This window comes from Spirochaeta isovalerica (assembly GCF_014207565.1).
In the GTDB taxonomy this organism is placed as follows: domain Bacteria; phylum Spirochaetota; class Spirochaetia; order DSM-2461; family DSM-2461; genus Spirochaeta_F; species Spirochaeta_F isovalerica.
In genome coordinates this window covers 115344-173014 of the sequence record NZ_JACHGJ010000005.1, presented here as the reverse complement: position 1 = coordinate 173014, position 57671 = coordinate 115344, and the positions used below count along the sequence as shown (strand labels likewise).

The window sequence follows — 57671 nt, the reverse complement described above, 5'->3', positions numbered from 1 at the left end:
AATGAGCTTAATTCCCTCTTCAGAAATATCCTGACTCATTTTAATTGATTGATTCACGTCATGAATCATTTCTTCTATTCTTCCGGCTGATTCTTCTCTCAGTGCTGTAATGCTTCTGCCCTCCCGGCCTGAAGCGTCAAGGCTGGAATTGACAAAAGATGCTCTGCGCTCCTCAAGTGAGTCCAGAAGAGATTTTACCAGAGCCGATTGCTCTTCGAATACGGTTTGACTGCCCTTAAGTTCTTTCTTGACGTCTTCAAGTACGGAAAAGCACAAATCAGGCAGAATCTTTCTGAATGCCAGCTCGTCGAGCTTTTCCTCTTCTGACCAGCTGCTTTCAATTGCTTTGAACTGATCAAGAGAAATATATATGTGGTCGATTGACTGCCTGATAATATCCTGAAGCTGAACTTCTTCCATAATGCGCATAAGAGGGGGCTGTATATCTTTCGAACTGCGGGAAAGTGATTGCATTATTTCGCTGGAATCCTTCAGGGCCATGCTTGATGTTGTAAACGCCTGCTCTAGGTGGCTGTCCAGCCTGGAATTGAGACTCTTCTGTTTTTCTCCGGCTTCGGAGATTTTTTTTCGATAGAGTTCAAAACTGTTGAGTTGCGTGGTTCCGTTATCAGTAAGCTGATCGGTAAGACGAATTGTCTGTGCCGATAGTTTTTTCAATTCATCAGTAATAAACGAGAAAGCTTTACCGGCTGTTCCCGATTTCAGGGCCACAGTCATGGCATTAAGCGAAATAAGCTCCATTTCAATGGATATTTCTTTTATATTGGCTATAACTCCGGAAAGAACACCCATTTCGGATATTCCTCTTTCGATAATTTCAAAGAGCTCTCCGTCTCTTTTGTATATGGCGAATAAGGAGTCTTTGAACTGGATTGTTATCTGGGAGGCTTCATCAATGATCGCATCGATTGATCCGGCTGAGCTAAACCGGCCAGCGCTGTTAACAGACTCGGAAGATTCGCTTATGCTCCGGTTCAGTTCCTGGAGCAGCTGAGGATAATCTCTTCCGAGGTTGAGGTATATTTCTTCGGTTTTTTCAACAAGTTCATTTAACCGTTTTATCAGTTTTTCTTTAATTTGCTGTATGTCGTCTTTCATTCTGAGCTCAGTTGAATTCTAACGTAATATCGGGGGGAAATCAATGTTCTTTGAATTTCCTCCAGGAGAGAAAGGGTAAAAAAAAAGCCGGTATGGAAACCGGCTTTTCTTTATTCCATCGAACTTATGCAAAAAGAATAGATGTTTCTGTTTCAAGATCGAAGAAATGGATTTTATCGAGATTGGGTGTGAAGTTTACTTCGTCGCCAACTTTAAAGATGTTATCGGGAGATGTTCTGGCGATAACTGAGTGATCTTTAGTGTTAACGAAGAGGTGTGTTTCAGCACCAAGAGGCTCGATGACTTCTACTGTTGCGTTCAGGTTCATTCCCGCCGCAGGTTTTGTAGTAAACTCGAGATCCTCGGGTCTGATTCCCATAAGAACTTCTTTTCCAGCGTAAGATTTCATTTTTTCGGCTACGTCACCGGTGATCGTCACTTCAAACCCGGCTTCTTTAGCCATAAGCTTTCCGCCTTCTTCAACGATTTTTGCAACGGTAATGTTCATGGGAGGAGATCCGATGAAACCGGCAACAAATCTGTTGACAGGCTCGTTATAGAGTTTGAGGGGAGAACCTATCTGCTGGATAACTCCGCCTTTCATAACAACGATTTTGTCACCCATGGTCATAGCTTCAACCTGGTCGTGGGTTACATAGATCATTGTCGCGCTGAGTCTTGTATGAAGAGAGGAAATTTCCGCTCTCATCTGAACTCTCAGTTTGGCATCGAGGTTGGAAAGGGGCTCATCGAAAAGGAATACTTTAGGTTTACGCACAATGGCACGACCTACGGCAACCCTCTGTCTCTGTCCACCGGAAAGGGCTTTCGGCTTTCTTTCCAGAAGCTCTTCGATGTCGAGGATGTGAGCTGCTTCCTGTACACGGCTCTCAATCTGGTCTTTGGGATACTTTCTGATCTTGAGACCGAAGGCCATGTTGTCGTATACAGACATGTGAGGATAGAGTGCATAGTTCTGAAAAACCATTGCTATATCTCTGTCCTTGGGAGCCTCTTCGTTCATTCTCTTGCCGTCAATTCTGAGTTCACCATCAGTGATGTCCTCAAGACCGGCAACCATTCTCAATGTTGTTGATTTTCCACATCCGGAAGGCCCGACCAGTACTACGAATTCCTGATCGTTGATATGGATGTTAACTTTGTCGACAGCTTTTACATTACCGTCGTATACCTTGGATACATTTTCCAGAATCACTTCTGCCACGGTATACCTCCATATTATTTATCTTATAGTTCAAGATCATATAATGAAATGCCGCCGTTGTCAAATATTTAAACAGATTGGTATATCGGTCAGCTAGAAGGGTATTCTCAGTTTTCTCCATTTATCAAAAGCGACATCAAGGGTTTCCGCACTGCCTTTCCGTTCGTCTCTGAGCCAGCGGGTAATCAGCTCATTCTGTACCTTTTTGTATTCGACCGGCTTTTCGGGTTCTGAGTGAAGATAGGAGGAAAAGGGAATTTTCCCTTCCAGAACGGGGTAGTATGCAGTTATTATTCCGCGGTTGACATCATCAAAAGAGGAAAGACCTCCCAGAAACCCGAAACTTCCCGTACCGTTCCTTATGGCCGAAGAAATAATCAATTCCTGATTTCCCTTTTCCAGAAGCCAGTTCATAAAAAGCGCTGACTGCTCAAGAGAGCGGTTTTTTTTATTAATGCCTCCGTATACAACAACACCGGGATGCATCTTTTCCCCGTATGATACATAAGAAAAATCGAGGATGCGGATCATGGAATCTGAAAGAGCCATATAGTCTCCCAGATTATAGGCGGAGAAGAGAATCCTCCCCTCCTTCAGAAGTTTGATCCTGTTATCATACAAATACTTGCTGTTGAAGGCGTCCATCGATTCCAGGCCTCCGTTCCGGATCTGCCAGTCGCCGAGAAAATCCGTAGAACTTTCCAGTGCTTCTCTGTTCCACTCCAGCAGATTTTCCTTTCCCTCCCGGAAAGATGTTCCATTCAAATCCAGGAATGCCAGAAGGAAATTCTCGTCCCAGTATGGCGAATATCCCCGCTTCTTTTCTTCATTGAACTGGATCCCAAGGTCGAGGATCTCATTTATATTCAGAAATATGGAATTCCCCTCAATCCGCTTGCTGTTTTTTCTGTAAACTATGGTCAGGGGAGAGTAGGACAGAGGGACTAGCGGGTACTCTTCGCCCCTCTCTGTACCGGAAATTAACGGCGTCGTGAGCAAATCGGCAAAACCCGTACCGGATTTAAGTGCTTCATTCAGATCTATCAGCTCGTTTTTAACAGTGCTGTTTGAGAGATCTTCCCCGATTATAATGTCCGGCTTTGTCTCTTCTTTAAAAAAGGAGGAAACGAGATCTTCTTTATACTGGAATATAACTCTGTATTCCGATCCGTTCATATTATACAGTTCAACAGCGTCAGCTAATTCCGGCTTATCGCTCCAGAGAATGATGGAGCTGCTGTTGCCGCAGGAAAAAAAGAGTAGAGATATCAGTATCGCGAAGAGCATCGGCCTTTTCATAGAGATACTGTATGCAGGAGATAATGATCTGTCAATCCCGCTTGCACAGGTTCACTTATAGGGGAGATAATGAAACAGTGAAACCGGAAGAACCTTTTTTGAATTACAGCCGCTATCTGCGGGAGAAATACGGACAGACTGCCTACAGGGTCTCGATAGACGGAGGATTCTCCTGCCCCAACAGGGGAAAGAACCGGACTCTGCCGGGATGCTCCTACTGCAGCAGTTTCGGATCCCGTTCCGCCTATATCGGCGAGACTGAGCAGGGGGTCGGCGAACAGATAGAGCGGAACCTCAAGGTACTGAAATCCCGTTACGATGCAAAGGTTTTTATGCTCTATTTTCAGGCCTATTCCAGTACCTGGGCTCCTGTCGAAGAATTGAGAAAGCTCTATGATGAAAGCCTGGCTCTCGGAGATTTCAGAGAACTGATAGTTTCTACCCGTCCCGATTGTCTCAGCGATGCCGTATGCCGTCTTCTGGCTTCATATAAAAGGGCGGATTTTGATGTCTGGGTTGAACTGGGATTGCAGTCGGCCCATGACGCAACACTGAAGCGGATCAACAGAGGCCACGACCGCGATCAGTTTGAGAAGGCTTTTTACCGCCTGAGGAGCCATGGATTGAAAATCGCTGTTCATCTGATTTTCGGACTTCCCGGCGAGGACAGAAGTATGATGATGGATTCGGTCCGCTATGTCGCGTCGCTAAAGCCGGAAGGGGTTAAATTCCATAATCTCCATATACCGTCAGACACGCCTATGTTCCAGGAGCTCGAGGCCGGAGAAATGGCTATCCCCTCAAGCGCCGGTCATGTCCGGTACCTGGCCGATGCCGTGGAGAGGATACCTCCGGAGACTGTGGTCATGCGGCTGACGACCGATACTCCTCATCAGCGTCATGTTGTTCCCGGTGCTATGCTCGACAAGACCATTATATACAACAGGCTTCGTGAAGAATTACTCAGGAGAGGAACAAAACAGGGTGTTTTTTTTTAGAACTATAAGATATACTGATCTTCAAAAAATCACTGGAGTCGGAAATTGCCCGTAAAAGATATGCAGACAATCTCTGTAATAGAGAGATTGGCTGAGCATTTTAAAAGCAGTATTAACAACAGTTACGTTCGTACCGCTCTCATTTCTATGGATTTGCCTCCCAACACAAGAATGGCTATGCAGCCTCTTACGGAGAAGGTGGACACTTTTAAACTGCACGGGTATCGGTTCGATGAACTGTATTCGGGAATCCTGGCTCTGGCTACTTACATTTATAAAGTCCGCAAGGAAGTCTATCCCTATTTGCGCGGCTCCCTCAGCGGAAAGGCTCCCGGAGATGAGAAGATTCTGCAGATGCTGGCAGTCGATAATCTTAAAACCAATATGAGCGTGCTGGCCGATGACGTCAGCGATCTGTATATGAGAGTCGTCCAGCTGGACAAGGAATCCCATAAGGTAAAGGCTCCTGTTTATGAGAGGATGCCTGAGCTTCAGTCTCTGGGACAGCTGCTGACATCGGACTGATGAAAAGGTTCATCTATTCCACTATTACCGCTGTTGTTATTTTTCTGATTGTTTTCCTGTCGGTCACATCTCTCCCTGCTGGTCCTTCTTTTTCCCATCTGGATAAGCTGGAGCATGCATTCGCCTATTTCGTTCTGGCCTTATCAATGCATTTGACTTTAAAGCAGTGGGGCGTCGGCTCAAAGAGCTTTGCAGCTGTGCTTCTTTTCTCTATTGCGCTCGGCGGCGGGCTTGAAATCCTTCAGTCTCAAATCGGCCGGATGATGGATTTGGCCGACTTCACCGCTGATTTTATCGGAGCTGTTTCCGGTTTGCTCATTGGCCGGCTTTTTTCTTCAGCCTCTTTAAAGACCAGATGGCAGCGTAAGCGATAACCGGATGCCCTGTATAGGATTCAACTATGGGAATGCGTCCGGCTGCTTCCTGAGAATCCCTGCAGAAGGATGCTGAAATAAGAGCGTTTCTCTTCAGGTTTTCCGCAGTAATCCATGACATTCCCAGCGCTGTTCCTTTCAGATTCTCCTTGAGCGTGCTGTCATCGACGGCCAGAACTGATTCAAAGGATAAGGGTCCGTTTACATCGCCGGTTATGCCGTCAGGTTCGGGCGATTCCACAGATTTGTTGAAAGGGCAGCAGTCCTGGCATATAGTGCATCCGTAGAGGCGGTTCCCCCACTTCTCCATAATCCATTCGGGAATGACCCGGCTGTCAGTCGTCAGCGACTGGAGGCATTTATCCCTATTGATTTCACCGCTTCTTTCTATCGCTCCTGTCGGGCATGCCTTCATGCAGCGGCGGCAGCTGCCGCACAGAGCTCCGGCAATCGATCCGTTTTCCAGAGGGGTATCCTCTTCCAGATGAAAAGGTAGGATCATGCCGGCCAGGATTATCCGCGAACCCCATTCCTTCGTTATTATCAGACTGTTTCTTCCGATAAAACCCAACCCGGCGAGTGAGGCAAAGCGCTTCTCCTCAAGTGTTGAGTTGCAGAACAAGCGAATATCCTTTTTGGTCAGTCCGGTTTGCTCTCTCAATAACAGTGATATCTTTTTCAATCTGTTTACGGCTTCCCTGTAGTGATTCGCTGCGGCAAAAGGGGCAATTCTGAGTCCAGATCCGGATTTCTCCCGTGGAATTCTAACGGGAAAGGCCGCTATTATCACGGTTCCTTCCCCGTCAGTATTTTTCAGAAAACGGGGGGCGGTAAATCCTTCAATCCTGAAATATTCGATTATGTTCTTTTTGTAATTCATTTTCAGCCCGTTTATAGTTTTAATTGACTGCTTATCAAGTTTTATACTACATTTATTCTATGAGTAATGACAATCTTTCTCTACAGAATGATGACAGCGACGCGGCGGGTTTTTTTCAAAAGATCATTAACATTCTTTTCGGCAACAACGACCCTGACCGGGAAAAGAAAAGATTGCTCAAAGATATCCGCAAGGAACTGAAAAAACACAGTAAATATTTTAAGCTCAGGGGCGATTCTGTTCAGCCCTCTCTGGCGAAAATGTTCCATGAAATCTATCAGGTCGTCGGACCGGCTCAGGTGTTTCTGGAAAATATAAATAAATCGGGAGTCCTGAAAAAGGCTTTCATCGTCAATTTCATGAACGAGAAACAGCTGGAACTTCTGGATAACCTCAGCGAAGAATCCTTGCGTATAAGAGGGGAGTCTATCGAAATTAAAGAACTCGTCCCCATGGTGAAAGAGGAACTTGTTCAGCTTTTCTCCCTTTTTGATATGAATCTAGTCAAAAACATCAATATACTCTATACGAATCTCCTGTTCTTTCAGGATTTCATAAATTACGATTATTTCTTTCTTCTGAAGAAATTCGACTCCGGTATGCCGGAAAGGGAATTCCAGTACATTCCCAAGTTTGATGAAATAAGCGGAGAGTATATTCTCGAGGACCTGAAGGATTTCAATGTCCTTCTTCCTCTGATTGACGATTCTGTTGATTGGGAAACCATATTCAAAATCCTCAAAACCTACCGGAATATAGATATTATCAGCCTGCCGGGCTGGAAAAAAGTACTTCAGAGGAAAAAAGATTTCCAGAAATCCGGTTTTCTCGATCTGCTGATAAAGCACCTCGATGAAGATCCTTATTATTCGGTTAAAATATCGAAATCCCAGCAGGAGATTGTCGAACCCTATCTCAATGAGATCCGCAAGAAAGCTGAAGAGACGATGAAGGGGATCATGAATGAAAAGAAAGCCCGCAAAATCGATTCCTTACTCATGGCCGTTTTCAACCGGACCGATATATTCCGGACCAAATACTATACGGAGAAAGCCAATCTGACTTTTCAGAAAAAAGTTATGGGCGGTTTTATATACGTAGAGCCGATTAACTGTCTGAAAGCTTATTTTCTCGATTATTTTAAAACCCATACAAGAAAAGTTGTCGATCTTCTGCTGATCCAGGGGAAATGGACGACAAATCTTCTCTCCCAGCAGTTTTCCGAAACTTTCCATGAGCTGATGGCTCTATCCGACGAACTGCTCGCCTTTGATGAATCTATCAGCGATGATGGACCTTACGGCAGCAGAATTAAAAAATCCATACGGACCGCGGATCGCGATTCTCTTGCCATGAACGCCCTTGTCACGACCCTCGAAGATGTGAACAATCAGGCCCGGGATATTCTGAACCGTTCCGCCAACGGCCTGATCAATATTGGAAAGAATCTGAAGAACGCCCTTAGCGATTACAAAAGGAACACGGGCGAAGTGGTCGTTAACTGGAAGGAGCTTGAAGCCCACGCCGATTTCAGTATCGAGCAGGAAATTTCAAAACACTACAAGCAGATTTACTATCTCGTTCAGCTACTCCAGGGATATGTCAAGAATGTCGATGGCCAGTAGGGCTCCCAATTGTTTGCAGTGTGAACATTATTACGTTACCTGGGACCTGTCTTTTCCCCGTGGATGCAAGATGTTCGGTATAAAGTCTGTTCAGTTTCCATCGGTGGAAGTTAAAAAAAATACCGGAAGGGACTGCCCCTCTTTTGTAAAATCGAAAAGAATTCGGGACTGATCCGGTACCTCTCTGTTTTCTCCGGCGGCTGTTTTGTGTTAGTATCGCCTGAAACTGAATTGAAAGATTGAAAAAGGAATATATATGGGTTTGAATTGCGGTATAGTCGGGCTTCCCAATGTTGGTAAGTCGACTATCTTTTCGGCATTAACTTCCGCTCCCGCCGAAGCGGCAAATTATCCTTTCTGTACAATAGATCCCAATGTGGGAATTGTTAATGTACCGGATAAGAGGCTGGATAAAATCGTGGAGCTCGTGCCAACGAAGAAAATCGTTCCCGCTATTGTTGAGTTTGTCGATATAGCCGGTCTCGTTAAAGGCGCTTCGAAAGGCGAGGGGCTGGGGAACAAATTTCTGGCCAATATCCGCGAAGTGGGCATGATTGTCCATGTGGTCCGCTGTTTTGAGAATGACGACATCATTCATGTTAATAATAAAATCGATCCGGCCGGAGATATTGAAACAATCAATATCGAGCTGGCATTTGCCGATCTGGCCACAGTGGAAAACAGAATCCAGAAAAACGAGCGGTTTACCAGAAGCGGCGATAAGGATGTCAGGAAGAAAGCCCTTGCCATGGCTCCGCTTCTTGAAAGATTGAAAGAGCATCTGGAAAACGGCGAATCCGTTCGCTCCATGGGACTGACTGACGATGAACTTAGCCTCATATACGATCTTCATCTCATTACACAGAAGAAGCAGATTTTTGTCTGTAACGTCGATGAAGAGGGTCTTGACGGCGAATCGGATTATGTCAGAGCCGTAAAAGAGATCGCTGAAAAGGAACAGACCCAGGCCATCGTCCTCTGCGGCCGCCTGGAAGCCGATATCGCATCGCTCGATGATGATGAAGAGAGAGCCGTTTTTCTCCAAGAGGCCGGTCTGGAAGAGTCAGGTCTTTCGAAATTGATAAGCACGGCTTATACTGAACTGGGGCTCCGTACTTTTTTCACGGTCGGTGAGACGGAAGACCGCGCCTGGACCTTCCATGAAGGTTTCAAGGCTCCTCAGGCCGCCGGAGTGATCCACTCAGACTTTGAAAGAGGCTTTATCAAAGCTGAAGTTTTTCACTGTGACGATCTCTTTCAGGAAGGAACGGAGCAGAAGATCAAGGCTGCCGGTAAACTCCGAATCGAAGGAAAGGAATATGTTGTGCAGGACGGCGATGTTATGCACTTCAAATTCAACGTTTAGGAACGGTTATGCAGTTCAGACCTTACGGCGCGACAGGCAGGATGGTTTCGGTTCTCGGAATATCCACAACGGCTTTTTACGATGAAAAAGAACTGTCCAAATACAGCGCCTCCATTTACCATGCTTTTGACAAAGGGGTGAATTACTTTGATTCATCTCCCTTTGCCTTCGGCGGAACAGGAGAGCGTGCATTGGCGCAGGCTATTGTGGAAATGAGAAAAACGGGACATCCCTTTAATCTCGCCTCCCGGACAATGGCCGTTAACGGCGATGATCTGCTTCGCGATCTTGACGGGTCTCTCCGCAGACTCGATGTGGATACGATTGACTTTTATCAGCTCTGGAGAATCTTTTCCGAAGAGCAGCTGACTGCCGGAGGCGACGCTTCTCTCCTATCGGGAATCAGAAAGGCGATCGATCAGGGATTGATACGCCATGCTGTGATCTCAACCAATATGGGGAAGCAGGAAATAGCCGGTCTGGGAGAGAACCTCCCTTTCGAGGGCATCACTCTGGGGCATTCGGGAATCAGGCTTCTTTTTAACAAGGACATGGTGCAGTCTTTTACGGGCTATAACATGGGGCTGGCCGTTCTCAATCCCTTCGGAACGGATTTTTTTGAATCCCGGCAGGAGCTTTTTGATTTTATCCTCACGTCGGAAAACCAGACTTTTCTGGAAGCTTCCATTCATTTTTTCATGTCCAATGACTATATCAGCACAATAGTCACGAAGCTTTCCACGCCCTATCAGATAGATCAGGCCATATCAGCTGTGGATCATTTTGAACACTATAGCCGTGAGGAGATCAATTCCAACTGGAAGAGAATGAGAGAAGAGCTTCTCACGTTCCGGGAAAAAGGGAAGAGCCTGTCTCCGACAAATATCCGGGAGTCTTCGATTCTCACAGATGCTGTCGATTTTCTTCTCGGACCGAAAAAAGCAGATCAATAAAAAAACCGGAGGTTTGACTCCGGTTTTTTTTCATTAGAACGGCGCATTCGGTGTCGGAGGCCCCATTAGCATATTGGATCCCGATGTTACGTCGAGCAGGCCTTCCGTGTTGTAATCGGAATTGGTTATTCTCTTGCCCATCTCAAGGTAAATTCTGAAATAGAAAAGCGATTTCGTCAGTCTTCTACGCGTTTCCCTGTAGTTGTCGAAATAATGATTCAAAAGGGTTTTTCTCTGTCTGCTTATATTCTGACCGTATCCCTCATTATAGGCTTTCCCCAATTCTTCCAGTACATAAAATGTATGCTGAAAAATAGGAAGAACAGAGCGCAGTTCCATAATTTCTCTTGAAACAGACTGTTTGCTGAGAACCGCTTCCGACATGGAGGGGCGGTTCCCATTCATGATATATCCGGCCCATTTCTGAAAAATATCATCTTTGCTTTCGAGGTTGCGCCAGCTTCTGTCGAAGCGATTGTAATAGTTGTTGTAAAGTTCGGTGTAGTGATTGAGGGAGACAGAGAGATTGGACCGGAGAATATCGATTCTCTCTTTCTGCCAGTTGACCCTGTAGGATTCAACCTGGTCCACCGCTACGGCCACTTCCCTGTACTGCCCGTTATCAGTTGTCTGGCAAACTGTTCCGGGAGTGGAAAACCATTCTTCTCCTGCATCATTTTTACAGGAAACCCGTCCCTCTGTGGTCGTTACCAGAGTGGAGCCGTCAACCGTTGAAGTGACCATGAATTCTGTACCGCGGACACCCATAACGCTGTTGTTGACCTGAATGTCCAGTTCGCTGTCGTTATAGAGTTTCTGCACTTTCATCCCCATGCTTCCGGCCAGGAGCTGGAAACTGGTCTTAGTCGAACCGCTTACTTTCTTCGTATCGTAGTAAAACGTCGTATCCGGCTGGATCTTAAGGGTAACCCCGGGAGAAACCGGTGTGGAAACTTCTATTTCCACATAACCGTCGCTTCCTGTTTCAATCAGGTCGTAGTTTTCAATTTCCGTACCCATATCGACGTCAGCCCAATCGAGATAGTCTCCGTTCCGGCTTATGTCAACCGATCCCTCCAGATAGAGTATGACAGCTCTCTGGTTCATATCCTGAGAGAAAATACCGGCAGCCAGAAGGAGGAGTAATAGCAAGGTTATAAATATTCTTTTCATAATAATACCATTATATCCCTGAAAAATGATTATACAAGAACTCAATCCGGTTTTGGAGCTACAGCCAGCGAATAAAAGAAACTGTTGTCCGCTTCGCGCCAGCGGCTGATAACAATCATCCCCTCAATATAGACATCGGACAAGTTTACCGTCTGGGAAGATGTCGTAGACTCATTATAGCTTTCACCGGTGCGCTCAATATTGGCGATCCCCGAATAGATTGATGTCTCTATAAAAGCCGCGATTTCCGCCATGGCAAGATTATCCGCCTGATAGAAAGATTCGAAGACTGATCTCCGCCTGCCGCTGACTCCCACACCAAAAATATACTGGCCGCTTTCAGGGGGAGAGTTTATCCATGAAGGTCTGACACCGGGTATCAGCTCTGTTTGAGGCAAGTTTTCCGGAGTGTCTCCCTTCAGGGAAACAAGAGCCGCATAGGCATCGGGGTCGCGGGTTTCACCAATAACGGTCATATCCTCTATGTATGACAGAGCCATGTCCCGGTCGTAAAGTACATCGACTTTCTGATCCTGCACGGTTCCGATGACATTCTGATCCATAATCTTGGCGAATCTGACGCGGGCTCCATTGTATATGGACATCTGCCGACCCGCGTTGGCGAGGGCATATCTCGTCTCGTCTTCCGGTAACTGGAATCTCGGCGCCAATGCGGCTATGCGGAATTCCCCCTCCAGAGGGGATGTGTCATAGGATAAATCTTTAAGAGACGGTGTCGAATCTTCATGATGACCCATATCTTCATCAGAAATCTCTACCGCAGTAACGGGCGGCCGGGTTAAACATCCTGACTGACTCAGAATGAGAAAAATGATCAGCAAAGGCAGGAAATCCTTTTTCATGTTTATGCTCCGAAAAAAAACAGGTATGGAGTAGCCATACCTGTTGTATTACAAAATGAAAAAACCCGATTACATTTCTTCGTTAACTGTAGAGACGAGGGGTTTGTCTTCCAGTGATGCTTCCAGTCTCCTGGCAGCTTCATCGGCTTTGAACTCGGCGAAAGCCGCTGTTTCGTTTCTTTCGAAGAGGTTGCCCACTTCTGTTACAAGCTGGCGTATGGGATAGGTAACCATGGCGTACCAGGTTCCATCCATTGCGGCATAGACTTCAACTGTCTTGGCGTTCTGAAGATCGATATTGGCAATCTGTTTGGAAATGGATTCAACAAACTGGATAGCCTGTGTCTCATCACCCGATCCCGCTTCCTGGAAGTAGTCTGTCATCATGGCTTCCACCCGCGTATCCATCTGGAAAGCGATATCAGTTCTGGCTCTCATAACGGCTGTCTGCCGGGAAACATTGTCACTGGACATTTTCGCCATTCCCAGACCGACGATCTGATCTTCATACATGGGAGGATTGAGGAAGAATTGAGGAAGATCTCTTCTTTCCGGTGGCTCCTCGACCTGTGCGACAGGTGCTGAAGAAGCGCATGAAGCAATCACCATTAAAATTGTAAGAATTGAAAGTGCAATTCCTGTTCTTTTCATTTTCAGTCTCCTTAATGAGTTTTTAACTCTGCTACCTTGTATATTTTAATGCTGCCGGTAACAGGATTCAAACTTTATAACAAGTTTTTAATAACTAACTGTCAAAATATATGGCAAAAAAATATCAAAAACAATATTTTTTCTTTTTTCCTGCGCTGCAGGGGAAGAAGGGACATTTATTTGGCGATGGATAATCTGGTCCGGCCCTGTTTTATCGCCAGGAGAATGGCTTCAGCCGTTTTATCGGGGCTTTCCAGATAGAAAAACCTTTTGCCCATATCCTCGGGGTAGTGGGCATCTGAGTCGCAGATAAGCGGCAGGTTTCCCACCCCTTCGGGCGGAGGCCAGTTTGTGATTTCGAGGGCATCATAGGGGTCGGGGGGAATAAATCCCAACTGGCTGGTCAGGCTGAAAGCAGCGCGGTCAATATGGGCGGGAATGAACAGGCCGCCTTCTCTGTGTACCAGTTCCAGAAGACGGTCGCTGGAAAAGCTTACAGCTCCTCCTGTCAGATATTTCTCCAGTTCTCCAAGAATATTATCATTTTCATCGACATAAACCTGATCTCCGAATTTTTCCGGATTATTAGGCAGAGAAACCAGGTTTTCATAGAGCATCTGCCCGAAACTGACAGCCCTTTCCGCTGTGGGGAAAAGGCAAAGCGAATGAAATTCTTCGGAACTGGTCGCTTCAATGGCGAAGAGAGGCGTCAGAGCCGTTCCCCGGCATAACTTTTCAATGGCCGGACTGTTGAGCGCCGTGTTGTGGTCAGCCACGGCGATAACATCAAGACCCTTTTCCAGGGCGGTCTTCACTATTTCCGAAGGGGACATTTCCAGAGATCCGCAGGGACTGAGACAGGAATGGATATGGAGGTCGCATTTCAGGATCATTCCCCGTCGAGCAGTCCTTTTATTTTCCAGGACGCTTCATATTGATTGTCATCAGTTCTGTAAATGGAGATGTTTTCACCGGCGGCGGCTTCGATCATATCGTCCGGCGCCGTCCGGCCGTTGCAGAGAATAATGGCCCTTATTTCCGCAAGGGTGGCTACAGCAATGGTATTCTTGTGGGCCTGTATAGTTATCAGTACAGAATCAGCCGGTGCATTGCCCATGACATCGCTTAAAAGATCAGAAGTATACGCATTGGAAAAAAAATCATTTTTGCTATTTTCAACAATCGTCTCATAACCTAAAATTTGATTAATGCTCTTCAGCTTCACTTCATTTCTCCTCATCCCGGGCATCAAATAATACCACCGGGAGGAAAAAATGTAAACAATTGATAAACTTTTATATAATTGCAGGATTTATTCTTGAAAAATTTATCGAATCAACTTACTATTTGCTCACTATTACAAAAAGGACTTTAGGGAGGTTCCATGCAGACTACTGAAGAGTATAAGATTACTGATGCTCTGGCAGCCTTTGTGGAAGAATGGAGAGATAAGCCGGGAAATCTTATCATGATTCTTCACAAAACACAGGAAGAGTACGGTTTTATACCGAGGACTATTGCCATTGAACTGGGGCGCATGCTTGATGTTCCCCTCGCGAAAATCTACGGAGTTATCACTTTCTACCATTTTTTCAAACTCGAAAAACCCGGGAAGAACCAGATTGCCGTGTGTATGGGTACGGCCTGTTACCTGAAAGGGGGAGAAGACCTCATTCAGGAACTGGAAAACCTGCTCAGCATCGGAGTCAACAGCACGACGGAAGACGGACAGTTTTCACTGGAAGCGGTTCGCTGTATCGGATGCTGCGGACTGGCGCCCGTTCTCACGGTTAACGGTGATGTTTACGGAAAGCTCAGTACCGATGAGCTGCCGGCGGTTGTTGCCAAGTACACCGAATAGAGATGCACTACACCCTGTGTGACTGTGTAATGGATCTGATCCAGAATTCCATTGAAGCCGGTTCATCTCATATTCAACTGAATATGAACCAGTCGGCAGACAGCCTTGAGGTTTCAATCAGAGACGACGGCTGCGGTATGACTGATGATGAGCTTAAAAGGGCTACCGATCCCTTTTATACCGATGGAATCAAGCACAAGCACCGGAAAGTGGGGCTGGGCCTGCCGTTTCTGATTCAGACCGTGACCATGACAGACGGACAGTTTGACATCAGGTCTGAAAAGAACAAAGGGACGGAGATCGATATACGGTTTAATCTGGCCAATATCGATACACCGCCTACGGGCCATATAGTTTCGCTTCTTTACCAGGTGTTGTGTTTTCAGGGGGATTACGATCTGACGGCTGTCCGGTCATTGTCGAAAGACGGTGGAGAGCTGTCCTATCAGGTGAACAGGAATGAGATGCTGGATGTCCTGGGTGATCTCGAGAGCGCCGCTTCGCTGGGGCTTCTCAGGGATTTTATCAACAGCCAGGAAGAAGACTTGCTATCTTAGGAGATTGAAAAATGTCGAAAATGACTTTGGAAGAATTGAGAAAATTGAGAGAGGCTAAAAAACAGGAAGCCGCTCAGAGAGATACAGAGGGTAAAGATACCCTTGTCATTGTGGGAATGGGTACCTGCGGAATCGCTGCGGGAGCCAAGGATGTCGTTGACGCACTGCTCGACGAACTGAAGAAAGTCGGTAATGAGAATGTCATTATCCGCCAGGCCGGATGCATGGGGCTTTGTCACGTAGAGCCTACAGTCGAAGTCCGGTCTCCCGGAATTCCCAATACCATTTATGGAAATGTTGATGCGGAAGTTGCCCGAAAGATTGTACGGCAGCATATCGTGGACGGGCGTCTTGTCAATAAACACGTTTACGACAAGCCGGCAGCGGATATTATAGAGCAGTAAGAGAGGATAGAATGGCCGTAAAAAATTATGTATTAGTTTGTGGCGGATCTGCCTGTGAATCTGCAAAGGGAAACGATATCTATAAATCCCTTCTCCACCAGGCTGAGGTTCAGGGTGTCAGCAATGATCTGCAGATTGTCAAAACAGGTTGTTTCGGATTTTGTGAAAAAGGGCCCATCGTTAAGGTCCTTCCCGATGAAGCGTTTTACGTTGAAGTCAAGCCCGACGATGCGGAAGAGATTATCTCTGAAAATATCGTAAAAGGCAGAATGGTTGACCGCCTCCTTTATAAAGAGGAAGGAAAGAAAGACTTCAAACCTGAAAATATCAAGTTCTACCAGAAACAGGAAAGAATCGTACTGAGAAACTGTGGTCTTATTGATCCGGAAAGCATTGATGAGTACATTGCGAGAGATGGTTACATGGGGCTCGAAAAAGCTCTTTTCGAACTGACTCCCGAGCAGATTCTCGATGAACTGAACAAGTCCGGTCTGAGAGGACGGGGTGGGGCCGGTTTCCCCACAGGGCTCAAATGGAGCTTCACTCAGAGAATCGAATCCGATCAGAAATATGTCGTGTGTAACGCCGATGAGGGAGACCCCGGTGCCTACATGGACAGAGCCACCCTCGAGGGGGACCCGCATTCGGTTATCGAAGCCATGACAATTGCCGGAAAATGCGTCGGCGCCGATAAGGGAGCCATCTACATAAGAGCGGAATATCCCCTGGCAATCAAGAGGCTGGAAATCGCCATGGATCAGGCCCGCGAAAGAGGGCTTCTCGGTGATAATATTCTCGGTACCGATTTCTCCTTCGATCTGGAAATCAGACTCGGAGCGGGAGCCTTCGTCTGCGGAGAGGAAACAGCTCTTCTCGCATCCATTGAAGGTAAAAGAGGTATGCCTATTCCCAAGCCGCCATTTCCCGCGGCAAAAGGCCTTTTCGGTAAGCCGACAGTTATCAATAACGTGGAAACCTATGCCAATATTCCGGTAATCATCTCCAAAGGCGGAGACTGGTTCGCTCAGTTCGGTACGGAAAAATCCAAGGGAACGAAAGTATTCGCCCTGACCGGTAAAATCAAAAACTCCGGCCTCATCGAGGTTCCCATGGGAATCACACTGAGAGAAATCGTCTTCGATATCGGTGGCGGAATCCCCGGCGGCAAGAAATTCAAGGCCGTACAGACCGGCGGACCTTCGGGCGGTGTACTTACAGAAGACTTCCTTGATACCCCGATCGACTTTGACAGCCTTATTTCCGTTGGTTCCATGATGGGATCGGGTGGTATGATCGTTATGGACGAAGACGACTGTATGGTTGACGTAGCCAAGTTCTACCTCGACTTCTGTGTGGAAGAGTCCTGCGGTAAATGTGCTCCCTGTAGAATCGGAACGAAGAAACTCTATGAGATTCTCGATAAGATCTCCAAAGGCAAAGGCGATATCGAAGATCTTCAGAAAATGAAGGATATGGGGCAGGCCATGAAGAAAGCCTCCCTCTGCGGTCTGGGGCAGACAGCTCCCAATCCGGTTCTCTCTGTTCTGAACGCTTTTGAAGACGAAGTCCTCGAGCACATCCATAACGGCAAATGCCGTGCCGGCAAGTGTAAGGATCTCGTACAATACTCCATCGATGAAAGCAAATGTATCGGATGTACGGTTTGTGCTAGAAAATGTCCTGTCAACTGTATTACCGGTGACAGAAAAGTGGCTCATGTTATCGATCAGAGCAGATGTGTTAAGTGCGGTGCCTGCTATGACAGCTGTAAGTTCGGCGCTGTGCTTGTATCGTAGGAACTTAAGGAGAAATACACGTGGAAATGGTAAATATTAAATTAAACGGTAAGCCCCTTCAGGTTAAAGCAGGTACAAGCATCCTGAAAGCGGCTTTGGCAGATGAAATAAAGATTCCCGCCCTCTGTGCGCACGATGACCTCGACGCCTGGGCTGCCTGCGGACTCTGTGTCTGCAAGGTCGAGGGATCGCCCAAAATGGTCAGAGCCTGCGCCACCGAAGTTGTGGAAGGTCAGAACTATATTACGCACGATCCTGAGCTTCAGGAGATCAGAACGACTGTTCTTGAGATGATTCTTGCCAATCATCCCCAGGAATGTCTCACCTGCGGCAGAAGCAACACTTGTGAGTTGCAGAGCCTTGCGGGAGATTTCGGAATCCGGGAAATCCCTTATGAAATGGATATCAAGGATATCGAAGCGGACAAGTCGACTCCCTCCATAGTGCTGGATCCCCGCAAATGTGTAAGCTGCGGACGCTGTGCTCTTGTTTGTCAGCAGCTCCAGAACGTCTGGGCTCTCGAGTTCCTTGAGAGAGGTCATAAAACCAGAATCGCTCCCGCAGGCGGCGTGCTCCTTAACGAGAGCCCTTGTATCAAATGCGGTCAGTGTTCCGCGCACTGTCCTGTCGGTGCCATTTATGAAAAAGACGAAACCAAAAAATTCCTTGCGGCTGTCCGCGATGAGAGCAAACATGTCTCCGTACAGATTGCTCCCGCCGTCCGTGTCGCCCTCGGTGAGGCTTTCGGAATGGAGCCCGGTACGCTTGTAACCGGAAAAATCTATGCGGCTTTGAGAAAACTCGGTGCCGATTCTGTTTTCGATACAAACTTCTCCGCCGACCTCACCATTATGGAAGAGGGAAGCGAACTGGTACACAGAATTAAAAACGGCGGAGTTCTTCCCCAGATCACTTCATGCTGTCCCGCATGGACTGACTATATGGAAAAATACGCCAATGATATGATTCCTCATTTTTCAACTGCGAAGTCGCCTATGATGATGCAGGGGGTCATGACCAAGACCTATTACGCCGATCAGATCAAGAAAGACGCTAAAGATATCTACACTGTTGCGATCATGCCCTGTACGGCCAAGAAATACGAGATTACCAGAGACGATAATATGTGGGCTTCCGGAGAACAGGATATGGATCTGGTTCTGACAACCAGAGAGCTGGCCAGAATGATCAAAGCCGCCGGTATCTGCTTCGATTGTCTCGAAGAGGAAGACGCCGACAGTCCCATCGGAGAATATTCCGGTGCCGGTACCATCTTCGGTGTAACCGGTGGTGTTATGGAAGCGGCCGTTAGAACAGCCTATAAACTGGTCACCGATAATGAACTGGAAGACATGAACGTTCACGCCGTCCGAGGTATGGCCGGTGTCAGAAAAGGAGTCGTCGACTTCGCCGGTACGGAAATCAAAGTTGCCGTAGCTCACGGAATGGCTCATGTAGAAGAGATTCTCAACGAAGTACGGGAAGCGAAAGAGAAAGGCGAAGAGCCTCCTTACCACTTTATCGAAGTTATGGCCTGTCGCGGGGGATGTATCGCCGGTGGCGGTCAGCCCTACAATACGAACGATACGGTCAGGGCCCAGCGCGTTGCCGGTCTCTACAATGACGATGAGAAATGTGTGACCAGAAGATCACACGACAACCCGGAAATTGCCAGAATCTACAAGGATTTCCTCGGCGCGCCGATGAGTCACAAATCTCATGAGCTTCTTCACACCAAATACCAGGAAAGACCGATTTACTCCAAGTAAGTCGCTTTGTGATAGTTCTTTTGGGCTGCCTTTCGGGGCAGTCCTTTTTTTTTGACCGTGTCGAATTGACCCTTTTATTTCAATCTGCAGTGGATAATAATTAAATTTGACTACTTCGGAGGTTCGAGTGGCAAGTGTTGAAGAATTAATTTCAGGATCACCCCTGGAAAAATATTTTGATGAAGAGACGAAAGACCGCGTCCGTATCGGATCGTATGTAGAGGGAGCCAGGATCAGACTCCCCGACGGAGTTTTGTTTTTAATGGACGGAACAGTCTCTTATACCTATAGCGACAGATCGGGCATCCCCTATCAGGTTATGATCGCCCGGGCTTTTAACAGCATAGGAGAGCTTCATTATTATCACAACCGCGTTATTTCCGATATCATCGCGCTGGAGGATTCGACTCTCCTTGAAATTCCGCTCAATGTGTACCGCGGTCTGGAAGAGAAGATCGATTTTCTCATTTTCATGCTGCGGAAATCCAATGAAAACCTGATGGAACTGGTTGATAAGATGGCTAAGCGTAATACTTATAAACTGGAAAACTATCTGGCCTATATCATTCTGACCGACCAGCTCAGGGGGCGGTATTACTATAAGAGCATGACGTCTCTTGCTGCGGTTTTTAATGTGAGCCGGAGAAATCTCTACTATGCCGCGGACAGCCTGATTGATCAGGGTCTGATCGCTAAGAGGAAAGGATCTTTCGAAATCCTCAGCGAGCCCGGTCTGAAAGCGATGATCTGACTATGGAAAAATTCAGAATCTGTTTTGTAAGCGGAAAGTTGGGGGATGTGGACGGCGTTTCTCTTGAAGTGGATAAATGGATAGAGATTCTCACCGTTCTGGGGCATGAGATCTTTGCCATTGCCGGCTCCTTTTCTTCCCCTCTGAAAAAAGTCCCGAAGGAAAACTGCCTTGAACTGCCATCAATCAGATTTGATTCCGAGGAGCAGAGATACTTTGAGAAAATGGTTTTTCCCCATCTTTCCAAACATCCGCCGCACCTCTCTCTGGATCGCAGAGTCTCATTACTGGATGAGCTGGTAGAGAAGGGGACCGAAGTCGCGTCAACCATTTACGAATTTATCCAGAAAAAGGAAATTGATGTTCTCATCGGTGAAAACACCAATGCCATGCCCATGAGTCTTCTCGCCGGAACGGCTATCCATAAACTTGCGACTGAAAAGAGAATGGCGGTCATTTTCCATCATCACGATTTCTGGTGGGAGCGAAGCCGGTTCAGTCATAACCATATAGAATCGTTTCTCAATCAGATTATGCCTCCCACGGATCTGGGTGTTGAACATGTGGTTATTTCGTCTTACGCGGAGCACATTCTCCGGTCCATCAAACGGGTGATACCCCATGTCGTTTACAACTGCGAGGATTTTGATAACCCACCGGTACGTGATGAATACAACAGCCATTTCAGGGAGGATTTCGGATTTTCCGCCGATGATCTGCTCTTTATTCAGCCTACGCGGGTTGTTCCCCGCAAAAGGATTGAAGATTCCGTGGAATTGGTGAGCCGCTATATGAAGCGGTTCGAAGAGGATGCCTCCCGCGTTCATTTTATCATTTCTCTTTATGAAGGGGATGAAACGGATAATACATATCTGCAGGCATTGAGCGAGCTGGCGCTGAACAGAGGAGTCCGCCTTCATTTTATCGCTGACAGGGTGGAATCGGCGAGACGGACGGATCCGGAGAAGGGGAGGATTTATACAAACCGCGATGTCCTGGTCAATGCCGATCTTGTGACTTATCTCCCCATTTGGGAGGGGTTCGGAAACGCGCTGCTGGAAGCTGTTGCCGCTAAAGTTCCCATCGTTACGACGACCTATCTCGTCTATAAAACCGATATTAAAATGTGCGGTTTTCGCAATGTCGAGATACGGGACAATTACAGCCGGGAAGGGGAACTTATCATAACGGAAAAGAATCTGACCGATATGAACAAAGTTCTCAACAATGGAAAAATCAGGCAGGAGATGGTGGAGACAAATTTCAGAATTGCGTCGAAAGAGTTCAGTTTCAGAATGCTCAGGAAGAGTCTGGAAAGGATACTATCCGATTATGGCGATGAAATCAAAGCATCGGCGAAAAGATTGAAAAAGAGTAAAAAGAACTATTATGTGTGATCGACAGTATCGATTATCTCATCGGTAATTTCAGCAGGAGTTTTTCCTCTTGTATCGATAATTCTGAAAGCCCAGTTCCTGTAGAGTGCCGATCTTCTCTTATATAAATCGCTGAATTTCTTTTTGGGGTCTTCCCCTTCGAGAAAAGGCGGTATGCCCCCTCTGATAATCCTGTTAAAGAGATCATTTTCATCGGCATCGAGATAATAAGAGGTAACATCATCTCTGTTCATAATTTCCAGAGCCAGGCTGTTTTCTATTGTACCTCCCCCCAGGGACAGAACGAATTCTTTCCCTTCGTTTGCTTGAAAAAAATGATTGAGACTCTCCGCTTCCTGCTTTTGAAAACCATCAGCCCCGATCTCTCTGAACAGCTCTCTTATTGAACTGAAATCGGCGGCGTCTCTTAATATAAGGTCATCCAGATCGGCAAAAAACAGCCCCAGACGCGATGCTATTGCCCATCCTACAGTCGATTTTCCGCTGTGTTTGATTCCTGAAAGGATTATTCTCTGCATTATTCTATTTTCATTGCATAGGGGAAAAAATCAAGTACCGGAGTAGAAATCACCTGATATTATTCTTTTTCAACCGGCTTTGTTTTACTACCTTCATGATCTAAGCCTATACTTAATAATATGAAGAGAGGAATTATCCCGCTGCTGTTCGTTTTCTTGTTCTCCGCCAGTCTTGATAGTGAAGTGTATTTCAGTTTTGTTCCGGCGGGCAAATACCGCGTAATCGAGCGTTCCGATTACAGACTGAGGCAGAATGGTACATATAAAGGTCACATTTACAATGAAAACCGCGGAATCCTCAGTGCCGATCTTCAGTCCGACGGATCTTATCGTGTCTCCGCAACCTATTATGTTTTTGAAGAGTTAACCAGGGACGGATCGAGACAGGCGTCCAAAGTGGATGAAATAAACCGCTCTGATTTCACTCTATACACCAGCGGGGAAATGATTATCGACAGAAATGAGACATACCCCTTAATCCGGTCTTTCCCCAGCTATACGTCCGATCCCGTGGCAAAAGGTGACAGCTGGCTTGCTTTCAGCGAAAAAGTCGTTCTTCATAAGGGGACCGTTACCCGCTTTCCCGTATACTGTGAATATGTTTATGAAGGATTGAGCCGCTATCAGGGACAGGATGTTCACTCTATCAGGGCGAAGTATGCTGTCCGTTACAATCAGGGTGATGATCCCGACGGCAATCCAGAACTGAAAAACATATCGGGGACTCATGATGTCTCAATAATCATTTCCGCTTTTGATGGTGAACCCATACTTATCCGCGATAATATGAGGGAAATACACCAATTCACCGATGGTCAGTCATTGGAAAAGAATGGATTCATTCTGACCTTTTTCAAAGGCGTAAGGGGTCTCGACCGGGCGAATATGGCTGAAAAGCTGATGGCTGATTTACAGAGCGATCTGGGAGATGACATCTCCGGGGACATATCTCTTTCCCAGAAAGACGAAGGCTTGCTTCTAACTTTAAAAAATCTCCATTTTCTCCCCGATCAAGCCGTTCTTCTGGCAGATGATGTTCCCCTTCTTGATTCTCTGGCCCGGTATCTGAAGACTGTGGATGACCGGTCTTTTCTGGTGAAAGGTCACACTGCGGATGTCGGTACAAGAGAGTCTCAATTCGAGCTTTCCATCGACAGGGCTGTGGTGGTTGTCAATGAGCTGATAAAAAGGGGAATAGGGGAAGATAGATTTCTCTACATGGGAATGGGGGGAACAGAACCCGTCGCCTCAAATGACTCTGAGGAAGGACGGGCTGAAAATCGTCGTGTCGAAATTCTTATTATGGAAGATTGACCGATGACCGGAAATCAATCGGTTGCAGGACTGTCAGCTTGAGGCTTGTCTTCTGTGTACCAGAAGTCGAGCTGCTGTTTCAGTTCTTTCAGACCTGTTCCGTTGAGAGAGGAAAAAGCTTGAACTGTTATATTGATGCTGTCGTCTTTAAGGTCTTTTTTGACTTTTAAAACCGTTGCGGCGATTTTTCCTTTTTTCAGTTTATCTGATTTGCTTAAGATGATATGAAGGTCCCTTCCGGTTGACCGGGCAAAATCCACCATAGTCTGATCCAGTTCCGTCAGGGGATGGCGGATATCCATTACCAGGACGATACCACGGAGGCATTGTCTTTCACCCAGGTATCGGGTCAGTTCGGCTTCCCATCGTTTTTTTTCCGCCCTGTTAACTTTGGAAAAACCGTATCCCGGCAGGTCAACGAGAATCCGCTGTTTATCGAGTCGGAATAAATTTATATGCTGGGTCTTTCCGGGCTTACTGCTCGTTTTTGCAAGATTCTTTCTGTTTGTCAGAGTATTGAGCGCACTGGATTTCCCGGCATTGGAACGACCGGCGAAGGCAACTTCAATGCCTTTGTCCTCCGGAAGGTTCTTATAATATGCTGCGCTTTTGAGAAATTCTATTTTATTATAATTGATATTAGCCATTTGTCGCCAAGTATAACCGTAGATAACTGTCGGTTCAATAGCTGGAAGTTGACTCTCTTTCGATTAGCCTGGTTCCGACAATGACGTTTTTAAAAGGCAGAACTTTGTTCTGAAGGCTTTTAATAAGCAGCTGTACGGCATTTTCACCCAACAGTACGGGATTAATATCCACTGAAGAAAGAGACGGCGTTAGAAAATCCGCCCTGGGGCTGTTATTGAAACCGATGATGGGCAGTTGTTTTCCCGATTCATCCATGGCTTTCATGGCACCGAAGGCGAGGTAATCATCAGCAGCAGCTATAGCTTCCGGCGGATTTTTCAAAGAAAGAAGCTCTTTCATGCACTGGTATCCGGTCTCCTCCGAAAAGGAATCTCCTGTTTTGATTAAAGACTCCACAATATCAATTTTCCGGGATATCAGAGCCTGCCTGTAACCTTCCCGTCTGTTCCGGGTTACGGCGAACTGGTCAGGTCCGGTTATCAGCCCGATGCGCCGGAATCCCTTTTCCACCAGGTAACTTGTAACATTGTACATGGACTGAACATTGTCGTTATCAACCCACAGGATTTCATCGCCGTTTTCCGGTTCTCCGATAACGACGAATGGAAATTCCCGTCTCTGGAGATAAGAGATACACTTGTCGTCTTTTCTGGCTGTAAAAAGGACAATGCCGTCTACCCATCCGCTGTTTATATAATTGCGTATGAATTCGACTTCCTCTTCTTCGCTGTTACTGAAACAGTACATAAGATTGTAATTCTGATTCTGAGCGTAAATACTTATGCCCCGCATCGCCTCGATAAAGAAAGGCCGTGTAAAAAGGTCATCGGATGAGTTGGGAAGTATAAGCCCTATTGTCTGAGTCGAACTGTTGGCCAGGCTCCTGGCAACGGCATTGGGATGATATTTCAAATCCTCCATGGCTTTATTGACGATCAGTTTTGTCTCTTCGCTAATTTTGGGGTTATTGTGAATAACCCTGGATACCGTAGACGGGGATACCCCCGCACGATCAGCTACATCCTTAATCGTAACAGCCATGGCAAGTCCTTTATCTATCGGAATTGTATACCCGGAAACCGATTTCCCGGGTATGTTTAATACTAACCTTTTACCGAGCCCGCTGTCAGCCCGTTAACAAGCCATTTCGAGGAGTAGAGGAATAAAGCTACAACGGGGATGCTGATCATGATGGAAGATGCGGCGTATACCCCCCATTGAGTTGTAAACTGTCCCTGTAATGACTGGAGACCGAGCGGCCAGGTGAACATTCCCGATTTGGGAAGCATGATCCTCGCAAGCATAAACTCATTCCATGAGTTCATGAAGTTAAAAAGAAAGGCGATGGCCAGAGCCGGAGTTGTCAGAGGCAGGATGATTCTCCAGAACGTGTACATTCTCGATGCTCCGTCGATCATGGCGGCTTCTTCCAGTGTTGTGGGGATGGAATCGTAATAGCCTTTGAGGATCCATATACTGAAAGGCACGGCGCTGACTGAATAGGCAATGACCAGACCCCTGTATGTATTGATCAAACCGAACTTTGCAGCCAGAAGATACAAGGGAACCATCAGCATGGCTGCGGGGATCATCTGCGTTCCCAGCAGAAAAATCAGCATGGCATTTCTGCCGGGGAATTTCCATCGGGAGATGGCATATGCCGATGTCGAAGCCAGGGTAAGACCGATGACAGCCGTTGCCAGCGTTATGACAAGCGAGTTCCAGAGCCAGAGGAAAAAGTCTTTCTCAAAGAGCGCCGCCGTGTAATTGCTGAATGTCGCGTCGGGCGGTATCAATGCGAGAGACGTTGACATCAATCTGTCTCCCGGCCTGAGAGAGATGGTCATGATTCTCAGAATGGGATAAATCGTTACCAGACAGGCTGTGATAAGAAGTGTGTGAATTATGATTTTGACCCATAAAGGATCCTGGTGTCCAAGTTTTTTCATTAATCTGTTACTCCTTTCAGAGCTCCTGTCCATTTGACATATATGAGAGTCATAGAGAATAGCAATGCAAAAATGATAAGAGCGAATGCGGCGGAAAAACCGTATTGACTGAAATTGAAAGCCGCTCTGAACAGGGCGGTTACAAGAATTTCAGAAGATTCCAGTTTCATTTCATTAATGAAGTAGGGGATATTGAAGTTGTTGAAGGTCCAGATAATACCGAGCATTACCGATGGCGCGAGTACGGGTTTCATCAGAGGCAGTGTTATTTTCTGGAATTTGGTCCACCCCGAAGCGCCGTCCATATCGGCTGCCTCATAGAATTCGTCGGAAATACTCTGAAGCCCTCCAAGAGAGATAACCATCATAAAGGGGATCCCGAGCCACACATTGGTAAGGACCATGGCGATGAAGTTCCAGAGGGCATCGGCTTTCCACTGTATCCCCGGCAAACCGATTTTGTTGAGCAATATATTGGGGAAACCGTATTCGAAGTTAAATTCGCTTCTCCATGTCAGAGCAGAAATAACCTGAGGCATAGCCCAGGGGAGTATTAGAATGGCTCTGTAGATGTTTTTGAATTTCAGGTTCGGTCTGTTGAGAAGCATGGCCAGAAGCATTCCGACCGAAGCGTGGATTAATACCTGAGATGTCCAGAGAAAAGTTCTGAGCAGGACAGGAAAAAAGGTCGTAGTCTGCAATACGGGTTTAGTGAAAACTCTTTTGAAATTTTCCAAACCGTTCAGGAGGCTGAATTCCGGATTCCTGAAATGGTATAGATTCATGTTACTGAATGCCAATACTACCTCGTAAAGAAGTGGGAAAACCAGTAAGAGTCCCAATCCTACAAAGGCCGGCGTAACCAGCATGGCGACTAGCGTATTTTTGTTCTTAAGGACCTTGTTTCCCACTGCCCAGATTGAAACTTCGATGAGCAGAAAGCCGACCAGCATCCAGAAAACTGTTCCCGATACCTGTCCCAAAGCGGTCAGAACAACTTGTGAATTCATTAATTCCTCCATCTGAAAAAAAGGAGAGGACGACTCCTCTCCTCTTTGCAGAACTGATCCCGGCTGTAAAACCGGGATTCAGGTCTGATACAATGACTGCTAAAAACTGATTATTTCAGGTTGGCAATACCGTTAACAGCAGCTTCCTGCATTTTTTTAACAGCTTCTTCGGGAGTTTCGGATCCAGCCATAACAGCGGAAAGTTCGGGGTTGATTGCATCCCAAACGGCTCTCATTTCAAGAACTGTAGGCATAGGCGTTCCAACTTCCATCTGAGCTACGGAACCTTTCATAAGAGGATCGTTCTCGATAACGGGGCTGGAAAGAGCTGATCTGAGACCGGGAAGTCTGGAAAGCTTTTCAAGCATTTCTGTCTGAACTTTTTCTGAAGTAACATATTCGATGAACATTTTTACAGCGCTTTCTTTTTCTGCGGGAAGATCAGCAGGAACAAAGAAGTAAACTCCTGAAGTGTAAGGCGCGGGGTATTTTCCGGTAGAGGAAACTTTGGGAAGTCTGCCGATGAGGAGGTCATCTCCGAGAGCTTCTTTGTATCCGCCGATTGACCAGTCACCGTTGATGATCATAGCTGCTTTGCCTTCTTTGAAAAGAGTATCGGCAACTGCATAGTCAGATTCTGTAGGAGTTACACCATAGTCGAACTTGAGGGATCTGAGGAATTTAAGAGTGTTGAGCATAGCGGGCGTATCGAGAGTGGGAGTCACACCGTCTGCAGCGAATACGCTTCCGTCGAAACCACCGAGCCAGGGTGCGAGCCAGAAAGCTTCACCGAGGTTGTAGGCCAGACCGTACATATCGTCTTTTGTGAGTGATTTTGCTACTTCGATAAACTCATCAGTTGTCGCGGGAAGCTCGCTCACATACTTTTTGTTAGCCATAAGCATAAGGTGGTTACCGGACGCTATGGGAACAGCCCAGGTTGATCCGTTCATGACTACTGATTCAACATATTTTGAAGTGTCTACAAAATCATCTACAGGCTGAATAAGACCGGCTGTAGTGAAAGGACCGGCATGGTCGGAAACAGACCAGAGGAGGTCGGGAGCTGTTCCGGCGAGAGCCGCTGTCTGGAAGTCTTCTCTGAGAGCTTCTACTTCTTTGTTAAGAACTTCTACTGTAATATTTTCGTGCTGAGCAGAGAAATCTGCAGCCAGCGCTTCAACCCACTGAAGGGCACCATCTGCTTCGCCCTCTTTTGTCCAGAGAGAGATTGTTACGGGTCCTTTAGGTTCGCTACCCTGCTGTCCACCGGCAATAATAGGTGCGGCAACGGATGCAAGTACAAGTAAAGCAACTAATACTTTTTTCATCATTAACTCCTGTTTATTTAATAATACCTTGTTTTGCAACACACTGTGCAAGCGGTTGCATTGTGATTATCTCTCTGTTCAGTGGTTAAGTCAAGAAAAAGTTTGCTATTTGTGCGTAATTTTGTGCGTAGATCGATTGCGAATGGTTAATTTGTGCAAGGGGTTGCGCAGGGTGAGTCTTTTAAAAGGAATTGTTGTCTGAAACGATTACTATTACAGATTAATCGATAGTTCCTGAAGAGGCATGCCTTCCGGTGTTATTCCGATTGTGATTGAAATATCGTCTGATTCGGGATACTTCTTCAGAAATGCGATCAGACCGGATGCCGGTTGATCTTTTGTTACTGTGAATTTATTGGAAAACATATACTTGTCAGTCAGGAATTCAGCATGCTCTCTATCTTTAGTATTTCGTAAAAAGGTCTTCCAATCGTTAAGCAGTTGGGCTTTGTTTCGAGATTGAGAGGAAATATCTCCAACTTTCAGGTAAATATTCCTCAGATCCAGGGTAAGGGGAGATCTTTTCGCCTCAATTTCCATCTTGATAATGTAGGATTGCTTCTTCATTAATAAGCCGGGGTAGGGGCCGAAGACATTACCGCTTTCACCGAAAAGTTCCAGAGATTTTTCTTCAGGGATTAATGTAAATCGAATGATGACGTCCTCTGTTTCGATAACAGAGGGATTCTCGATAGAGTATTCAATAGGTGTCGGAGTCGTGACGCAGGAAGTAAAAAGAGGTAGCAATAAAACAAAAACCAAGATCAATTTTAATTTACTTCGATTGTCATTCATTATCAGACTCCTCTCTTTATAAGAAAAGGGATCAATCTTGCGAATGATCCCTTTGTTTATACATAATGGTTAATTATGTTTAAATTAGAATGCAATTCCTGCAGAAACGAAGATCTGTCCGAAGTCAGTATCGTCAGCAGAGTTTCCGAGCATATCGTCAGCATTTTCCCAACCAAGTGTGAAAGTTACGTTGTCAACGAGCTCAGTAAATGCAACGTTAGCATAGGCAGACATGATAGACGCGCTGTCGAAAGCCCATCCAGCTGCGAATGCAATACCGGAAACAGGAGTAACTGTCAGGTCGATACCAGTTTCCCAACCGATAGTCGCTGTCAGGTCATAGAGACCGAAGAAAGCGTCAGCTGTGAACATATCAGCAGCGTAACCAACAGTCAGTTTTGTGTCGATATCGCCAGCAGCGATGTATCCGTCGAGTCCAACAGTGATAGGATCGAGAGCAAGAGCTACTCCAACACTGGATTCCCAAGAGAATCCACCGTTAACGATACCGTCGAATGCAGCAGTAACTGTAACGGGAGCGAGGTCAGCAACAACCTGAACAGCAAATCCAGTGTCCTGAGTTGCAAGATATCCGTATGCACCAGCGTAAGCAACGTCTACAGTGATGGGAGCCAGGTCAACACCGAGGTTTAAACCGAAAGCAACACCGTCAACCTGATCAGCATCTTCGTAGCTACCAGCCATTCCGAATTCAGCAGCGAAAGTTACAGGAGCGAAAGTCGCACCAACTGTCAGGCTTCCTTTTGTATCAGCAGCAGTGAATTCCATAGGATCGTTATCAACACCAGCTACGTAGTCAGCATCGAAGTCAGCTTCAGACTGGAGCTGTACATAAGCGTTTCCGTTAGTGATTTTAGCTGTAACATCGGGGATAACAACAGCGAATTTCTTGTAGCTGTCGAGAGTGAATGTAGCAGGATCTACTTCATCATCGTATTCGTATACGGGGATAACCATATCTCCGTCTTCATAATCGTTACCGATAGTAAGACCAGCACCTTCAAGAGTGATAACTCCGTACCAGTTTCCTTCTCCCATAGACTCTCCGTCAAGAGTTCCAACAACAAGTTCAACGTTAGAGCTAACTTCGCTCAGCATTCCGTAAACGGAAGTGTCGAGGTTGAAGCCGAAAGATGTTGTTGCTTCGCCGGAAATAGTAACTTCTACTTCAGCGAATACAGGAGCAGCAAGCAAAGCGATAGCTGCTACAAGCATAAAAGCTTTTTTCATTTTTTTCTCTCCTAATTTTCCCGACACAGAGGTCGGTAAACTTTATTTAGATATATCGATGTTACGGCTACTTTGTGTTGAAACTATGAATGTAATGTGAAGATTGTGTGAAGGGTTTAAAAAAGTGAACTTTTTTTGTTACCTGGGAAACTTTTTCAATGTCCCCATATCAGATGAAATAGAAGTTGCTTCAGCAAGACTTTCATTATCCTGATCAAAATATGAAATTGTAATTCTAATGTCATTTTAATATGACAAAGGGAAATAATATGTAATTTTAAATTATAATTGTGTGAAGATTGGGTGAAGATTGTGTGAGTGTTGAGTGCCTTATCTATTGTTTAGCTCGCGCTTCCAAATTGCTCTTTATTTATAACACATATCTTTCGATATTCTATTACCCTTTCTTTGATGAAGCAATATCTTTTTTTTATCTTTCCGTCCCGGCAAATCTGTAGCCGTATCCGCGAACGGTTTCTATCCAGTGGGGATCAATAAGTTTTGATCTGAGGTTTTTAATATGAGTATCAACTGTTCTGTCATATCCCTCGAAAGAGTATTCGAGACAACGGTCGAGAATCTGTTCTCTCGAAACGACTGCTCCTCCGTTTGACGTCAGATAGATAAGGATTTTCCATTCCGCTGTTGTCAGTCGTAAGGGTTTGCCGTTAAGGAGGGCTTTATGAGCATTTTCATCGGTGGCCAGAGTGTTTTCGCCCAGAACCCACTTTTTCTCTTTGACAGCCTGTATGAAGCAGTTCATTCTGCGTAGTATGGCTATAACTCTCAAAGCCAGTTCTTTTGTCGAAAAAGGCTTTACCAGGTAATCATCCGCCCCGACTTCAAAACCGGTTATTCTGTCTGATTCAGTATTGCGTTTCGAGATTATAATAATAGGTATATCCGACTTCTGGCGAATCTCTTTTATAAAGGTAAAACCATCGCCTTCATTAAAGGTCGTTTCAATAATTATCAGATCCGGTTTTCTCGATTTCAAACCGTCTTTAACTCCCGACAGGTCTTTGAACTCCGAAACTTCAAATTCCCAGAGTCTCAGGTAACCTGCTACGGTTTCACGTATTTCATCATCGCTGTCTATTATGAATACATGGGACATATCCCCATATTGACATGACTTTATAAAAAGGACAATGGATGATAGGAAATGTAATGTCAGAGCTTGAGAAAACTTATATCACTGGCTATTATGAACACTTACTAATTATATACAGCCTTACGGGAGTGATTTATGGAAAAAAAAGTCGTATTGACAGGCATCAAGCCGACGGGAATGCCTCATCTCGGGAATTATCTCGGCGCCATCAAACCGGCTCTGAAACTGGCAGAAAAGTATGAAGCCCGCTATTTTATTGCCGATTATCATTCTCTCAATACTGTCAAAGATGCCGACACGCTGAGAGATTATATATATGAAGTCGCTGCTGTCTGGCTCGCAAGCGGTCTTGATCCCGATAGGGTTCTCATATATAAGCAGTCTGCCGTTCCCGAAACTTTTGAACTGACGACTCTCATTAATGCTTTTACTTCAAAAGGTCTGATGAACCGGGCCCATGCCTACAAAGCCCAGGTCGATGTCAACAGGGAAAAAGGAAAGCCCGATGATCACAATATTAATATGGGACTTTATACTTATCCCATCCTAATGGCTGCTGATATATTGTTGTTCGATGCTGACCTTGTGCCTGTCGGAAAGGATCAGGTTCAGCATATAGAAATGGCGGCGGATATTGCCGAAGCGGTCAATAGGAATTACAAAGATCAGCTGCTGACAATTCCCCAGCCATACATTGATGAGTCCACTATGATAATCAATGGACTTGACGGCAGAAAAATGAGCAAGAGTTACGACAATCATATTCCCTTGTTCTGCCCGGAAAAGAAATTGAAAAAATTCTGTAACAAGATCGTTACCAATTCTCAGGCTGTTGAAGAGCCCAAGGATCCCGAAAATTGTAATGTTTTTGCTTTATACAAGCTTTTCGCTTCAGAAGAACAACAGAAAACACTGGCGGAAACCTATCGTGCCGGCGGAATGGGATGGGGATATGCAAAAGGCGAACTGTTTAATGTCCTTAACGAATTTATTTCTCCCATGCGGGAAAGATATAATGAATTAATGAATGATAAATCCTATATCGACAAAGTTCTAACCGAAGGGGCGGAAAAAGCCAGAGAACTGGCTTCCGCAAAGATGGACAGGCTTCGAAAAGCTGTTGGTGTTATCTGAACCATTTCAGAGACTGCTGAGATAGTGTTCTCAGCAGTCTCTTTTTTTATTGCCAGCTCCAGGCAGTCAGTTCTGGCATCTCTTCAAAAAGCTTCTTTTTAATATTTTCCTGATCAGCCAGAGAGATATCCCTGGTGTATCTAGTCATCGTCGCATAATTTTTGGTGCTGTTTTTATATAGTTTCACTATTATTTTTTTGTTTACTATTCGAGCTTTTCCTTCATTTACAAAGAAGGTGAATAGCTGATCTCTAGATCCTCTTTTGCCGCTGTCGTATACAAAGATATATGATACCTCGTATGTTCCCTGTTGCAGGCCACTGAGAAATATATAATTGTCTTTCGTAATTCTAAAATACTTGGAATAACCGGTTTCATCATTGGATACTTCAAACATATAGGATCCGAAAGTGTCCAATTTGGTTTCTTTTAAGAATTCTGTGACAATTACTGCCATAGATTCTTTGCTATCTTTCGGTACAGGCACTGTAGCGCAAGATGTGAAGACTAGAATCGTGATTAAAGCCAATACTATTTTTTTCATTTTTTCCTCTTTTAATCCTTATCCGCCAGAGCGATCATCTCTCTCTGCCAGTTTAATAAATACTGTTCCATTTCGCGATTGTTTCCCTTTACATCGGCGAGAACCCGGAAAACCGGTTCGGTTCCGCTTCCCCGCATCCAGATGTATGAAACCGCGTCACCGGCTTTATTTCTGAAGAGTATTTTCAGGCCGCCTTTTTCCGCGCCGCTGCGGTATTGCGGGCCAACGCCTGTTCTGCTGTGGATCCCTTCATTGTTGATCTCTTCCCAGCTGGTAATTCCGAGCCGTTTATTCAGCTCGCTCCTGCGGCTTTCCCATTCTCGGGGAAAGTTCTCTTCATAGCGTTTTTTCAACTCGCCATGGGATTCTGTTTTAATCCGCATGATCGCCTGATCTTCAAAGGCTGAAGTGGTCGTGTACACCGGGAGAGTTTTAATGATGTCCGATAAGGTACAGTTTCGGACGAACTTGTCCATCTGTCCGCTTTTCCGGCACCAGATTTCAAAAAGGCCCGGCTTTTCCTCTACGGTTTTCAGTGACAGTAATTTCAGCATGGCACCGGCTGTATTCAGGGGATCTCTGACGGCAGCGGGGTAGGTTATATTGCCCCCGTTTGAACCTTCTCCCAGTATGGGGACATTATAACCTTTCTCTCTGAGAGATACTGCGAGATTTACCACATTGGCTTCTCCCACTTCCGCTCTGTGGACTTCGGCTCCGAATTTTCCGGCGATAGCTTCTATCCGCAGGGACGTGGGGCCATTGACCGAAACAGCTGTTTTTCCCGAGGATAATCCTGTCCATTCCTGGAAAGCCAGTTCCGCCAGAACCGACAAGGCAAATACTTCCTGCGCTTCCAGAATCTTCGCTTCTCCGCTTTCGTCTATATAAACGAGGTTTCCTCTGTCACCATCACAGTCCGGCACATATCCCAGCTGGTAGGCCGGGTTTTCTGAATGGGCTTTTTCCAGTTCTTCACGGCAGAGATCGAGCGAAAATCCTTCGGGAACAATACGGTGAACAAAGAGACCGGGTTTATCATTCAGAGTTTTAACCAGAATATTGAGGCTTTCGAGATATTCTTTATCAATGGAAAGGGAGCGGGCGCTTCCGTTGTGTTCCGCAATGATTCCAACCGGACTTTTCTCCGCGGCTGCGGATATGGCTTCCAGAATCTTCTGCTGTTCATCCGGATCATCTGAACCGCTAATGACTCTGTCGGTGAAGATTTTGTAATTGCCATAGCTTTCTTTTTTCCAATAGGACGATTGATTGCAGGTTTTCTCCAGAAGATCCCGATCGGCTGTATCAGCCAGTTCCATTATGTCTTCTATCTGCTCTTCCGATGACAGCACGTCTTTGAATCGGCTGATAAGTTCAGCTGACTGCTGTCCGTCCAGAACGCCGCCCGTATTCAATCCGAATTTTATACCGTTGTGTCCTACCGGATTGTGGCTGGCTGAAATATAGGCGAATCCATCGGTGCGGCCGCTGCGACCGGCCCAGGCCATCGCTTCGGGAGCCGCGCTGATAAAATGATACTGAACTTCCACACCAAGAGCGAGAAAAACTCTGGTCAGAATATCCGCCAGCGCAGGTCCGGTGGGGCGGCTGTCCATGGCTATGGTGACAACAGGGCTGTTTTTGCCGCTCTGTTTTTTGAGAAAGGGGGCGAAAACAAAAGCCATGGCTCCGGCGAGGACTTTATCAGCCCCGGTCAACCCGGCTTCCCGGCTTTCCTCATCGCCCGAAGCGGCGAAAACTTTTCGCCATCCCGAAGCTGAGAGAATCATCGGCTTTAGCGCATCGGCGACTTCTGAGAGGTCCGGCCTGTCCTTACCGAAGGGGATTTTATCTGTGTCGATTATTGTTAAGTCTGTTTTCTTGTCTTTAATAACTGGCATAGCAAAGATTTTAACAGAAAAAACTCTAGAGGTACATCTTGTTGACTTCTTTTATGGAATCGTAATTTTCTACGAAAGTTTTAACCAGATCGGGGTCGAATATCTTGCCTGAATTGTCAGATAAAAAGGCCATGACATTATCTTCCGACCAGGCTTTGCGGTACGGCTGATCATGGCTGAGGGCATCATATATCATAGCCAGAGTCGTGATCCGGCTGCTCAGGCTAATCTGATCCCCTTTCAATCCTTTCGGGTACCCTGTTCCGTCCCATCTTTCATGATGCTGAGCTGCGACCGTGGCGGCATTCTCCAGCAGCTGATATTTTTTGTTCCGGAGGATTTCCTCGCCTTTCACAGTGTGATGACGCATCGCTTCCTTTTCATCAATGGAGAGAGCGGTGCTTTTATGCAATATATTGTCGTTGAGAAGAATCTTTCCCACATCATGCATGGCTGCGGCGATTTTTATTTCTTCGGCCTGTTCCTGGTTCATTCCCAGTTTCTCAGCCAGGCGGAAGGCGATTTCTCCGACCCGTCTCACATGACTGGTATGAGCCGCATTGTGTCTTTCCGTCGCTTCTCCCAGCTTGAAGAGAATATCGTCCCGGGTATTGACCTGCTCCTGGTGGCGGTAATTGTTCTCAAAGGCTATGTTGATGTTACAGGAAAAAAGATCAATCAGATAACGGTCAGTCGATTCCAGTTTATAGGATCCTTCGAGAAGCAGTATGTTCTCCCTGGAACCTCCGGACTGGAAATACCCGACGTAATAGTTGCCATCAAAAAAAGATTCTTTATTGGTCAATGAGCGGCGTATCAGCTTATACACATCTTCGGGAACATTTCCCGCTAAAGTGTCATCGGCAAGTACAGAATATTTTCCTGTAGCGGCGATTATTTTTAAAGATCTATCATCCTCATCAACGGCCACAGCCGATGTTTCCAGATACATGGTGTCTTCTTCCAGTTTCAGGAGACTTGTCAGCTGAAGGAGGATGCCTTCAATAAACTTCCTCATGGAATTGAATTCAAAAATATCCGAAGAGGCATCAATGATCTTGGTCAGCCCCTTGCGGCTTTTGTCCAGAATGACAAGGTCTCTGTAGGCGCGGATTGCCGCTATGAGAGTGGTGTCTAGTTTGGATTTGGTGAGTTCGGTTTTCTGTTTGTAATCATTAATATCATAATTGACAATGACTTCTTTTTCCGGAGCGCTTCCCGGCTGACCTGTTCTCAAAACAATTCTGGTCATGTGGTTGCCCAGCACTTCTCTTATATATTTCACCAGATCCAGTCCCGCCGTCTGGGTTTCCATGACCACGTCGAGAAGAATGACAGCGATATCTCTATGTTCCTCTACAATTTTTCTGGCTTCTCTGCCCGAGTAGGCATCGAGAAAAACGATGTTTCTCTCCTGGAAGAGGAAATCGTCCATCACCATCTTTGTTATCTGATGAATGTCTTCTTCATCATCAACGATGAGAACTTTCCAGCTCTTTCTGGGGGGGAGATTCGTCTGGTCATCTTCTGATTCGTCGGCAAAATGTATAATATCAGACATTTCTTCCAGTATAGGATATCAGAGAATATCCTGCCATCTTATCCCCTCTCCGTCGGGAATTTTTTCTTTTACTGTTTTGCCCAGCACTTCTTTGTAGAATAACGGAGAGATTCCGGGGCGGAGAATCTTCTCAGTTCTGAGCAGGGCGCAGTTTTTTTCTGTCAGTTCTGTTCCCGGTTTCAGAGCTGTCAGGGCATGGAGTGACCGGTTCGTCCTTTCATAATTGTCCCATTCTGATGGGGCCAGCTTTTTTTCTCCGCTTCCGATCACAGCGGAAATCATATCCCTTTCATATGATTTCGAAAGTTCCTTTACGGTTTTTTCAAAGGAATGGTTTTGTGCGTCCCTGACCGCTTTTACCATAGTCGAAAAAGCTTCCGGAGCCAGAGCTATGGGATCATCCAGTCCGTCTGTTTCGTTGGAAAGCGTAAAATGCTTTTCAATTATTGATGCTCCCAGTGCCGTTGCCAGGGCGGGGACCAGGACAGGATCGGTTGAGTGATCAGAGACACCTGCCTGAACACCGAATATCTGGCTGTAGAGGGGAATCAGTTTCAGGTTGTACTCTTCGGGCGGAGCGGGGTAGGCCGTAATGCAGTGGAGCAGCGAAACATCCTTTCTGCCTGTTATGTTCAGGGCGAGCTCGATATCTCCCAGTGTGGAGACTCCGGTGGAAAGAATTATTTTCCCACCGAAAGTCGAGACTTTTTCCAGAAGAGGGTAGTGGTTCAGTTCCGGCGAGGCGATTTTATACTGCGTCGATCCGATATTCTTAAGAATTACAGCGCTTTTGAGTCCGAATGGGGAAGCCAGGAAATCCAGTCCCGATTTTTCAGTCAGGTTCTTCAGCTCTCTGTAGAAGGATTCATGCTGTTCCAGCTTTTTAAAAACTTCATATAAGGGGGTGTCTCCGCCCGGAAGAGGGACAGATCCCGTGTTCCTATGGATAATCTCATCGGCGAAGACAACCTGAAATTTAGCGCAATCGGCGCCTGTCTCAGCGGCCACCCGTATCAGCTCTTCCGCTTTATTCATATCGCCCTGATGGGCTGTGCCGATTTCGGCGATAATATAGGTTTTCTGATTCATTAATTGATTATCGGCAGGTTGAAGGGGTGAGTGGAGAGGGAAGCAGGGTGTAAAAAAGGCGCCCGTGGGGCGCCGTATTTATCATGCAGTAGTCAGTCAGCGGCGGATTTCGGAAAATCCGGTGTATGGAACCAGAGCTTCCGGAATCCTGATTGATCCGTCTTCCTGCTGGAAGTTTTCCATTATGGAAATGATAGCTCTTGAGATGGCGATCGCCGTTCCGTTCAACGTGTGAGCGTGAACGTTGTTCCCCTTCTCGTCCTTATAGCGGATGCCGAGCCGTCTGGACTGGTAGTCCGTACAGTTGGATGTACTGGTAATTTCTCCCCAGTCTCCTTCTTCGCCTCTACCGGGCATCCAGGCTTCCAGGTCGTATTTCCTGTAAGCCGGTCCGCCCAGGTCGCCCGTACAGGTATCGACGACGCGGAAAGGTATATCAAGGGAGGAGAAGATTTCCTCTTCAATTTCTCTCAGTTTTTCGTGGAGAGCGTCTGATTCATCGGCTTTACAGTAAACGAACATTTCGATTTTTGAGAACTGGTGAACTCTGTAGAGCCCTTTGGAATACTGACCGGCCGATCCCGCTTCGCGGCGGAAACAGTGGCTGACTCCCGCCATCAGAATCGGACCGTTTGACAGGTCGATGATTTGCCCGGCATGGTATCCTCCGAGAGTGATCTCCGCCGTACCGACGAGACAGGTTCCCGTTCCTTCTATCGTGTAAATATTGGATTCTTCACCGCGGGGATTGAATCCGATTCCCTCGACGATCTCTTCCCGGGCTATGTCCGGCGTGAGAGTCATCATGAATCCGTGCTTCTGCAGGATATCCAGGGCATATCTGGTAAGGGCCAGTTCGAGAATGACCGCTTCGTTTGTAAGATAATAAAATTTCGATCCGGAAACGCGGGTCGCCGTTTCAAAATCGATGAGTTTGAGGGCTTCTCCCAGTTCCACGTGGTCTTTCGCTTTGAAAGAAAACTGAGGAATGGTTCCGATCCTCCTAATCTCCGTATTGTCCTTGTCCTCTTTACCAACGGGAGCATCGGGATGAGCCATGTTCGGAATCAGAGATGCCTGTTCATTGAGAGACGAGAAGATTTCCTCCGATGAGGCTTCTTTCGCGGCGATCTGTTCTTTGATCGACTTTCCCTCTTCGATAAGAGCCTGGCGGACGTCCTGCTCCAGTTTGCCCTTCATCTTTTTGGCGTTTTCATTTCTCTGACGGCGCAGTTCCTCCAGTTCCTGGAGCGCTTTGTTTCTGGCGTCGTAGAGTTCTACTACTTTATCCGCATCGGCCTGGACGTTCCTGTTGCGGATGTTTTCCTTGACGGCGTCAATGTTCTCTTTGATAAATTTAAGGTCTAACATAGATGAGAATATAGCATTTGAGCGCTCTGAGGTGCAAGTGTGATGACAGAGCGCTCTGTCAGTTTAGAATTTTCGGTGAAAGGGGTATTCCTTCCTCATCCTTATTATAAGAAGAATGGGGATAAGAACATAAGGCAGATTGAGACTGAGAAACTTGGGAACGTTCTGACAGCGCCATTCGGGCTCCCCGAAAAACTCCACTCCGAAGACGATCACTCCCGTTATTACCGAAATAGCCGTTCCGTACATAATCGCCGGCACCTGTATTCTGTTCCAGCCTTTCGAGGCGGCGATGATGAAAAAGACATAAAAAACCGGATAGACGAAAGCTGAGAGTCCCGTGACGAATCTCATCCAGACCGGAACAGGGTGATCGGCCGTAAAGAGAAAGAGGGGATCTGTTTCCCAGGCGTAGTTGTAGTTGGCTCTGGCGATAAAATTGGGACTGTCCGGCGCCATATGAACGCCGATAGTCGGCAGAAGATCGGCGATGCCTGAGGTGACGATAAAGAGAGCGAACATGATTATGAAGAAGATATCGATTGGTCTGTCCCTCAAGGGGAGATTGTTGGGGTCTTTCATGAGGAGATTATGACGGGGGATGGACGAAAAATCAATATGGATATGGGAGAAGGAAATAATCCTTTCTCCCCTAGCCAGGTTACCGGCACCTGAAAAAATATCAGGTGAGCAGGGCTCTCAATTCCTTAACCAGTGATGCGAAGTGCTCCAGCGCCGTTTTTACCGGCTCCGGCTTACTCATGTCCACGCCTGCCAGTTTCAGCGATTCGAGGGGAAATCGGGATCCGCCGGATTTCAGAAAGTTCAGATAATCCTCCTTTTCCCGTTCTCCGCCACCGAGTACCCTTCGGGCCAGCGAAATGGATGCCGAAAGTCCTGTGGCGTATTTGTAGACATAAAAAGCTCTGTAAAAATGGGGGATCCTCAGTCCTTCCAGGTCGCTCGTTTCTTCCAGGATAACCGAGGGGCCGAAATATTTTTCCAGAAGTTTTCTGTATTCGGCGCGCAGCGAGTCAATTGTGAGAGGCTGCCCCTCTTCGACCATTTTATGGCATATATGCTCGTATTCGGCGAACATGGTCTGCCGGTAGACAGTGGCCAGAATATCATCAATCTGATTTCCGATGAGATAGGCTTTCATCTCTTTGGAATCGGTGTTTTTCATCATATAGTCGGAGAGCAGCTGTTCGTTGAAAGTCGAGGCTACTTCCGCTTCGAAAATGGCATAGTTGTAATGCTGGAAAGGATTGTTCTTTACCGAGTACCAGGAGTGCATGGAGTGTCCGCCTTCATGGGCCAGAGTGAACATATCCCGGATATTCTCATCGTTATAGTTCATCATGATGTAGGGCTCGCCGTTATATGTTCCGTAGGAGAAGGCTCCGGACCGTTTCCCTTTGTTTTCATAGCGGTCGACCCAGTTGCCCAGAAGCCCGTCGCGGAGAGTCGATCTGTATTCCTCACCCAGCGGTTCAAGGGCGGAATATATTTTCTCCACGGCTTCTTCGTAAGAGTGTTCGGCTTTAATATCTTTGACGAGAGGCGTCTTGGTGTCATAGATATGCTGTTCATCAAGCCCCAGGACCTCTTTGCGAAGAGCATAATAATCATGGAGGGCTGGAAGACTGTCATTAACGGCCTGAATGAGGCTGTCATATACTTCTTCGGGGACATCGTCGGCGAAAAGACTGGCTTTTCTGGCACTGGAGAATCCCCGGATCGAAGAATTGAAAATATCGGTCTGCACGCTGCCGCCGTAGAGTTCGGCGATCGTGTTCTTATGTTCTTCCAGTTTTCCGTAGAACTGGTCGTATGTTTTCTTTCTGACTTCAGGATCTTCGTTTTGAAGCAGGAGATTGAAAGTGGCGTTAGTCAGGGGCCGGGTTCCCTCTTTCGTATCAATGGTTCCGAAATCCATATCCACATTGGTCAGAGCGTTGAAGGCTTTGTTCGGAGTCGAGGTAAATTCCTGTTGTTTGGCAAGAAGGGTTTCCTCTTTCTCGCTGAGCGTATGAGGTTTGTAACGGAGCAGTTTGTTGAGGGAAATCCTGTAATCGGAGAGTTTCTTATCTGTCATGTAGCTCTTGATTGTTTTGTCGTCGAGAGAGAGCAGTTCGGGGCGGAACCAGCTCGAGGCAGCTCCCGCCTGTGTCGCCACTCTCATGTAGCGGGACATTCTCCCGGTCGATTCGCTGTTTCCCTGATCTTCCGCCTGGCGGAGGAAGGCGTAAACACCCAGTCTCTCATCGAGCTGATCCACTTTGTTCATGTAATCGAGGCAGCTTTTCAGGCTGTCGGAAGAGAGCCCCAGTCTGCCTTTGAAATCCCCCAGAGCGGGGATCATTTTTTCGAAATCCTTCAGTGCTTCTTCCCACTTGGTTTCCGATTCGAAGAGCTTGACCAGGTTCCACTGGTGCTCTTTTTTCACATCTTTTCTTTCGGGTATGGTTTTTGACATATTTTTTTACTCCTTAATTATAATCACATTGATTCGAGGCGGTCCATTATATCTTTAATGGCAGCTCCCGCTTTCCCTCTGTGGGATATGCGGTTTTTCACATCGGCCGGTAGCTGGGCAACTGTTTTGCCGTATTCTTCAAGATAGAACAGGGGGTCATATCCGAAGCCTCCACCGCCGAAGGGTTCGCGGGCTATCTCGCCGGAAAATGTTTCCTGTACTGTGTAGATTCTGTAATCATCGAGCATGAGAACCATGGAACAGACAAAGAAGGCTTTTCTGTCCCGGATGTGTTCCATTTTTTTCAGGAGGAAGTCGTTACGCTCCGGGCTTTCGAGCATTCGCCCCGCTTCTTCCGAACCGTAACGGGCGGAATAGACACCCGGTGCGCCGCCGAGTGCGGGAACGGAGATCCCCGAATCGTCTGCTATGACTGGTCGTTTGACAACTTGATAAAGAGCCCTGGCTTTTATCAGGGCGTTATCCAGATAGGTTTCTCCATCTTCTATGCAATCAAAGGAACTGCCTAAATCGGAAGGCAGCAAAACCCTGTGACCGCTTAAAATTTCAGCAAGCTCTTCTTTTTTGTGGAGGTTGCCTGTCGCTAATACTATTTCCATGATGAAAAGGATAATACCTTTTAGGAAAATAGACTATAGCCGTTTTCCAGATGGTAATCCCTGACTTTTTTGCGAAAATAGTGAAGACCCGAATCGACTGTCCCCTTTGGAACGCCCAGAAGTTCGGCAATTTCGTTGTGAGTCGGCCTCACAGGCACTTTAGATATGTCGCGTCTCGTATCAGCGAGCCTTTTTTTAAGAACGTTGATTTTATCGTGATAAATCGCTTTTTTGGCGGGGTTCAGTTCTTCAGAGAGTAGCAGCTGGTAATACTGAAGCTTCGAAAAGTAGTTATTTCGCTTCTCCCTCAATATGGTCAATCTTCCGCTTCGGCTGTGAAGCATTTCGTTAATTCTGTCTTTAAGAGCGAGAAGCCAATCGCTGTCATATCCTGTCATACGGGAGAATTGTTCCATTTCTCTATCGCTGATGTTCGGCGTGTCCATGAGAACCAGGTAAAGCAGTCTTTTGCGGGAAGCATTGCTTTTCAGATTTATCTCGATCCTGTTTATTTCGCTCTCTTCGGAAGCCTCAGAAAAAAGATCTTTGATTTTAATTTCTTCTTCCCGCACCTCCACGGCCATAAGGTGCTTTTCCTTTTTCAGCTTGGATAGATAGGAACGGGAGTGCCATTTCAGCGTTTGATTCAGCAGGGCTTCAAAGGCCCGGCCCTGGTAGGTGAAGTTGTTAATCAGCCCATTAATGCGGCTGTAAAAACTGAGATAAAAATCACATTTATCCTCTTCTGACAAAGAGCTGATCCGGTTGGGATAGTTGTAGATGATCAGACTGATGCGTTCGATCAGGGCATCGTAGCCTTCTCCTGTATCCTGATATTTCAGCACAGCCTCTGTAATTGACTCCATTCTGTTTGTCCTCCGATGTACTAATTTACATATACATCAGCAAGATGTATGCCATGAGAAGTTTAGCTTTTAGCCGTGTTTAAATAGAGTATCTTAAGATATGTTAATATTGGATATAAAAAAAACTCCGGCAACAAGTGCCGGAGCCGTTAATATTCTTACATCTGTGAAATGAAGAGTTTTATTCCTTCACCGTGAAAATGCTCTTTTACTTCCGATACGGACTGGCTTATCAGTTCCGCTTCTTCATCTTCACAGAAAATGAGGAGAAGAAAGTTTTCCTCGGGCCAGATATGGTCACCCCTTTTCGGCGTGCTGTTTCCGGCTCCATGTACCGAAGGAATTTTCGTAAAAGCTTTGACGATATCTCTTCTCTCAAAAGCTTCGAAAAGATCCTCTTCAACGGAATGATTAGCTATGAGTTCCACTCTTTTCATTTGGCCGCCTCCCCGATTTCAAGTCTGTTGTTCTTGTGCTTTCTGTTGAAAATCGAGTAGAGAACCGGAACGAGATAAAGCGTTCCGAGCGTATTGACAGTCAGTCCGCCGATAACGGTCAGACCGATCGGCTGAACAAGCTCCGATCCCTCTCCGGGGAAGAACGCCATAGGCACCATTCCCAGAATCGTAGTTAGGGTTGTCATCAGAATCGGTCTGAGTCTGTTTCCTCCCGCCTGAACGCAGGCTTCGCGGATCGTCAGTCCTCTCTCTCTCAGCAGATTGGTGTAGTCCACCAGTACGATCCCGTTGTTAACGACGATACCGGCTAGCATGACCAGACCGACAGCGGTGAACATGCTGAAGGTCGTTCCCGTGATGATGTAAATCCAGATAACCCCCACGGCCATAAGCGGCAGACAGAGGAAGATGATAAAGGGGTCGAGCAGCGATTCGAACTGCGATGCCATAACGGCGAATACCAGGGCAACGGCGATGACCATGATGACGAGGAACTTGACAATCATCTCCATAATCTGCGCCCAGTCCCCGCCGAAATCGATAATCACGTTGTCATCGGCAACGATGTTGGATGTAACGAGATCCCTCACCTTCGCCTCCACAGCACTTGTCGAAGCGCCGGGCTTCAGTCCTCCGGTCACATGGAGAACTCTCGACTGGTCTTCCCTGTTTATGCTGGTCGGCCCTGTCGTTCTTTCCAGAGTGGCGAAGTTGGATACGGGAATTTTCTCTCCCATCTGGTTCATTATGAAAATATTGTTAAGATCGTCGAGGCTCTTCCGGTCTTCTTCTTCGAGAAGAACTTTTATATCGAACTCGTCACCGCCGGAACGGTAGATCCCTGCGGATTTTCCGTCGATATTGGCGCTGATTTCGCTTCCGATGCTGTATATGTTCAGTCCCAGAGCGTAGGCTTTTTCCCTGTCCACATTGACTTCAATCTGGGGCAGACCTTCATTCAGGCTGACTGTCGGTTCCGTTACTTCAGGGATCTGCTCCTGAATCAGGTCCCGTATCTGTATGGCTGTTTCGCCGGCCAGTTTCAGATCTTCCGATTTGACGATAACGTCGATAGGGCTGGCAGATCCTCCCATACCCATCTGGCCGGAGGAGAAGCTGAATTTGACAGAGGGAAAGTCATCGAAATGAGATCTCAGAAGCTCTTTGATCTCATCGGATGTTTCGATCCTCTCTTCATACTTGGGCAGAAGTATCTTGATCGATCCCTTGTTGCTGGGAGTCTCTCCGAAAAATCCGCCGCCGCTTCCAGTCGTTACGATAATATCGGTGTATCCTTCGATTTCGTTTTCCACATAGTACTGGAACTGGTTTATGACATCTTCCGTTACGTCCAGTTTGGTTCCAACCGGCAGTTCGATGCCGACCTGGACGAAGTCATCGCCCGATGTGGGCAGAAAGTTGATTCCCACCGTTGAGAAAAGGGCCACAGAAGCGGCAAAGATGATAATGACGATGGATATCGTGGCGCCCTTATGGTCCAGAACCGTATGGAGAGATTTCATGTAGGAATTATCGAGACCGGAGAAGAGCTTTTCCATAAAGTCATCGATAGACCGGAGCACTTTGTTTTTAACAGGTTTCTGTTTTTTCGTATGGAGCGGAATAAACCGTCCGGCCAGAGTCGGCACCAGCGTTATGGCGATAAGCAGGGAGGAGAGCAGGGCGATGACGATGGTAAAAGCCAGATCCTGAAACATAACCCCGATAACGTCGAGCTCGGATTTGAACATCAGCATGGGCAGGAAAACACAGATTGTAGTCAGGATAGAGGCGGTTATGGCCATAATCATTTCCTGTGTTCCTAGAAGGGCCGAAGCCGTCAGCTTGGCTCCTTTCTCCCTGTAGCGGTATATGTTTTCCAGAATAACGATGGACGAGTCCACGATCATACCGATGCCCAGGATCAGACCGGTCAGGGTCAGAAGGTTGAGCGTCAGACCGAAAAAGTACATGGCCATGAGGGTGATCAGCAGAGATACCGGAATGGACAGTCCGATGATGAATGTGCTTTTCACGCTCCGCAGGAAGATGAAGAGAATCACCATGGCGAAAATGGCACCGGTCAGGGCTGATGAGATAACCTGATCGAGGGTCATGCGGATCATCTGGGTCGTGTCGCTGATAACCTCAACTTTAACGCCGTATGGGAGGACTTTGTTTATTTCCTCGAGACGGGCGATGACATTATCCGCCGTCTGGACCGAGTTTGTTCCCGTCTGTTTCTGCACGGAAATATTGACGCCCGGTTCCCCGTTGATATAAACGGCGCTCGCCTGGTCCTCAAATCCCATTGTCACGTCGGCAAGATCATCGAGTTTGATGACTTTCGCCGGGTTCACCGGCTGGCCGGGCATTACGACTCCGCCTTTATAGGTAACGACTGTGTTGCGGATATCATCGAGAGAATCGAATTCCCCTGAAGTCCTGATCAGGAATTTCTTGGAACCCTCTTCGATGCTTCCCGCGCCGATTTGAATATTCTGAGTCTGCAGAGCCTGAGTCACCTGAGTCAGCGTCAGGCCGTAGGCATCGAGCCTGTTGGCGGAAATCTCCACTTTGACTATGGGCTTGCGGCCTCCTGTCACGGAGGTCATGGAAACCCCTTCAACCTGCTCGATGAGCGGCTGAACCGTATCCTCGGCAATCTGAAGCAGTTCTTCCGGAGTTCTGTCTCCCCGGATAACCAGATCGAGAATCGGCAGCATGGACGGGTCGAATTTAAAAATCTGCGGCGAACCGGCTTTTTCCGGCAGAAAATCCTTTATAAACTCCAGCTTATCGCGAACTTCATTGGCCGATTCGGAAATATCCTGTCCCCAGCCGAATTCCAGCAGGATCATACTGGTCCCCTCGGAAGAGGTGGACGTCATACCTTTTATGTTGCTCACATTAGTCAGCTGGCCTTCCAGTGGCCGGGTCAGCGTATTTTCAACTTCTTCCGGACCGGCTCCTTCATAATTGGAGAACACAACCAGAATCGGCGGATTGATTTCAGGATAAAGATCCAGAGGAATCTGGGGACTGATATAGAGCCCCAGCCCTATGAGAATGACAAAGGCAACGAAAATCGTTACCGGCTTATTGACGACTGTACGGGTTATGCTCATAATCAGCCCTCTTTTTCTGCCGATTCAGTCAGAGGTGCAATTTCCTTGATCACTTTAACGGGAACGCCATCCTCCAGAAGAGACTGACCCTGAATAACCACTTTTTCACCCGGTGAAATCCCCGAGAGGATTTCCGTCACATCTCCGACTGAAATACCGGAAACGATAATCCGTTTCTCAGCTTTTTCATCGGCACTGACGACATAGACGAATTTTTCATCGTATCTCTCGCTGATGCAGTCCGTGGGAATTTTGACGACGTTGTCTTTGACCGATGTTGTTATTTTCACCTTGGTGAACATTCCCGACTTGATCCGGGTGTTGCGGCTGTTCAGGCTGAGTTTGATCTCCATGGAACGGGACGAGGGGTCAACCACAGGGCTGATTTCCGTAATCCGCGCCAGAAATGTCTCGCCGGGATAGGCTTCGAAGGTCAGTTTCGCCGGCATACCCAGTGCGATCATGGAAATTTTACGTTCCGATATATAGGATCTGACCTGAAGGTTGCTCAGGTCTCCGATCGTGGCGATGGGAGACTGTCCGGCCACAGTCGAGCCTTCATTTCCCGGGAAAGAGGTTACGGTACCGCTGATGGGGCTGTAAACCGGGCTGTTTGTGAAATTCATTCCCGGGCGCGATGGGTCTACATAGGCCAGCAGGTCGCCTTTTTTCACTCTGTCGCCTGTGGATACGCGGATATCGGTGAGTTTTCCCGCCGTATCGGGATAGACATCCACCACATCTCCGGAGACAATATCTCCGTTGACATAGAGGTAATCCATAATGCGCCCTTCGGTGGCCGGCGTCGTGTTGACGGCGAAAACCTGTTCGGTTTCGACAGTCGCTTCCGATGCCAGCTCAGCCTGGGCTGTTTTGTTCCGTTCTCTGAGAACGTAAACCGTACCTATGGCCAATACCAGAACCGCGAGGGTAATCAACAGTCCCGGTATTTTGCTTTTTTTCTTTTCCGTATCGCTCATTATTATTTCAAAATCTCCTCAATAGACGTATTTAATGTGTATTCCAGGTTCAGAAGCCCGGAAAGATAGTTGAACTGCTCTCCCAGCACTTTCGCTTCGGCGCTGAGAAGGTCATTCTGTGCGGACTCAACATCGAGCAGTTCCTTGGTTCCCAGATTGTAGGCTTCGCTGGTCATCTCGTAGGCTTTGCGGGCCAGTTCCACGTTCAGCCTGTTGGCTTCGAGCTGCTGAATGGAGTTTTCCAGCTTGGACAGTGTATTGAGAACATCCACTTCCGCCTGGAGGGCAGACTGCTGGATCGACAGTTTCAGCTGGGCGATCTGGTCTTTCATGTTGTTGATTTCCACGCTCTTTTTTGATCCGGGGATGTAGTTGTCGAGGTTGATGGAAAGTCCCAGAGTTATTGTTCCGAAATCATCGGGGAATGACCAGGAGTCCGTCTCGGTGGGATAGTCTCTGGCCCAGGGGTTATAGCTGGCTGCAGTCAGGTTGTAACCCAGCATAAGTGTCGGTGTCCAGGCGTAGAGAGACTGCATCTTTTTCGTATTTTCCAGCACTTCCAGATTTTTGTTCATTGCTTTCAGGCTCAGGGATTTGCCGAGGTACTTTTCAATCAGATCGTCTCCGTCGAAACGGTACGTGTCTATGTCGAGGGAACCATCAAGTTCAACTTCCTGGTTCATATCGATTCCCAGCATGACTTTGAAACCCATAAGCATATTCTGGTACTGGGTTTTCATAGTGGACAGTCCCGGTTTCTGGCTTTCGTAACCGACCTGGGTCCGCAGAACATCAAGTTCGGGGATAAGGCCGTTGCGGTAGTTCTCCTGCACCTGCAGGTAGCGCTTTTCCGCCAGATCGATTCCTTTTGTCATGATCTTGATCTGTTCCTGCATATTGAGAAGGCTGTAGAACTGGATCTTGGTATTCATTTCCAGCCCTTTGACAGCCATTTCATAGGATATCTCCCCGGCTTCGTACTGTAGAACATAGTTTCTGATTCCCGCTCCCAGTGCCGTGTTGATCATAAGCTGGGCGTTGAAGCTCACATCGAGACCCAATCTGGCGTCGTCCGGTCCGGCGGGTTCGTCTATGGTAACCACTGATGGAAAATTTGAGTAATCTGTAACTGACTCCATATATCCCGGGTTCATCATCAGTGCCGATCCGGCAGAGACCCCCAGCGTCGGCAGAAAGTTATTCCAAACCGTTTTCCTGTTCCTCTCGGCAACCTTCAAATCAAAAGCCTTGGCTTTGATGTCCAGGTTGTTCATGTGAAGCAACTGAATTGCCTTATCGATAGTTATGACTTCTGTCTGGGCCGCGAGAGGGGCCATCAGCATTATCAATCCTGAAATCATTATGTACACTTTTTTCATTTTTTATTCTCCTGTAATGCTTTCAGTCCATGGACAAAGAGATCGTACAGGTCGTGAACCAACCCGTATTTGCTCTCCTTCTCCAGGTCTCTGTTTGTTTGATTATTCACTTCAAAGGTCACGCAGAAGTTGACCAGTAATAACAATTGATCAGCCGTTATCCCGTGGGTATTGAGATAGCGGTAGTTGGCGGCGTTTTCGAAAAACACCCTGTATTTTTCAAATTCCGTCGGTTTTCGGAAGCTGTCTCCGATTCCCCTCCGGATAAACCAGTGGATCATCGAAACGGTTTTGGGCCTTTCAATGGTCATGCTGGCTGTCAGAACAAAGTGGGCGAAGAGCTGGTCTCCCACCTCTTCATAGGCGGAAATCTTTTCAAAATAGTATTCCGTAAAGGCTTCTGTCTGCCTGTTTATCGTTTCTGTAATCATCTCCTCTTTATTGTTGAAATAGAAATAGAGGCTGCTTTTGGTCATCCCCGCCCGTTTCGCTATTTTGTCGAGCGATGCGTTGTGGGGGCCTTCCTCCATAACCACTTCAGAGATCGACTGCAGGACTTTGTTCTCTTCGGTCATATCGTTTTCAGGAATCCGGTTTTCCCTTAACAGTCTTTCCGGATCCGATGGTTTTGCAAGAAGTTCTGTTCCGAAGCCTTCGGTAACCAGAGTGTAAATCCTCCCGGTCAGTTCTTCCGTGCTTTTCAGCGAATCAATAAATATATAAAAGACAATGAGATTCAGGATGTAATTTACCGCTGAGGGCTTAACATCCAGTTCCTTTTGCAGATAGCCGGTCTGTTCGGCAATCACTTCTATAAAATTTCTTCTTCCCTCGTCGGCCAGTCTGATTTTTGAAATAAGAAAGGATAGGTATTCGCTGTGGTTTCTGAAAAACTCAATCTGGTTCCTTATGAATTCTCTAACAATCTGATCGCGGGATTCTGTTTCCGCAATACGGCGGAAATCGCGAAAATTACTTCTATAGTGATCGGTAATACGGCTGCTCATTTCAGAAATGAGACCGCTTTTGCCTTTGAAATACCGGTATATGGCCTGTTTGGTCATTCCCAGGCTTTCGGCAATATCGTTAAGAGATGTCGAGGTGAAACAATTCAACTGCCACACTTTGAATGCGGTATCGATGATTTCCTCTTTTCTGTTCAGGTGTTTTACGCTTTTCATATTTTATGTTACCGAACGGTTGTTAACTGTTAACGACCGTTTGGTAAGAAAATATCAACTGAAAGCCCGAAGGGCAAGAGAATTCATAGAGAAAATTGAATATTAACTGTTATTTAATATTTGAAAAGCTTTGATAATACGGTCGAGGACTTCGTCTTTAGACCCTTTGAGGGTACAGCCGGCAGCTTTCCGGTGTCCGCCGCCTCCGAAGCTTTTGGCTATGGCGCCGACATCCGTATCGAAGTTTGAACGTAATCCGACGGAGAAAAGATCCAGATCCTCTTCCTGTATCACGGCGACGGATTCCACTCCGCCTATACTCTGGAGCATCTGGTACATGGAATCGGAATCCCTGTCGTCAGTACCCAGTTCTCTCCGGTCTTCGAGAGTTTCCCATGAAATAATGAGCTTCCCGTCGAAATGGAGTCTCGAGCGCTCCAGTATGCGGCCAAGCAGCCTTCTCGAACCGTGGGTTCTGCCTCCGGTCATCACTCTATGTGTGGCGTTGGGTGATACTCCGGCTTCGACAAGCCTGGAGACTGCCTGGAAAACATCGGGTTTTCCCGAACCAATATGCCGGAAGAACCCCGTATCCGTACAGAAACCGAGAAATATAAACTCCGCTTCCTCTTCGGTCAGTTCCATGCCCGACGCTTCAATCAGCTGCTGTACGAGAAGAGTCGTGGAGGGGCTGTTCGAATCGATAAACCGGTAATCGCCGAAATCCTCTCCCGCACTGTGATGGTCAATTACCATAAGGGGGAGCCTTTCCAGCTGTTCGCCAAGCGGGCCTGTCCGATCGGGAGAGCTGCAGTCCGTAATGATTCCCAGTGTGCTGCCCTGCAAATCGTCGTTTCTGATTGTTGAAGAGAAAAATTTTTCCCAGCTGCGGATTTCAGGACGGTTGAAGGGCCCGGCGGAAACCAGTTTGGCGCTCTTTCCTTTTCGTTTGAGAAAACTGGCTAAAGCCATTTGAGAGCAGAGACAGTCTCCATCCGGTTCCTGATGCCCGGCGATGATAAAATTATCATACTTCTCCAGGGCATCGAGAATTGGTCTCGCATCTCTTTCCATCAGTATATGATCGTGAGTTCTTCAACCTGAAAGAGATCTTCGTTCACACCAGTCAAGGGAAAAGTTCCCCAGGAAGGATCATTAAAATCCTCTTTCACATAGAGCCTGAAGTGATCGACTTTTCCCTCTTTGTACCAGACGGACATATAGGGAGCTGAAGGATGGTTTCCATATACCACTTCACCATAGCCCGCCGCTTCGCCGAACCATTTCTGCGGCATATAGATGGAATAGAGTTTCATATTGGAATTCTGATAATCGACGCGAAAACCATGATTGTCATTGTAAACTTTGACTATATAAATCGTTTTGACGTAGAGATCCGATTCTGCTGTGTCCGCAAAAACCGATATCCCGGTAAAGATAAAGAGAATCAATAAAACTGTAATAATCTTGTGTTTCACCTGAAAGCCTCCTGATATTAAGAAAGGGCGCTTTTCGCCCGGTCTGCCGAATCGCAGATTTTACGTCCAGATTAAATTATCCGACAACTTAGTTTAATTATCAAGCGCCAGGAACTTTTTTCTTAAAGAGTTACAAGCCCTGTCTTTATTTGAAAGTTCCCCGGGGAAAAAGCTTTTCCAGGGCATCGATGACGGAACTGCAGAAGTAAAACTTCATCGATTCCTGAATTTCCGGAGGCAGTTCCTCTTTATCCTTCTTGTTCTTTTCCGGTATGAGGACTGTAAAGAGATTGTTTCTGTGAGCAGCCAGGACTTTTTCCTTCAAGCCGCCTATGGGAAGGAGTCTGTCTGTGAGGGTTATCTCTCCCGTCATGGCGATTCCCTTTTTGAGGGGAACATTTTTTATAGCTGAAAGCAAGGCCGCTGTCATGGTTATGCCGGCCGATGGCCCGTCCTTGGGTATGGCCCCTTCCGGAACATGGATGTGAATATCCCTGTCCTTACTGAAAGAAGGATCGATTTTGAAGATCTCTGCGTTGGAGCGCAGAAAGGAGAGGGCGATCTGGGCGCTCTCCTTCATGACATCACCGAGTTTTCCCGTCAGTATCAGTTTTCCGGCACCTTCGTAGAGTTTGACTTCCACAGGAAGAACCCTGCCGCCCAGCTCTGTCCAGGCCAGACCTGTGGCCATGCCGCTCTTGGTCGTGCTTTTCAGGTCGGACTCGGAAAACCTTTCCTTTCCGAGGTATTCGGAGATCATCCCGGCTGTGACATGTATGCTCACATGGGAGAGATCGATGTCCGTTCCGTCATCAATCTGCCTTACGGCGTAGTTTTCCTGATTCTGATGGAGAGATGCCGTATTGATGACATAGCGGCCGCCCCGGCTTTGGTAATCTTCTATAGATTTTCTGGTGATCTTGCGGATAACCTGGCTGATTTCCCTTTCGAGGTTTCTCACGCCGGATTCCATTGTGTAGGACCGGATTATCTTGAGTATCGCCTCTTCATCCATGGTGATATCGGCTTTGTCGATTCCGTTCTCTTCAAGCTGTTTGGGAATGATAAACCGCGAGGCGATTTCCAGTTTTTCGAAATCGGTGTACCCGGGGATTTCTATTATTTCCATTCTGTCCAGCAGGGGACGGGGTATATTATGTAGCGTATTGGCTGTGGTTATAAACATAACTTTAGACAAGTCGAAGGGTACTTCCAGATAATGGTCCACGAAAGTGGAGTTCTGCTCCGGATCCAGGACTTCCAGTAGAGCCGCGCCGGGATCGCCTCTGAAATCACTGCTCATCTTGTCTATTTCGTCTAGAAGGAATACGGGGTTTTCCGTTTTCGCTTTTTTAAGAGACTGTATGATTTTGCCGGGAAGCGCTCCCACATAAGTTTTTCTGTGGCCTCTGATTTCCGCTTCATCGCGGACACCGCCGAGGGATATTCTAATAAACTCCCTGTTCAAAGCTTTGGCAACAGACCGCCCTAATGAGGTCTTTCCCGTTCCGGGTGGTCCGGCGAAGCAGAGAATGGGACCTTTCAGATGTTCCTTTAACTGACGGACGGCGATAAAATCGAGGATTCTCTCTTTGGCTGTCTTCAGGTCGTAGTGATCTTTGTCGAGGATCTCCGCAGCGGCTTTCAGGCTTTTGTTGTCCTCGGTCCTTATGCCCCAGGGGAGATCGGTAATCCATTCAAGGTATGTTCTCAGCACTCCTGATTCGGGAGACATGGGCTGAAGGCGGGAAAGGCGCTTCAATTCTTTCAGCGCTTTTGTTTCGACTTCTTCGGGAAGATCCAGCGCCATGATTTTGTCTTCCAGTTCTTTTGAGCCCGAAGGGTCGTTGTCTTCCGAACCCAGTTCTTTCTGAATTTCCTTCAGCTGCTCATTGAGAAAATACTCTTTCTGAGTTTTCTCCATTTTTTTCTTCACCCGTCCGTTGATGTTGTTCTTCAGGGTGATGACTTCGTTTTCCATTTCCAGAGAAACCGCCAGGTTTTCCATCCGGACGCGGTTGTCCCGGGTTGTGATAAACTCCATTTTTTTATCAGAGGGAAGCTTCAGGTTAGTCATAACCAATGAAATCAATCTGTCGGGAGATTCAGCTTTTTCAATGTTCGCCACTACTTCAGCCGGGAGCTTTTTAACCAGCTTGCTGTGCTCCCTGAAGGAGTTTTTCACTGTGGCCATCAGGGAGGCTTCCACTTTGGTCGGCGCGCCGGGCTCCGGAATGGGGCGGTAGGTTACATTGGCCATTCCCTCTTTCTCGAAAACCTTCAGGACATCGGCGCGGGACTTGCCTTCAACCAGAACGCGGAGGCTTCCATCGGGAAGCTTGAGGATCTGAAGGATATGAGCTACGGTACCGACAGGAAAAAGATCATCGGGCGTGGGATTATCGTTTTTGTTTTTCTGAAAAGCCAGGAAGATGTTTTTATCGCCTTCCATCGCTTTTTCAATGGCTTTGATTGTCGCGGGCCGTCCGGCGAAAAAGGGGACGACCGAATAGGGAAAAATAACCAGCTCCCTCAGGGGAATGAGGGGAAGCTGGTTTTTATTGTTACTGCTTAGACTGTTTTTCTTAAGCGGAGATTTGCTTAGTAGTTTCATAGAGTTCGTTCTTCCAGGGTTCGTTCATTTTTTCCGGATCGGTAATAATGACCGGTTTGTGATTGTCTTTGATCACATCGCTGGTGACGATCACTTTTTTCATTCCCTGAATGGACGGAAGCTCGTACATGATCTCGGTCATCGCTTTTTCCACAATCGACCGCAGACCTCTGGCTCCTGTCTTTCGTTCCAGAGCCAGATCGGCAATAGCCTCGATAGCTGCTGTTTCGAAGTGCAGCTCCGCATTGTCCAGTTTCATCGATGCTTCATACTGGCGAATGATCGAGTTTTTAGGTTCAGTTATAATCCGGATTAAATCCTCTCTCTTGAGGTTATCCAGCGATACGTGAATGGGGAGCCGTCCGATAAACTCGGGAATAAGTCCGAATTTTATCAGATCGTCGGGATGCATCTGGTCGTATAGTTTCGCCAGGTCTTTGTCTCCCGAAACTTTTATATCCGCTCCGAATCCCAGAGGGTGCTGAGATACGCGGGAGTCGATTATGCTGTCGAGTCCGACGAAAGCTCCGCCGCAGATAATCAATATATTGGAAGTGTCGATTTTGAGCATTTCCTGGTTGGGGTGCTTTCTTCCGCCCTGGGGAGGAACGGAGGCTACGGTTCCCTCGATGATCTTGAGGAGAGCCTGCTGAACACCTTCACCGGAAACGTCTCTCGTTATGGACACGTTTTCGCTTTTTCTGGCGATTTTATCAATCTCGTCGATATAAATGATCCCTTTTTCAGCTGCGGCAATGTTGTTGCCGGCCGCCTGGATCAGTTTCAGGAGGATGTTTTCGACGTCTTCACCCACGTAACCGGCTTCGGTCAATGTCGTGGCGTCGGCAATGGCGAAGGGAACTTTGAGTCTTTTGGCCAACGTGGAGGCCAAAAGGGTTTTACCCGTACCGGTGGGACCGATAAAGAGAACGTTGGATTTTTCAATTTCCACATCATCTTCGATCTTTCCGCTGTGGGTAATTCTTTTATAGTGATTGTAAACCGCAACGGAGAGTACCTTTTTGGCTTTATCCTGCCCGACCACATAGGAATCAAGGAAGTCCTTGATCTCTCTGGGCGTAGGCAGCTCTTCGTCGAAGTCGGCGGTTATCAGGTCGTTTTCCTCTGTGAGAATCTTGTTGCATACATTGACGCATTCATCACAGATGTAAACACCCGGTCCGGCTATGAGTTTTTTTGCTGAGTCCGATGTCTTTCCGCAGAAAGAACACACTTTCATATCTTTACTTTTTGATCTGGCCATCTGTCTCTCTTCTTAAAATCCTGTCTACGATTCCATACTCTGTCGCTTCTTCGGCAGACATGAAAAAGTCTCTTTCCAGATCCTGTGAGATGAGCTCTTCGCTCTTGCCCGTGTTGGCGGCGAAGTAGCTGATGAGCATTTTCTTGAGTCTTACGATCTCTCTGGCCTGAATCCCGATATCTCTGGCCTGTCCCTGAACACCGCCCCAGGGCTGGTGAATCATAACGCGGGACGAGGGGAGGGCAAGCCGTTTGCCGGCTGTGCCGCCCGCCAGAAGAACCGCTCCCATGGAAGCGGCCTGACCCATGCAGATCGTGGTTACATCGGGTTTGATGTACTGCATGGTGTCGTAGATTGCCAGTCCCGCTGTTACCGAACCGCCGGGGGAGTTGATATACAGGTTGATATCCTTCTCCGGGTCCTGCGATTCAAGAAACAGGAGCTGTGCAACGACAAGGTCCGCAGTCACATCGTTTATTTCCCCGTCGAGGAAGATAATTCTGTCTTTCAGCAGGCGGGAGAAAATATCATAGGAACGTTCTCCGATTCCTGTCTGTTCCACTACATAGGGTACCAATGTGCTGTTCTGTTCATTCATACTGCAGATCCTTGCCTTAATATTTAGCCTTTGATGTAATCGGCGTATTTTACTTTTTCACCTTTGACGATATTCGCCTCTTTGATGAGCATGTCGTAAACCTTTCTGGTTTTCATATCGCTTTTAAGATACTCAGTCAGGTTGTTTTCGCCAAATGATTTTTTCAGATCCTCTATGGGCATATTATACATATCGGCCTGTTTCTGCAGTTCTTCTTCGAATTCCTCATCGCTGATCTCAACTTTTTCCTCTTCGAGGATCTTTCCGATAATCAGCTGGCCTTTAACGCTCTTTTCCGCATCGGCGCGCCAGGTGTCGAGAAGCTGCTCTTTTGTCTGACCCTGCATTTCGAGGAATCCGAGGAGCTGCTCCTCCTGCATTCTCGACTGCTGTACAAAGTTTCTCCAGCTCTGTTCCAGTTCCACGTCAACCATGGATTTGGGAACATCGATTTCCGTTGCTTCAACCAGCTTGTCTACAGCCTGGGTTCTCAGTTCGGCATCGACTTTCTCTTTGGCTCTGTCCTTGCACTGCTTTTTCAGAGCTTTTTTCAGGTCATCGAGGGTTTCATATTTTTCATCCACGTCCTGAGCCAGTTCGTCGTCCAGCTCGGGGAGGATCTTTTCTTTTACAGCTTTAACAAGAACTTTAACGGCGACTTTGCGTCCCGCCAGATCCTGCGCTTCGAAATCTTCGGGGTATTCTTTTTCGATGACTTTTTCTTCATCTTTTTTCATACCTTTGATTTCTTCATCGATTTTGTAATAGTTGTATCCCGTTCCGACTGTGAAAACGAAGTCTTCGCGTTTCTTGCCTTCTACTTCGTTCTTTTCGTCATCGAGTTCGCAGTAATCTACAGTTACGATTGAATCGTCGGCAACTTTACCGTCCTTCTTGTCCATAACAACGGAGTTCTGCTCCTGAATGGCTTTCAGTTCGGCTTCTTCATCAGCTTTGGTTACGGAAACCTGAGTTTCTTTCAGTTCAAGACCTTTGTAGTCTTTCAGTTCGAATTCGGGGAACACATCGTATTTCACTTCAAAAGAAAAATCTTCACCGATTTTCAGTTCGGGATCTCCGACTACTTCGGGGTGTGTGTATCCGAGGGGTTTTTCCTCAACGGTTTCAAATGCTTCTCTGAGGGATTTATCCATGATGTTTCCGGCGGCTTCCCCGCGGATACCCTCTCCGAATTTTCTCTCGAGAACAGATGCGGGAACTTTACCTTTTCTGAACCCTTTTATCTGCGCCTCTTTACCATACTTTGTAAGAAGCTCATTGTATTCTTTTTTCGCCTCATCACCTTTAACGGTAATGGACAGTTTTACTGAGGAATTCTCCAGTTTTTCAACGCTTTTTTTAACAATCACGGCGTTTTCCTTCTACAGAGAGTTAAGGTGTAAAAAAAAGACGATCCAGATAACATCCAGATCGCCCAAACCTTTTGTTAAGCGAAAGACGGGACTTGAACCCGCGACATCCACCTTGGCAAGGTGGAGCTCTACCA

Annotated in this window: 53 protein-coding genes and 1 tRNA gene (2 of these 54 cut by a window edge); 15 read left to right on the top strand and 39 right to left on the bottom strand. The window is 46.9% G+C overall.

Annotation, left to right across the window (positions count from 1 at the left end; translation table 11 throughout):
- The 3 genes from HNR50_RS13765 to HNR50_RS13755 form a co-directional block, all read right to left on the bottom strand.
- On the bottom strand, positions 1-1119 hold the 5' portion of the coding sequence (locus HNR50_RS13765; protein WP_184747349.1) for a methyl-accepting chemotaxis domain-containing protein. It extends 666 nt beyond the left edge of the window; 1119 of the gene's 1785 nt are visible here — the first part of the coding sequence; its start codon is at positions 1117-1119; its stop codon lies beyond the left edge, outside the window.
- A gap of 124 nt (positions 1120-1243) precedes the next feature.
- Positions 1244-2344: a sn-glycerol-3-phosphate ABC transporter ATP-binding protein UgpC gene (locus tag HNR50_RS13760; protein WP_184747348.1), complete on the bottom strand. Its 1101-nt coding sequence runs from the start codon at positions 2342-2344 to the stop codon at positions 1244-1246.
- Between the two features lie 93 nt (positions 2345-2437).
- Positions 2438-3643, bottom strand: a complete 1206-nt coding sequence (locus HNR50_RS13755; protein ID WP_184747347.1) for a hypothetical protein — start codon at positions 3641-3643, stop codon at positions 2438-2440.
- Between the two features lie 77 nt (positions 3644-3720).
- Here HNR50_RS13755 and mnmL point away from each other — a divergent pair, with 77 nt between their 5' ends.
- From mnmL to HNR50_RS13740, 3 genes are read left to right on the top strand one after another with little or no spacing between them, the layout of a single operon-like run.
- Complete coding sequence (gene mnmL, locus HNR50_RS13750) at positions 3721-4641, top strand: tRNA modification radical SAM protein MnmL/YtqA (RefSeq protein ID WP_343060190.1); 921 nt, start codon at positions 3721-3723, stop codon at positions 4639-4641.
- Positions 4642-4686: 45 nt separating this feature from the next.
- On the top strand, positions 4687-5166 hold the full coding sequence (locus HNR50_RS13745; protein ID WP_184747345.1) for a hypothetical protein: 480 nt from the start codon (positions 4687-4689) through the stop codon (positions 5164-5166).
- Entirely contained in the window at positions 5166-5540 is a 375-nt protein-coding gene (locus tag HNR50_RS13740; RefSeq protein ID WP_184747344.1) for a VanZ family protein, read from the top strand. The genes HNR50_RS13745 and HNR50_RS13740 overlap by 1 nt, the downstream gene beginning before the upstream one ends.
- Here HNR50_RS13740 and HNR50_RS13735 read toward each other — a convergent pair.
- Positions 5482-6420, bottom strand: coding sequence for an epoxyqueuosine reductase (locus HNR50_RS13735; protein ID WP_184747343.1), 939 nt, complete (start codon positions 6418-6420; stop codon positions 5482-5484). The genes HNR50_RS13740 and HNR50_RS13735 overlap by 59 nt on opposite strands.
- A 59-nt stretch (positions 6421-6479) precedes the next feature.
- Here HNR50_RS13735 and HNR50_RS13730 point away from each other — a divergent pair, with 59 nt between their 5' ends.
- The 3 genes from HNR50_RS13730 (at position 6480) to HNR50_RS13720 (ending at position 10364) form a co-directional block, all read left to right on the top strand.
- Positions 6480-8045, top strand: a complete 1566-nt coding sequence (locus tag HNR50_RS13730; protein WP_184747342.1) for a DUF5312 family protein — start codon at positions 6480-6482, stop codon at positions 8043-8045.
- 256 nt (positions 8046-8301) lie between these two features.
- Positions 8302-9411 (top strand): redox-regulated ATPase YchF, encoded by a 1110-nt coding sequence (gene ychF / locus HNR50_RS13725; RefSeq protein ID WP_184747341.1) that lies wholly within the window; start codon positions 8302-8304, stop codon positions 9409-9411.
- Positions 9412-9419: 8 nt separating this feature from the next.
- The gene (locus tag HNR50_RS13720) at positions 9420-10364 is read left to right on the top strand and encodes an aldo/keto reductase (protein ID WP_184747340.1); all 945 of its coding nucleotides are present in this window, start codon (positions 9420-9422) and stop codon (positions 10362-10364) included.
- Positions 10365-10397: 33 nt separating this feature from the next.
- On the opposite strand, the gene HNR50_RS13715 is transcribed toward HNR50_RS13720, so the two are convergent.
- From HNR50_RS13715 to HNR50_RS13695, 5 genes are all read right to left on the bottom strand, one after another.
- A complete protein-coding gene (locus HNR50_RS13715) occupies positions 10398-11537 on the bottom strand; it encodes a FecR family protein (protein ID WP_184747339.1) in 1140 nt (379 codons plus the stop codon).
- Positions 11538-11578: 41 nt separating this feature from the next.
- Positions 11579-12400 (bottom strand): LPP20 family lipoprotein, encoded by an 822-nt coding sequence (locus tag HNR50_RS13710; protein ID WP_184747338.1) that lies wholly within the window; start codon positions 12398-12400, stop codon positions 11579-11581.
- 69 nt (positions 12401-12469) lie between these two features.
- Positions 12470-13051 carry a hypothetical protein gene (locus tag HNR50_RS13705; RefSeq protein ID WP_184747337.1) on the bottom strand — a complete coding sequence of 194 codons (582 nt, stop codon included), beginning with the start codon at positions 13049-13051 and terminating at the stop codon, positions 12470-12472.
- Positions 13052-13227: 176 nt separating this feature from the next.
- Complete coding sequence (locus HNR50_RS13700) at positions 13228-13944, bottom strand: PHP domain-containing protein (RefSeq protein WP_184747336.1); 717 nt, start codon at positions 13942-13944, stop codon at positions 13228-13230.
- Positions 13941-14276, bottom strand: coding sequence for an iron-sulfur binding hydrogenase (locus HNR50_RS13695; RefSeq protein ID WP_425506745.1), 336 nt, complete (start codon positions 14274-14276; stop codon positions 13941-13943). The genes HNR50_RS13700 and HNR50_RS13695 overlap by 4 nt, the downstream gene beginning before the upstream one ends.
- 159 nt (positions 14277-14435) lie before the next feature.
- On the opposite strand from HNR50_RS13695, the gene HNR50_RS13690 reads away from it, so the two are divergent.
- The 7 genes from HNR50_RS13690 (at position 14436) to HNR50_RS13660 (ending at position 21586) form a co-directional block, all read left to right on the top strand.
- Positions 14436-14912, top strand: coding sequence for an NADH-quinone oxidoreductase subunit NuoE family protein (locus HNR50_RS13690; protein WP_184747335.1), 477 nt, complete (start codon positions 14436-14438; stop codon positions 14910-14912).
- 2 nt (positions 14913-14914) lie between these two features.
- Positions 14915-15469: an ATP-binding protein gene (locus HNR50_RS13685; protein ID WP_281389110.1), complete on the top strand. Its 555-nt coding sequence runs from the start codon at positions 14915-14917 to the stop codon at positions 15467-15469.
- An 11-nt stretch (positions 15470-15480) separates the two neighbouring features.
- Positions 15481-15873, top strand: a complete 393-nt coding sequence (locus HNR50_RS13680; protein WP_184747333.1) for a (2Fe-2S) ferredoxin domain-containing protein — start codon at positions 15481-15483, stop codon at positions 15871-15873.
- Positions 15874-15884: 11 nt separating this feature from the next.
- Entirely contained in the window at positions 15885-17669 is a 1785-nt protein-coding gene (nuoF, locus tag HNR50_RS13675; protein WP_184747332.1) for an NADH-quinone oxidoreductase subunit NuoF, read from the top strand.
- A gap of 26 nt (positions 17670-17695) precedes the next feature.
- Positions 17696-19438: an NADH-dependent [FeFe] hydrogenase, group A6 gene (locus HNR50_RS13670; protein WP_184747331.1), complete on the top strand. Its 1743-nt coding sequence runs from the start codon at positions 17696-17698 to the stop codon at positions 19436-19438.
- 127 nt (positions 19439-19565) lie between these two features.
- On the top strand, positions 19566-20189 hold the full coding sequence (locus HNR50_RS13665) for a Crp/Fnr family transcriptional regulator (protein ID WP_184747330.1): 624 nt from the start codon (positions 19566-19568) through the stop codon (positions 20187-20189).
- 2 nt (positions 20190-20191) lie between these two features.
- Positions 20192-21586, top strand: a complete 1395-nt coding sequence (locus HNR50_RS13660) for a glycosyltransferase family 4 protein (protein WP_184747329.1) — start codon at positions 20192-20194, stop codon at positions 21584-21586.
- Here the strand turns inward: HNR50_RS13660 and HNR50_RS13655 are convergent.
- The gene (locus tag HNR50_RS13655) at positions 21577-22104 is read right to left on the bottom strand and encodes a shikimate kinase (RefSeq protein ID WP_184747328.1); all 528 of its coding nucleotides are present in this window, start codon (positions 22102-22104) and stop codon (positions 21577-21579) included. The genes HNR50_RS13660 and HNR50_RS13655 overlap by 10 nt on opposite strands.
- Positions 22105-22224: 120 nt before the next feature.
- Between HNR50_RS13655 and HNR50_RS13650 the strand changes: the two genes are divergently transcribed.
- On the top strand, positions 22225-23418 hold the full coding sequence (locus HNR50_RS13650) for an OmpA family protein (protein ID WP_184747327.1): 1194 nt from the start codon (positions 22225-22227) through the stop codon (positions 23416-23418).
- Positions 23419-23432: 14 nt separating this feature from the next.
- On the opposite strand, the gene yihA is transcribed toward HNR50_RS13650, so the two are convergent.
- From yihA to HNR50_RS13610, 8 genes are all read right to left on the bottom strand, one after another.
- Positions 23433-24065: a ribosome biogenesis GTP-binding protein YihA/YsxC gene (gene yihA / locus HNR50_RS13645; RefSeq protein ID WP_184747326.1), complete on the bottom strand. Its 633-nt coding sequence runs from the start codon at positions 24063-24065 to the stop codon at positions 23433-23435.
- Between the two features lie 34 nt (positions 24066-24099).
- Positions 24100-25107 carry a LacI family DNA-binding transcriptional regulator gene (locus tag HNR50_RS13640; protein WP_184747325.1) on the bottom strand — a complete coding sequence of 336 codons (1008 nt, stop codon included), beginning with the start codon at positions 25105-25107 and terminating at the stop codon, positions 24100-24102.
- 62 nt (positions 25108-25169) lie between these two features.
- Positions 25170-26015, bottom strand: coding sequence for a sugar ABC transporter permease (locus HNR50_RS13635; protein WP_184747324.1), 846 nt, complete (start codon positions 26013-26015; stop codon positions 25170-25172).
- A complete protein-coding gene (locus HNR50_RS13630) occupies positions 26015-27025 on the bottom strand; it encodes a carbohydrate ABC transporter permease (RefSeq protein ID WP_184747323.1) in 1011 nt (336 codons plus the stop codon). The genes HNR50_RS13635 and HNR50_RS13630 overlap by 1 nt, the downstream gene beginning before the upstream one ends.
- A 110-nt stretch (positions 27026-27135) precedes the next feature.
- Positions 27136-28356, bottom strand: a complete 1221-nt coding sequence (locus HNR50_RS13625; RefSeq protein ID WP_184747322.1) for an extracellular solute-binding protein — start codon at positions 28354-28356, stop codon at positions 27136-27138.
- Between the two features lie 213 nt (positions 28357-28569).
- Positions 28570-29151, bottom strand: coding sequence for a hypothetical protein (locus tag HNR50_RS13620; RefSeq protein ID WP_184747321.1), 582 nt, complete (start codon positions 29149-29151; stop codon positions 28570-28572).
- Positions 29152-29235: 84 nt separating this feature from the next.
- Entirely contained in the window at positions 29236-30402 is a 1167-nt protein-coding gene (locus HNR50_RS13615) for a hypothetical protein (protein ID WP_184747320.1), read from the bottom strand.
- Between the two features lie 430 nt (positions 30403-30832).
- Positions 30833-31519 carry a response regulator transcription factor gene (locus HNR50_RS13610; RefSeq protein ID WP_184747319.1) on the bottom strand — a complete coding sequence of 229 codons (687 nt, stop codon included), beginning with the start codon at positions 31517-31519 and terminating at the stop codon, positions 30833-30835.
- Between the two features lie 132 nt (positions 31520-31651).
- Here HNR50_RS13610 and HNR50_RS13605 point away from each other — a divergent pair, with 132 nt between their 5' ends.
- Positions 31652-32650: a tryptophan--tRNA ligase gene (locus HNR50_RS13605; RefSeq protein ID WP_184747318.1), complete on the top strand. Its 999-nt coding sequence runs from the start codon at positions 31652-31654 to the stop codon at positions 32648-32650.
- Between the two features lie 46 nt (positions 32651-32696).
- Here HNR50_RS13605 and HNR50_RS13600 read toward each other — a convergent pair whose 3' ends face one another.
- The 21 genes from HNR50_RS13600 to HNR50_RS13500 form a co-directional block, all read right to left on the bottom strand.
- Entirely contained in the window at positions 32697-33194 is a 498-nt protein-coding gene (locus tag HNR50_RS13600; RefSeq protein ID WP_184747317.1) for a hypothetical protein, read from the bottom strand.
- 11 nt (positions 33195-33205) lie between these two features.
- On the bottom strand, positions 33206-35098 hold the full coding sequence (locus HNR50_RS13595; protein ID WP_184747316.1) for a phosphoglucomutase: 1893 nt from the start codon (positions 35096-35098) through the stop codon (positions 33206-33208).
- A 25-nt stretch (positions 35099-35123) separates the two neighbouring features.
- Positions 35124-36659 (bottom strand): DUF3369 domain-containing protein, encoded by a 1536-nt coding sequence (locus tag HNR50_RS13590; RefSeq protein WP_184747315.1) that lies wholly within the window; start codon positions 36657-36659, stop codon positions 35124-35126.
- An 18-nt stretch (positions 36660-36677) separates the two neighbouring features.
- On the bottom strand, positions 36678-37748 hold the full coding sequence (locus tag HNR50_RS13585) for an N-acetylneuraminate synthase family protein (RefSeq protein ID WP_184747314.1): 1071 nt from the start codon (positions 37746-37748) through the stop codon (positions 36678-36680).
- A gap of 96 nt (positions 37749-37844) precedes the next feature.
- Complete coding sequence (serS, locus tag HNR50_RS13580; protein ID WP_184747313.1) at positions 37845-39119, bottom strand: serine--tRNA ligase; 1275 nt, start codon at positions 39117-39119, stop codon at positions 37845-37847.
- 63 nt (positions 39120-39182) lie between these two features.
- Entirely contained in the window at positions 39183-39701 is a 519-nt protein-coding gene (locus tag HNR50_RS13575) for an EXPERA domain-containing protein (RefSeq protein WP_184747312.1), read from the bottom strand.
- Positions 39702-39801: 100 nt separating this feature from the next.
- Positions 39802-41598, bottom strand: coding sequence for an oligoendopeptidase F (gene pepF / locus HNR50_RS13570; RefSeq protein ID WP_184747311.1), 1797 nt, complete (start codon positions 41596-41598; stop codon positions 39802-39804).
- Positions 41599-41621: 23 nt separating this feature from the next.
- Positions 41622-42218, bottom strand: coding sequence for an RdgB/HAM1 family non-canonical purine NTP pyrophosphatase (gene rdgB, locus HNR50_RS13565; RefSeq protein ID WP_184747310.1), 597 nt, complete (start codon positions 42216-42218; stop codon positions 41622-41624).
- Between the two features lie 20 nt (positions 42219-42238).
- Positions 42239-43084: a hypothetical protein gene (locus tag HNR50_RS13560; RefSeq protein ID WP_184747309.1), complete on the bottom strand. Its 846-nt coding sequence runs from the start codon at positions 43082-43084 to the stop codon at positions 42239-42241.
- 158 nt (positions 43085-43242) lie between these two features.
- On the bottom strand, positions 43243-43521 hold the full coding sequence (locus tag HNR50_RS13555; protein WP_184747308.1) for a PG0541 family transporter-associated protein: 279 nt from the start codon (positions 43519-43521) through the stop codon (positions 43243-43245).
- Positions 43518-46670, bottom strand: coding sequence for an efflux RND transporter permease subunit (locus HNR50_RS13550; protein ID WP_184747307.1), 3153 nt, complete (start codon positions 46668-46670; stop codon positions 43518-43520). Before HNR50_RS13550 ends, HNR50_RS13555 begins: the two co-directional genes overlap by 4 nt.
- A 2-nt stretch (positions 46671-46672) precedes the next feature.
- Positions 46673-47650 carry an efflux RND transporter periplasmic adaptor subunit gene (locus HNR50_RS13545; protein WP_184747306.1) on the bottom strand — a complete coding sequence of 326 codons (978 nt, stop codon included), beginning with the start codon at positions 47648-47650 and terminating at the stop codon, positions 46673-46675.
- Between the two features lie 2 nt (positions 47651-47652).
- Complete coding sequence (locus tag HNR50_RS13540) at positions 47653-49029, bottom strand: TolC family protein (protein WP_184747305.1); 1377 nt, start codon at positions 49027-49029, stop codon at positions 47653-47655.
- A complete protein-coding gene (locus tag HNR50_RS13535) occupies positions 49026-50210 on the bottom strand; it encodes a TetR/AcrR family transcriptional regulator (protein WP_184747304.1) in 1185 nt (394 codons plus the stop codon). The genes HNR50_RS13540 and HNR50_RS13535 overlap by 4 nt, the downstream gene beginning before the upstream one ends.
- Before the next feature lie 102 nt (positions 50211-50312).
- Entirely contained in the window at positions 50313-51284 is a 972-nt protein-coding gene (locus HNR50_RS13530) for a DHH family phosphoesterase (protein ID WP_184747303.1), read from the bottom strand.
- Positions 51284-51688 carry a hypothetical protein gene (locus HNR50_RS13525; protein ID WP_184747302.1) on the bottom strand — a complete coding sequence of 135 codons (405 nt, stop codon included), beginning with the start codon at positions 51686-51688 and terminating at the stop codon, positions 51284-51286. Before HNR50_RS13525 ends, HNR50_RS13530 begins: the two co-directional genes overlap by 1 nt.
- A gap of 145 nt (positions 51689-51833) precedes the next feature.
- Positions 51834-54302, bottom strand: a complete 2469-nt coding sequence (lon, locus tag HNR50_RS13520) for an endopeptidase La (protein WP_184747301.1) — start codon at positions 54300-54302, stop codon at positions 51834-51836.
- Complete coding sequence (clpX, locus tag HNR50_RS13515) at positions 54274-55566, bottom strand: ATP-dependent Clp protease ATP-binding subunit ClpX (RefSeq protein WP_184747300.1); 1293 nt, start codon at positions 55564-55566, stop codon at positions 54274-54276. The genes lon and clpX overlap by 29 nt, the downstream gene beginning before the upstream one ends.
- Positions 55547-56164 carry an ATP-dependent Clp endopeptidase proteolytic subunit ClpP gene (clpP, locus tag HNR50_RS13510; protein WP_184747299.1) on the bottom strand — a complete coding sequence of 206 codons (618 nt, stop codon included), beginning with the start codon at positions 56162-56164 and terminating at the stop codon, positions 55547-55549. Before clpP ends, clpX begins: the two co-directional genes overlap by 20 nt.
- Before the next feature lie 23 nt (positions 56165-56187).
- Positions 56188-57534 carry a trigger factor gene (gene tig / locus HNR50_RS13505; RefSeq protein ID WP_184747298.1) on the bottom strand — a complete coding sequence of 449 codons (1347 nt, stop codon included), beginning with the start codon at positions 57532-57534 and terminating at the stop codon, positions 56188-56190.
- A gap of 80 nt (positions 57535-57614) precedes the next feature.
- Positions 57615-57671, bottom strand: a tRNA-Gly gene (locus HNR50_RS13500); it runs 15 nt beyond the window's last position.

Coding starts and splice junctions, on each gene's coding strand:
- HNR50_RS13755 (WP_184747347.1), bottom strand. CDS start 3,643: ATGAAAAGGCCGATGCTCTTCGCGATACTGATATCTCTACTCTTTTTT.
- HNR50_RS13740 (WP_184747344.1), top strand. CDS start 5,166: ATGAAAAGGTTCATCTATTCCACTATTACCGCTGTTGTTATTTTTCTG.
- HNR50_RS13735 (WP_184747343.1), bottom strand. CDS start 6,420: ATGAATTACAAAAAGAACATAATCGAATATTTCAGGATTGAAGGATTT.
- HNR50_RS13730 (WP_184747342.1), top strand. CDS start 6,480: ATGAGTAATGACAATCTTTCTCTACAGAATGATGACAGCGACGCGGCG.
- ychF (WP_184747341.1), top strand. CDS start 8,302: ATGGGTTTGAATTGCGGTATAGTCGGGCTTCCCAATGTTGGTAAGTCG.
- HNR50_RS13720 (WP_184747340.1), top strand. CDS start 9,420: ATGCAGTTCAGACCTTACGGCGCGACAGGCAGGATGGTTTCGGTTCTC.
- HNR50_RS13715 (WP_184747339.1), bottom strand. CDS start 11,537: ATGAAAAGAATATTTATAACCTTGCTATTACTCCTCCTTCTGGCTGCC.
- HNR50_RS13710 (WP_184747338.1), bottom strand. CDS start 12,400: ATGAAAAAGGATTTCCTGCCTTTGCTGATCATTTTTCTCATTCTGAGT.
- HNR50_RS13705 (WP_184747337.1), bottom strand. CDS start 13,051: ATGAAAAGAACAGGAATTGCACTTTCAATTCTTACAATTTTAATGGTG.
- HNR50_RS13700 (WP_184747336.1), bottom strand. CDS start 13,944: ATGATCCTGAAATGCGACCTCCATATCCATTCCTGTCTCAGTCCCTGC.
- HNR50_RS13690 (WP_184747335.1), top strand. CDS start 14,436: ATGCAGACTACTGAAGAGTATAAGATTACTGATGCTCTGGCAGCCTTT.
- HNR50_RS13685 (WP_281389110.1), top strand. CDS start 14,915: ATGCACTACACCCTGTGTGACTGTGTAATGGATCTGATCCAGAATTCC.
- HNR50_RS13680 (WP_184747333.1), top strand. CDS start 15,481: ATGTCGAAAATGACTTTGGAAGAATTGAGAAAATTGAGAGAGGCTAAA.
- nuoF (WP_184747332.1), top strand. CDS start 15,885: ATGGCCGTAAAAAATTATGTATTAGTTTGTGGCGGATCTGCCTGTGAA.
- HNR50_RS13670 (WP_184747331.1), top strand. CDS start 17,696: ATGGTAAATATTAAATTAAACGGTAAGCCCCTTCAGGTTAAAGCAGGT.
- HNR50_RS13660 (WP_184747329.1), top strand. CDS start 20,192: ATGGAAAAATTCAGAATCTGTTTTGTAAGCGGAAAGTTGGGGGATGTG.
- HNR50_RS13655 (WP_184747328.1), bottom strand. CDS start 22,104: ATGCAGAGAATAATCCTTTCAGGAATCAAACACAGCGGAAAATCGACT.
- HNR50_RS13650 (WP_184747327.1), top strand. CDS start 22,225: ATGAAGAGAGGAATTATCCCGCTGCTGTTCGTTTTCTTGTTCTCCGCC.
- yihA (WP_184747326.1), bottom strand. CDS start 24,065: ATGGCTAATATCAATTATAATAAAATAGAATTTCTCAAAAGCGCAGCA.
- HNR50_RS13640 (WP_184747325.1), bottom strand. CDS start 25,107: ATGGCTGTTACGATTAAGGATGTAGCTGATCGTGCGGGGGTATCCCCG.
- HNR50_RS13635 (WP_184747324.1), bottom strand. CDS start 26,015: ATGAAAAAACTTGGACACCAGGATCCTTTATGGGTCAAAATCATAATT.
- HNR50_RS13630 (WP_184747323.1), bottom strand. CDS start 27,025: ATGAATTCACAAGTTGTTCTGACCGCTTTGGGACAGGTATCGGGAACA.
- HNR50_RS13625 (WP_184747322.1), bottom strand. CDS start 28,356: ATGAAAAAAGTATTAGTTGCTTTACTTGTACTTGCATCCGTTGCCGCA.
- HNR50_RS13620 (WP_184747321.1), bottom strand. CDS start 29,151: ATGAATGACAATCGAAGTAAATTAAAATTGATCTTGGTTTTTGTTTTA.
- HNR50_RS13615 (WP_184747320.1), bottom strand. CDS start 30,402: ATGAAAAAAGCTTTTATGCTTGTAGCAGCTATCGCTTTGCTTGCTGCT.
- HNR50_RS13610 (WP_184747319.1), bottom strand. CDS start 31,519: ATGTCCCATGTATTCATAATAGACAGCGATGATGAAATACGTGAAACC.
- HNR50_RS13605 (WP_184747318.1), top strand. CDS start 31,652: ATGGAAAAAAAAGTCGTATTGACAGGCATCAAGCCGACGGGAATGCCT.
- HNR50_RS13600 (WP_184747317.1), bottom strand. CDS start 33,194: ATGAAAAAAATAGTATTGGCTTTAATCACGATTCTAGTCTTCACATCT.
- HNR50_RS13595 (WP_184747316.1), bottom strand. CDS start 35,098: ATGCCAGTTATTAAAGACAAGAAAACAGACTTAACAATAATCGACACA.
- HNR50_RS13590 (WP_184747315.1), bottom strand. CDS start 36,659: ATGTCTGATATTATACATTTTGCCGACGAATCAGAAGATGACCAGACG.
- HNR50_RS13585 (WP_184747314.1), bottom strand. CDS start 37,748: ATGAATCAGAAAACCTATATTATCGCCGAAATCGGCACAGCCCATCAG.
- serS (WP_184747313.1), bottom strand. CDS start 39,119: ATGTTAGACCTTAAATTTATCAAAGAGAACATTGACGCCGTCAAGGAA.
- HNR50_RS13575 (WP_184747312.1), bottom strand. CDS start 39,701: ATGAAAGACCCCAACAATCTCCCCTTGAGGGACAGACCAATCGATATC.
- pepF (WP_184747311.1), bottom strand. CDS start 41,598: ATGTCAAAAACCATACCCGAAAGAAAAGATGTGAAAAAAGAGCACCAG.
- rdgB (WP_184747310.1), bottom strand. CDS start 42,218: ATGGAAATAGTATTAGCGACAGGCAACCTCCACAAAAAAGAAGAGCTT.
- HNR50_RS13560 (WP_184747309.1), bottom strand. CDS start 43,084: ATGGAGTCAATTACAGAGGCTGTGCTGAAATATCAGGATACAGGAGAA.
- HNR50_RS13555 (WP_184747308.1), bottom strand. CDS start 43,521: ATGAAAAGAGTGGAACTCATAGCTAATCATTCCGTTGAAGAGGATCTT.
- HNR50_RS13550 (WP_184747307.1), bottom strand. CDS start 46,670: ATGAGCATAACCCGTACAGTCGTCAATAAGCCGGTAACGATTTTCGTT.
- HNR50_RS13545 (WP_184747306.1), bottom strand. CDS start 47,650: ATGAGCGATACGGAAAAGAAAAAAAGCAAAATACCGGGACTGTTGATT.
- HNR50_RS13540 (WP_184747305.1), bottom strand. CDS start 49,029: ATGAAAAAAGTGTACATAATGATTTCAGGATTGATAATGCTGATGGCC.
- HNR50_RS13535 (WP_184747304.1), bottom strand. CDS start 50,210: ATGAAAAGCGTAAAACACCTGAACAGAAAAGAGGAAATCATCGATACC.
- HNR50_RS13530 (WP_184747303.1), bottom strand. CDS start 51,284: ATGGAAAGAGATGCGAGACCAATTCTCGATGCCCTGGAGAAGTATGAT.
- lon (WP_184747301.1), bottom strand. CDS start 54,302: ATGAAACTACTAAGCAAATCTCCGCTTAAGAAAAACAGTCTAAGCAGT.
- clpX (WP_184747300.1), bottom strand. CDS start 55,566: ATGGCCAGATCAAAAAGTAAAGATATGAAAGTGTGTTCTTTCTGCGGA.
- clpP (WP_184747299.1), bottom strand. CDS start 56,164: ATGAATGAACAGAACAGCACATTGGTACCCTATGTAGTGGAACAGACA.